We start from the raw sequence: 57,671 nt of genomic DNA, 5'->3' as shown, positions 1-57,671 counted from the left end.
TGTTGCGGCGATTGAAACAGAAGGAGGCCCTCTTGGCCGAAGTGAATGACAAAGGTGAGGTGACCGTCGAAGGTGAATTCGTCGGGAAGCTTGAAGGATTCCGGTTTCGTCACGACAAGGACGCGACAGGACAAGAGGCCAAGACGCTGAAAGCGGCTTCGTTGCAGGCGCTGGCTCCGCATTTCCATCTGCGGGCGGACCGGTTTTACAACGCGCCGGACACCGAGATCGATTTCACCGAACAGGGTGGCCTTATGTGGGGCACTCAGGCGGTGGGCAAGCTGACCGCCGGGGACGATGCGCTAAAGCCGCGCGTCGTTGCGTTTGTGGATGATGAGGCCGGTCCCGATGTGCTGCAAAAGGTGCAGCGCCGGTTGCAGCATTTCATCGATCGCAAGATCGCGGCCCTGTTCGAACCGCTGCTGAACATCCAGCATGACGAGACTTTGACCGGTCTTGCACGTGGTTTCGGGTTCCGGATGGTCGAAGCTATGGGCATCATTCCCCGCGCCGAGATCGCGGATGAGGTGAAGGCGCTTGAGCAGGAGGCCCGTTCGGCGCTGCGCAAGCATGGCATTCGCTTTGGCCAGTACACGATCTTCATGCCGCTGTTGCTGAAGCCCGCACCGACGCGCCTGCGTCTTGTGTTGTGGAGCCTCAAGCAGGGGCTGGACGAATTCCCCGAAGCGCCGCCCGCCGGTCTGGTGACCGTGCCGAATATCGCCGATATCCCGGCCGAGCATTACACCATCGCCGGTTACCGCAAGTCGGGCCAGCGGGCGATCCGCATCGACATGCTGGAACGTCTTGCGGACCTGCTGCGCGCCGAAGACAGCCGAGGCGGGTTCGAGGCCAAGGCCGACATGCTGTCGATCACCGGCATGACGCTGGAACAGTTTGCCGACCTCATGGGTGGCATGGGCTACAAGGCGGAAAAGGGCGAGCGGACCAAGGTCAAGGCCGTGGACACCGTCATCCCGAGGGATTCCGAGGCCAATATCGCCCGCCCGCTGGAAGAGACACCGGAAGAGGCGAATGCCGACACCCCGGTCTTTGACGCGGGTCAGAGCGGGGCCGCCGGTGGGATCACCCACCAGCCCGAGATGTCCGACGCCACCCCCGAAGCGTCCGAGGCCGTGGTCGAGATCCCCGATTCGGGTAACGCGCCTATTGCGGAAACCGCTGCGGAAGCCGAGCCTGACGCAGCTGTTCCCGATGTTGCCTCTACCGAGGTGACGGTGGGCACAGCGCCGGATGCCGATATCGCCGGTGCCGAGTTGGAGACCTTCTACACCTTCACCTGGGGTGGGATGCGCGGGAACCGCGAGCGTGGGCCCCGCCGTGAGGCAGGTGGTCGCGAAGGCGGGCAAGGCAACCGTGGCCGACGTTCCGACGGGGCGCAGGGTCGTGGGGGCGAAGGCCAGAACGACCGTCCGCGTGGCAAGGGCAAAGGCAAGCCGGGTGGTAAACCCGGTGGCAAGCGCCCCGACCGTGAGGACAAGGGTGCCAAGACTTTTGAAGCGCGCCCGCCGCGTCGCGAAAAGCCCATCGATCCCGATAACCCCTTTGCCGCCGCGCTGATGGGGTTCAAGGACAAATCGTAAGTGGCTGAACCGGCGGCACGCATCCGTCTGGATAAATGGCTCTGGCAGGCTCGGTTCTTCAAGACCCGCAGCCTGTCAGCCAAGGTGGTCAGCGCTGGCCACGTGCGTGTGAACAGCCAGCGCGTCACCAAACCGGCGACGATGATTGGCCCGGATGACGTTCTGACATTTTCCCAGGCCGATGAAGTCCGCGTGATCAGGGTTGCCGCCCCCGGCACACGCCGTGGACCGGCTTCAGAGGCGCAGACACTGTATGAAGACCTTGCCCCGCCAAAGCCGCGCGAGGCGGCAGAGCCCCAAGCCCAACCGCCCAAATATGAGCGCAAGGGACGCCCCACAAAACGTGATCGTCGCTTGATGGATCAAACCCGGAGTCAGGCGCTTGATTGATCCGGACGAGTGATCTAGTCAGGCCGGGACAAAGATACGGACCGAACCAGAATGACCTATATCGTCAACGACGCCTGCATCGCCTGCAAATACACCGACTGTGTCGAGGTGTGCCCCGTGGATTGTTTCTACGAGGGCGAGAACATGCTGGTGATTCATCCGGATGAATGCATCGACTGCGGTGTTTGCGAACCGGAATGCCCGGCTGACGCCATCCGCCCGGATACCGAGCCGGAGGCTGAAAAGTGGGTGGAATTCAACCGCAAGTATTCGGAGTTGTGGCCGGTCATCATCACCAAGAAAGACCCGCTGCCCGAAGCCGAAGAGCGGGACGGCGAGGAAGGCAAGCTCGAGAAGTACTTTTCCGAGGCGCCGGGTGAGGGCGGCTGAAACTTGATTCGCACCATTTTAACTCTGGCGCGGGTAAAATAACGTCTGTTGCGGTGCAAGCATTTGATGCCGCAGGCAAATGTGCGGTTTTTGCGCCACGCTAGGAATTGATCATATTTTGTGTTATTGTAGTGACACAAATGATGACATCACGCGCATACGACCCGGTTGCTCTGAACCCCGGGGGATAAACCCAAGATCTTGAGCCAGGTGAGCGGAGGGCATCCTCCGGTCACCTTTCTTGTCGCCCGTGCGCGGGTGAGCTTGTAAGGAAGCATTGAATGACAAAGTCGAAGAAATCCGAGTTCCGCCCGAATGACTATGTTGTCTATCCCGCCCATGGTGTCGGGCAGATCGTGTCGATCGAGGAACAGGATATTGCGGGTATTTCGCTGGAACTGTTCGTCATTTCGTTTGAAAAAGACAAGATGACCCTGCGTGTCCCGACCCACAAGGCGACGGATATCGGCATGCGTTCACTGAGCTCGCCCGATGTGGTGAGCCAGGCGATGAAGACGCTGAAGGGCAAGGCCAAGGTCAAGCGGGCCATGTGGTCGCGCCGTGCGCAGGAATACGAACAGAAGATCAACTCGGGCGATCTGATTGCCATCGCCGAAGTGGTGCGCGACCTGCACCGTGCCGACGATCAGCGCGAGCAGAGTTATTCCGAGCGTCAGCTTTACGAAGCTGCGCTGGAACGTCTGACCCGTGAAGTGGCCGCTGTGTCCGGTGGCGACGAACTGGCTGCAGCCAAGCAGGTCGGTGAGGTTCTGGTCGGCCGCGCCGCCTGATACCTGATCGTTCGACTGAAAAGAAAACCGCGCCAATCCGGCGCGGTTTTTTGTTGCGGTAACGGGAAATTATCAGGCCGCGTCGCTTTTGTTTTCCAGCGTCGACAGCAAGGCCGTCTCCAGCTCTTTTTCAAGCTCTTTCGCACGTTCGATATAGGCGGTGTTTTCGTAGGCCGGTATGTTCGGGTCCCAAAGTCCGGCCAGTTCCCGCATGGTGTGACGGTCGTGGTGAAAGAACGTCTCTTCGGCTTGCGCGGCTTCGTAATCGGTCAGTCCGATGTTTTCCAGCACGTAGCGCCCGGCTCGCAGGGAAGAGTCAAACGTCTCACGCACGATATCATCCGCCCCGGCCTGATAGAGCGCATAGACATGGGTGCGGTCGCGCGCACGGGCGACCACATGCAGATCGGGGCGGATGCGTTTGGCAAAGGCCACAAGCTTGAGCACCGCCGCCGGATCGTCGAGTGCGGCGACCAGCACGCGCGCCTTGTCGATGCCTGCGGCGTGCAGCAGTTCGGGGCGGGTCGGATCGCCGTAGAACCCCTTGAATCCGAACTTGCGCATCAGCTGGATCGTCTTGAGATCGTGGTCAAGCACCACGGTCTTGAACCCTGAGGATTGTACCAGCCGGTTGACGGTCTGACCAAAGCGCCCGATGCCGGCGATGATCACCGGACCTTCTTCGTCGATCTCGTCATCCTGCTGGACTTCGTCCTTGTCGATCAGGCGTTTTGACAGCACCTCGTAGAGGATGAACAGCAGCGGCGTGATCAGCATCGACAGGGCCACAACCAGCAACAGCCGTTCGCCCAGGACGCCGGTCACGACGTTCTGTTGCACCGAGAAGGAGATCAGCACAAAGCCGAATTCACCCGCCTGCGCGAGGCTGAGCGTGAACAGCCATTTGTCCCGACCGCGCATCCCGAACAGAAAGCTGAGCCCGAACAGGACCGCGCCCTTGATCGCCATGATCCCGAGGGCGAGCCCCAGAATGATGAAGGGGGCGGAGAAGAACGTCTCGAAACTGATGCCCGCGCCGACGGTGATGAAGAACAGGCCCAGAAGCAGACCCTTGAAGGGTTCGATATCGGATTCCAACTGGTGGCGGAATTCGCTGTTGGCGAGCACGACGCCTGCGAGGAAGGTACCAAGGGCGGGGGACAGGCCGACCATCAACATCAGGAAGGCGATTCCGACGACGATCAGCAGGGCAACGGCGGTGAACATTTCGGGCAGGCGGGCGGCGTTGATGAAACGGAACAGGGGCCGCGCGCCATAGACGCCGCCCAGAATGATTGCCGCAACAGCGCCCAGCGTCACCAGCGTGACACCCCAGCCCGGGAGGCCATCGACCAGCGACATGGTGGCGCCATGGGCGTTGTCGATTCCAGCGCCGTGACCAGACGTCACCCGCTGGATCGATCCGTCCGGGGCCAGCATCGGTGCGGTCGCGCCCGCCAGCAGTGGCAGCAGGATCAGCATGGGGATCACGGCAATATCCTGCGTCAGCAGCACGGAAAACGCGGATCTGCCGCCGTTGCTCTGCATCAGGCCCTTCTCGCTCAGGGTTTGCAGCACGATGGCGGTCGAGGACAATGCCATCAACAGACCGACCGCGAGGGCAGGTGCCCAGGCCAGACCCAGCAACATGCCGCCCGCCATGACGGCGAGCGTGGTAAGCGTGATTTGCAGGCCGCCCAAGCCTATCAGGCGGTGACGCATATCCCAGAGCGCGCGGGGTTCAAGTTCCAGTCCGATGAGGAACAGCATGAGCACCACGCCGAATTCGGCAAAATGCTGGAGATCGCTGGTTTCGGATGCAAAGCCCAGGATCGGACCGATCACGATGCCGGCCAGAAGATAGCCCAGCACCGAGCCAAGGCCCGATCGCGCCGCCAGAGGCACTGCGACCACCGCCGCCAGAAGATACACCGACGCCTGAAACAGGAAGGATTCCATTCGAACACGACCCCTTATGAATGTAGGTTCATGATGCGTGGTGACGCTGGGAACACAACCGAAGATAAGTGTTTTGAGGTGAAAATTCCGGTATTTGGTTGAAATATCCGGAGTGCGGCGCGGGGCGCGCGGCAGATGTCGGGTGCTTTAGCCCTGCGGCATCTTCAGGACGATGTTGCGACCGCTTTTGGTGTAGTGCAACTCGTTTTCGCCGATTGCCGCGACGCGGCCGCCGTCAATGGTGTCACCGACCTTTACCTTTTGGTAGCGCCCGTTGGACATGCGCACCAGCGCGCGGCGGCTGGATGGCGCGCCGTAGACGCCGATCAGATTAAGCTGCCGCAGATTGATCGCGTTGCGCACGGTTGCCTGCTGGGCGACTGATGTGCTCGATGGGATCGACGGTGCAACGGTGCGTGGCGCCACCGTGGCAACCTGAACTGCGGTCTGTTCTGGCGGGGCAGCGCGCGCGGCTTCGACGATACGCTGGATATCCTGTGGTCGGGGCAGGGGTTTGATTGATTCTTCGATGGCCAGCTCGGTTGCGGTGACATCCGCCTCTTCCAGCTTTTTGGCGGCCTCTGGGCGCAGTTTGGGGCGAAAGGCCTCCAACTCGGCCAGCGACACGCCGGAACGGCTGGCGCGTTCGTTGCGTTCGATCAGGTTGCCGGGCCGGGATTTGGGGCGAAAGGCTTGCAGCCGGTCCTGTTCCGCCGCGGTCGCCGCACTGGATTCGGGCGTCGGGGCAGGCTGTGACAACACCGAAGACGCGTCGCGGCGGGGTGGGACAACGGGGGGAAGGCCCGCAAAGATCAGGATGCCATCGGGATTGATCGCGCCTTCGATGGTGGCGCGGACAAAGCCACGTTCGTCGAGGTCAAAGGTGACATCCGCAGGCAGAGGCGGGATTGGCGCTTCATAGGTGGTATCGCCCCGCAGCACCTGCGCCGCGGGCAGGGCAATGGCGTCAAATTTCTGCACTTCGGGATCGATGGAGGCGACATAGAGATCGTCTATCTCGGTCTGCGACGGCTCTGGCGGGGCGGCGGGGGTGCGCTGCCAGATCCCGGAGGCCGCATAGCGCGTTTCGGCCTCTTCCTGCGTGAGACTGCGGGCGCGGGTGGGTGTGCTGAGTGGTTCGGGGGCGGTATCGACAACCGTGGCAGGCAGATCAGTTGCCAGCGAGGCGAGCTCGGTTTCGCCGTCCGCATCGGGCTCGGGTTGCAGCTCTGGGTCGGATGTTTCTGACGTGGTCAGAGGGCCAGACGTCTGTGCTGTTTCAATCTGCGGCGTGCTGTCCCGGCGAAAGAAACGCGCCAGCCCCTCATCCAGAAACACCGAGGCCCAGGCCGCCACGCCGATCAGGATCAACAGCAACGCAAGGGTCAACATCACCCCCAGGAACCGTGGTTTGCCGCCGACCTGCATCTCTTTCTGACGCGCGCCGAACACTGTCATCCGCAGCCGCTCGGCTTCCTTGGCGCTGACTGCGGCCGCTGGGGTGCTTGCGGTCGCACTGGGTTCGTGCCTGAAGGCGGTGATCTTTCCGGCCTTTGGGGGTGTGGTGCCGGTCTTTGCTGTGTCCGGCATTCTGTCAGAAGGTGGTGCTGCCATCTCAGGAGCGTGCCGAGTATGGTCGCGGCGGCTGAAGAACCCCTTGACCAGGCTGGCTGCGGCCTCCTTGGGTGGCGTTGCCGGAATCGGGTCTGAGGGGGGCGGAGCAGGCTCCTCGGTCGGGCGCGGGGTGACACGCAGGGCGATACCTTCGGACAGCTCAGCGCGCGGCTGGTCGATTACCGGTGCGGCGGTGCCGTCCGGCAGGGGCAGATCCCGGGTGGCGCGCAGGTTGACAAAGGCCGATTGCGCTGCCGCAGGCGCTCGGCTGGGTGAGAGGTCCGGCGATATGGGGCGCCCGGATTCTGGCTGGGGGACTTTCAGCGTTGTGGTCGCCACATCCGCAGTCCCGGGAGCCAAGGCTTCTTTGGCGTCATCCGGAGCCGTCTTCTCCAGAGTTTGCAATTCGGCAGCGGACGCGGCGGCGACAAGCGGTTCGACCTCTGTCAGGGCAGGCTTGGGCGGGATCGCCGGGGCGACTGACCTCAGCGCTGGATTGGCCCTGGCCGCCGCTACGGGTTGCGGCGCGACAGGGGCATCATTGACGGACGGCTCAAGTCGTTTTGGCGCCCGCGTGCTGGCCATAGTCGCTGCGCGTGGTGGTTCGTCCTTGGCCGCAGGACTTTCTGGTTTTGTCGCAGGCCTGGTGGCGGGCACATCATCCGACGCGTCCGGCAGTGCGACGATGGACATCGCTCCGGAATCCCGGGTCGGGACGGCGCCGACCCAGCCGGGGGCGGGGCCAAAGAACACCTCGCCCGTGAAGTGCCCGGCGGGGGGGCGCGCGACAAAGCATACCGGTTCAAAGAAATGTCCCCGGGCAAAGCTCTCGGCCTCGTCCAGCGTTTCGCGTGCAACGGCGGCGACCATCAGGGTACCCCCGGTGCCGGAGGTGTCATAGACCAGATCGGCAACCGCATAGGGCGTTGCCGCGTCCAGCGCGCGGCGGACTGCGGCATCCCCGTCGGTTTCGGGTTTCGGCAGGGTCAGATAGCGGATCTGTTCGTTCGGGATAACCAGTTTGACCTGACCGTGATGCGCGCCGCGTGCATCGGCGATTTCGCGCAGCGATTGCAGTTCGCCGCTCAGGTCCTCGGAGTCGAGCGGCACTTCGCCCAGAACCGCCCAGCCCCCGGGCACGCGGCCGAGGAGTGAGATACCTTCAAAGGACAGTGACAGTGCAAAGTTGATCTTCATGTGGATGGATTTACCATTGATCCCGCAGTTGGGGGAGTCTGCCTAGCGTCACGATTTGTTTTACAGCAGGTCTTTGCCGAGGGGAAGGAAAGACGGGTTGCAGGAACGCCCCGGGCACCGCACATATGGGGATACCGCAAGGAATTGAAAAGGAATTGTCATGCGTCGATCCGCCCTTGTTACCGCCGTACTACCCCTTGCGCTGCTGTTTGCAGCGCCGCTGGCCGCGCAGGAAACTCTGCGTCCCACTCTGAGTGTCAGCGGCGAAGGTACGGCTTTTGCCACGCCGGATGTCGCGACGATCACGCTTGGCGTGACGGCCCAGTCCGAGACTGCTGCCGATGCGATGGCCCAGACCTCGGAAATTGGCGCGCGCATCCTAGAGCGGCTGACCGCGATGGGTGTCGCTGCGCGAGATGTCCAGACCTCGGACCTGTCGCTCAACCCGATCTGGTCGAATCGTCCTGTCGACAACCAGCAGCCAAAGATCACCGGATTTGAGGCGTCGAACCGCGTGACGATCCGTGTGCAGCAACTCGATACGTTGGGGGATGTGCTGGGGGCCGTGCTGGAGGATGGCGCCAACCGGCTGGGCGGGCTGAGCTTTGGTCTGAAGGACCCCGCTCCGCTGTTGGATGAGGCCCGTCGCGATGCAGTGGCCGATGCGATGGCGCGTGCGAAGGTCTATGCCGAAGCCGCCGGGGTGACCCTTGGGCCGGTCGTGTCGATCAGCGAAGGCGGTACTTCGACACCGCGCCCCGAGATGATGATGTCGTTGCGCGCCTCGGATATGGCCGTCCCGGTGGCCGAGGGTGAAACCGGCATCACGGCGTCGGTCAACATGGTGTTTTCGATCGGAGAGTGAGGGGCTGAACCCGAACCCAGTATGATCTTGCGGCGATAACAGGCCCGCCGGATCGGAGCAGCGCCGACCCATGGGCTGGCGCTGCTTTCTGTTACACGAATGGCCGGGACCAAGGGCCCCGGTAGCGCGTCAGGCGTTTGCCTTGGTCAGAGCCTGATCGAGATCGGCGATCAGGTCGGCGGCATCTTCGATCCCGATGGAAATCCGCACCACGTTCGGTGCAGCCCCCGCCGCGACCTGCTGTGCCTCTGTCAGCTGCCGGTGCGTGGTCGAGGCCGAGTGGATGACAAGGCTGCGGGTATCACCCAGGTTGGCCACATGGCTGAAAATCTCCAGCGATTCCACGAATTTGACGCAGGATTCATAGCCGCCCTTGAGCGCGATGGTGAACAACCCGCCAGCCCCCTTTGGGCAGATCCGTGCCACCCGGTCGTTGTAGGGCGAGGATTTCAGCCCGGCATAGGTCACTGCCGCGACGGCCGGATGCGTTTCCAGCCAGCCTGCGATCTTCATCGCGTTCTGAACGTGCCGCTCCATCCGCAGGCTGAGGGTTTCGATGCCCATCAACGTGTAATGCGCCGCCTGCGGGTTCAGTGTCATGCCCAAGTCGCGCAGACCGATGGCGATGGAGTTGAACGTAAAGGCGAGCGGGCCGAAGGTTTCGTGGAATTTGAGGCCGTGATAGGCGGGCTCGGGTTGGGACAGGGACGGAAATTTGTCGCTGGCCGACCAGTCGAATTTGCCTGAATCCACCACCGCGCCGCCGGTGACCGTGCCATTGCCGGTCAGATATTTGGTCAGCGAATGGACCACCAATGTCGCGCCGTGTTCGATGGGGCGGCAGAGGTAGGGTGTTGCGCTGGTGTTGTCGACGATCAGCGGAATGCCCGCCGCATCCGAAATGGCCGAGATGGAGTCAAGGTCGGTGATATAACCGCCGGGGTTGGCGATGGATTCGCAGAACACCGCGCGGGTGTCGTCGTTGATGGCGACCCGGATTGCATCGGTGTCATCGAAGTCGACAAAGGTGGCGGACCAGCCGAAACGCTTGATGGTCTGGCTGAACTGCGTGACCGTTCCGCCGTAAAGACGGGTCGAGACGACAACGTTCTTGCCCGGACTCATCAGCGGGAACAGCGCCATGATCTGCGCCGCATGCCCCGAGGAACAGCAGACCGCGCCGACGCCGCCTTCGAGCGTTGCGACGCGTTCCTGCAGCACCGCAACTGTGGGGTTGGTCAGGCGGGAATAGATATATCCGACCTCTTGCAGGTTAAACAGTGCGGCGGCATGTTCGGCGTCGCGGAACACATAGGCCGTAGTCTGGTAGATCGGCGTCTGCCTTGCGCCGGTGGCCGGGTCGGGGCGCGCGCCCGCGTGGATCTGGAGCGTGTCAAAGCCGTAGCTGGGTCCGTCGGTCATTCTTTCCTCCCTCAAGGTTGTCCGAATATGTCTAGGCGATTGCCAGTGGTCCGGCAACGCGGGTGATGCGGCCGGTCGCGAATGAAAACCCTGTGGCATCCGTTGCAGACACGGGGGCCCGAAGTGGCGCGGCACAAAGGATCGCAACGAATTGCGTGATCAACAAGAGAATGGCATCTGGTGGGGAAGGTGCGTTTCAGCGCCGCTGCAGGGTTTCGACGCTTAGCACGGTCGGGAGGTGGCGGGCGATTTCCAGCCAGTGATCACCGGCATCCGTGCTTGCGAAGATGGAACCTGTATTGGTGCCGAAATAGACGCCCGCGTCTGGGTGTTGGTCCGTCGCCATTCCCTGTCGCAGCACGGTAAAGTAGCACCCGGCCTGTGGCAGGCCGCTGCGGCAGGCCTGCCATGTGTCGCCACCATCGCGCGACCGCCAGACTGCGGCGGCGGCATCGGGCGGATAGCGCCCCTGCGTGTCGCCGTTGAGCGGCAGAACCCACAGGGTTTCGGGCTGGTGTGGGTGGACTGCGACGGGAAATCCAAAGGTCGAAGGCAGACCGGCAGTCACGTCATCCCAACTGCGCCCGCCATCCCGGCTGCGAAACACGCCATGGTGGTTCTGCTGGTAAAGCCAGTCTCCGTTCGCGTCGGCCCGCACCATGTTATGCACGCAATGGCCGGTTTCTCCGTCTTTCGGTGCGGCCGGGTGGGCATGATCGCAGGCTGCGCCAGCATTCGACAAACGGTTGCGCCGGTCCCAGCTGGCCCCGCCATCTTCGGTCGCAAAAACTCCGGCGGCGGAAATGCCAAGCCACATGCGCGCGCCATTCGCGGGATCGGCGACGATCGTGTGCAGCGTCAGGCCAGCCGCTCCGGGTTGCCAGTCCGCGGCCGAGGGGTGGCTGATCAGGCTATCCACCATCTGCCAGGTGGTGCCGCCGTCCAGGCTACGCAATAGCGTCGCGGGTTTTGCGCCGGCATAGAGCTTTGCTCCGACCTGGCCCAGCGACCACAAGGCTGTCACCTGTCCGGTGAAAGGGCCCGGATCAGAGCGTGTGACCCCCATCATCGCGGCGGTATCGGGATCGGCGCGTATCCATTCGTCGATCTGGCCATCTGCCAGCTTTGACAGTGTCCAGCTTTTCCCGTCATCGAGTGACGTCCAGACACCGGCCCCGTACCAGTCCCCGCCACCTGCTGCCCAGATCTGACCGGTTTCAGGGTTCCCGATGGCATGATTGATGGGCCAGCCGTCGCAGAACGGGCCGCTGAGGGTCCAGTCCCTTCGCGCGTCATCCGAACGCAACAGAAAGGCACCCTTGGATGTTCCAACCAGAAGTACGACGGCACTGTCCATGATCACCTGCCCGCGCTGACACTGCGTGAGCTTAGCATTTGGCCGCTGAGTCGCCTATGCCGGGCGATTGCCGCAGGCAGGTCCGCTGTGCCGCAGCTGGTCAGCGGCCTATGGGGCGGTCAGCCCGTCAAGCGTGACAGGAAAGCGGGGTTTCACCGAATATTTACGTCGCGATTTTTTGAAGCCTTGGCCCGGTCAGGAACACCTTTGAAGGGCCTGGCCGGGGCCGGGAAATTTCAGACATGCCGCAGGTCAGAGAGTGATCGGTTGCATCACTTCGGGTTCGATGACGTTGACGCCCGGTAGTTCGCGTACCAGCAGTTCGGCGGATTGTTCAAGCAACGGGAAAGTGCGGTAATGGCAGGGGATTACCGTCTTGAAGTCAAAGAAGGTTTTTGCGGCATAGGCCGCGCGGCGCATGTCCATGGTGAAGTGTCCGCCCGAACAGAGGATCCCGATGTCGGGGGCATGCAGAGCGTTGAACACGCCCATGTCCGCCATCACATCGGTGTCGCCGGTGGCGTAGATCGTGTGACCTTCGCCCGCGATCATGAAGCCACATTCGCTGCCCGGTACGCGCGGGCCATCGTCGCTTGCGAAGGATGAGGAATGGGTCGCGTGCACCATCGTCACCCGGACATCGCCAAGCGAGACGGTGCCGCCCTTGTTGAAACCGATCGCCTCGATCTCTTCGGTCGCGCCCCAGTGGCTGAGCAGGTCATACTGACCGACAACGGGAATTTTCAGCTTCTTGGCCAATGGCAGCGTATCGGTTGCGTGGTCGCCATGGGCATGGGTTAGCAGGATATGGGTGGCGCCCTGTATCGCCGCCTCGTGCTGAGCTTCGGCCAGCATCGGGTTGCCGCTGAACCAGGGGTCGAGCAGCAGAACCTGCCCTGCGAGTTCAATGCGAAAGCTGCCGTGGCCAAGCCAGATGATTTTCATGGAGTGCTGTCCTATTTGCGGGTTTTGGACAACACTAGCACGGTGGGCGATTTCGGCGAGGGGGAATGAGGCGGCTCCGTTGCAGCCCAGGGCGAAAGCCGCTTGGGTGCTTTGGCGATCGATCTTTGCCTTGCGTCGCTGCCTATTGCTGGATGTTCCCGATCGGCCCGCAGGCGGGAACAGTCATAGCCCTTGAAAAATCACGTCCAGATGGCGCCACAGGCCCTGATTGGGGCGGGTAACGCGGTTTTGGACGGCCAGATGCTTGCGGGCGGAGCCGGGCAGGGGTAAACGCATCCCCCAAGAGCAAGCGACTTCAGTTCAGACGCAAAGAGGCCCCCATGTCCATCGACGTAGAGACCGCCGCCCGCGTGGCCAAGCTGGCCCGTATCCAGGTAGCCGACGACGCCCTTCCGGGGCTCGCCGAAGAGTTCAACACCATTCTCGGCTTTATCGAGCAACTGGGCGAGGTCGATGTCGAAGGCGTCGAGCCGATGGTCTCGGTCGAGCCGATGCGCCTGCCGCGACGCCGCGACGGGGTGACCGATGGTGGCATGCAGGACAAGATCCTGTCGAACGCGCCGGATGCGCGCGAAGGGTTCTTTGCCGTACCGAAGGTGGTGGAATGATGTCTGACCTCAGCAAGCTCAAGATTTCCGAGGCGCGTGATGCGCTGCGCAAGGGTGACGTGACCTCTGTCGCGCTGACCGAGGCCTGTCTGTCGGCGATCGAGGGCGCGAATGCCCTGAACGCCTTTGTACACAAGACGCCGGACCTCGCGCTGGAGCAGGCAAGCGCCGCCGACACGCGTATCGCTGGTGGCGCGGCACCTGATCTTTGCGGTATTCCGCTGGGCATCAAGGATCTGTTCTGTACCAAGGGTGTGCCGAGCCAGGCTGCAAGCCGCATTTTGCAAGGCTTCAAGCCAGAATACGAAAGCACCGTCACCGGCCAGTTGTTCGGTGCGGGCGCTGTCATGTTGGGCAAGCTCAACATGGATGAATTCGCCATGGGGTCGTCGAACGAAACCTCGACCTATGGCAATGCGGTGAACCCCTGGCGGCGCGACAATGACGAAACGGCGCTGACCCCGGGCGGGTCATCCGGTGGGTCGGCCAGTGCCGTGGCGGCGGATCTGTGTCTGGGCGCGACGGGTACGGATACGGGCGGGTCGATCCGCCAGCCTGCGGCCTTTACCGGCATCACCGGGATCAAGCCGACCTACGGGCGCTGTTCGCGCTGGGGTATCGTTGCTTTTGCATCAAGCCTTGATCAGGCCGGGCCGATGACCAAGGATGTGCGCGACGCGGCGATCATGCTGAACACCATGTGTGGCCATGACCCCAAGGATTCGACCAGCGCGGACCTGCCTGTGCCGGATTTTGAAGCGATGCTGACCGGCGACATCCGTGGCAAGAAGATCGGCATCCCGCGTGAATATCGCATGGATGGTATGCCGGACGAGATCGAGGCGCTTTGGACGCAGGGCCGCGAGATGCTGCGCGATGCGGGGGCCGAGATCGTCGACATTTCCCTGCCGCACACCAAATACGCGCTGCCCGCCTATTACGTGATTGCCCCTGCCGAAGCTTCAAGCAACCTCGCCCGCTATGACGGCGTGCGCTATGGCCACCGCGCGACCCTGTCGCATGGCGACGGCATCACCGAGATGTACGAAAAAACCCGCGCCGAAGGTTTCGGCCCCGAGGTGCAGCGCCGTGTGATGGTCGGCACCTATGTTCTTTCGGCAGGCTTTTACGACGCCTACTACAACCGCGCCCGCAAGGTGCGGACGCTGATCAAGCGCGACTTTGAAAACGTGTTTGCCGATGGGATCGACGCGATTTTGACACCGGCAACGCCCTCGGCGGCGTTCGGGCTGGGTGAAATGAGCCACGCCGACCCGGTGCAGATGTATCTGAACGATGTTTTCACTGTTACGGTGAACCTTGCGGGCCTTCCGGGCGTTTCAGTTCCGGCGGGGCTGGATCGTCAGGGTCTGCCGCTTGGGTTGCAGTTGATCGGACGGCCCTGGGAAGAGGGCGATCTGCTGAATACCGCCTACGCGCTGGAACAGGCTGCGGGTTTTGTCGCAAAGCCCGGCAAATGGTGGTAACGGCGCCGCAGAGACGCAAAGGATGACAGGGATGACAGGACAGATGACACGGTTTCTCTTGTGTGGTGTGGCGGCCCTGACGTTGGCAGGCTGTGCCGGAACGACCTCGCCCGACAACGGCGGCGGCGTCGGGTTGGGCAACTACGCCGATTATCAGGCACGCCGCGAGGCGGAGCTGCTTGGAAATGCGACTGGGGGGACGATGTTGCCGCCAGCCGGTGTGGTGTCCTCGAACCTCAGCGAAAACAGCGACCCGGCTATTGCCGCCGCGGAACGTGCGCTTGGGCAGAACCCGGGTGAGGCGCCGTTTGATACAACGTCTTCCTACACGGAGCCGCAGGTTGTCACCAATTCGGCCGGAATGTCGGAAGAGAACAGCTTTGACGCCGTGGCGGGTGAACGCGATATCGCCGCCGATGCCGAACTGATCGCGCGCAACCGCGCGCAATATCAGGTGATTCAGCCCACCGCGCTGCCAAGCCGCAGCGGGTCAGAGGGTCCGAATATCGTCGCCTATGCGCTCAGCACATCGAACCCCCGTGGCACCCCGCTCTACGGTCGCTCGGCGTTCAAGACCGAAGCCGGGTCCGTGCGTGCCTGTGCCGGATATGCCTCGGCCGATCAGGCGCAGGAGGCTTTCCTTGCAGCAGGGGGCCCCGAAAAGGACCGGCGCAATCTGGACCCCGACGGTGATGGCTATGCCTGTGCCTGGGATCCGGCACCGTTTCGCACGGTGCGTCGGAACTGACGGCGCTCTGGCATCCTTCGCCGAACTGCGGGCCGCGCCGGGATGGCGCGGTGCCGTCGCTGATCGTGATCCATTACACGGCGATGACTACGGCTGAGGAGGCACGGGACAGGCTGTGCGACCCGGTGGCACAGGTTTCAGCACACTATGTGATTTCGTCCCAAGGGCGCCTCTGGCAGCTGGTCGAGGAAGAGCAGCGCGCCTGGCATGCGGGGGCGGGGCAGTGGGGAACGCTGAGCGACATCAATTCGCATTCGATCGGGATCGAGCTTGCGAACACCGGGGCACAGCCCTTTGCCCAGCCGCAGATCAAGGCGCTTGAGCATTTGCTTGGCGGGATCATGAAGCGATGGAGTATTCCGCCGCAGGGGATCATCGGCCATTCTGACATGGCGCTGGGGCGCAAGATCGACCCCGGCCCGCGATTCGACTGGCGGCGGCTGGCGCTGCAGGGGCTTTCAGTCTGGCCTGAGCCCCGTTCTGGCGATGATTTTTTCAGAGATTCTCGGGTGTTTGGATACGCCATGCCAGAAGGTGGCGAGGAAACCTTGCTCCAAGCCTTTCGCGACCGTTTTCGGCCCGGCGCGACAGGTCCCTTGGACGAGACTGACCGGGACCTGATGGCTGATCTTGCCGCGCGCTGGCCAGTGGGCTGAGACGAGGGCCAGGCCAGAGCATTGCCACGTCTATTCCAACTCATAGGGTAGCACGTCGCGCCGGTTCAGCGTCACGTGAAGTCTGCGTTCCAGAGGGGGGACCGACCGCTGGTGGCAGGTTGTCCTTTCGCATATCCGGCAGGAAATTCCGATCGGTTCAAATGCTTCGTCCCGGTCCAAATCCATTCCATCCGCATAGACCATGGCGCGCGCGTGTTTGACCTCGCACCCCAGCGCAATTGCATAGCGCCGCACCGGGGCACCAAAGTGGCCGCCGGGCTTGGTCACGTCGCGCGCGAGACTGATATAGCGGACCCCGTCCGGGGTTTCCGCCAGTTGGCGCAGAAACCGGCCCGGAGTTTCAAACGCGCGGTGCACGTTCCACAGCGGGCAGGCCCCCCCGAAACGGGCGAATTGCAGCCGGGTTGAAGAGTGGCGTTTGGTGATCGTGCCGGCCTGATCCACCCGTACGAAGAAGAACGGGATCCCCTTGGCACCGGGACGTTGCAGGGTGGACAGCCGGTGCGCCACCTGTTCGATCGAAGCGCCAAAAAGCGCGGCGAGCCGTTCAAGATCGTGCCGGGTTTCCTGTGCCGCCCGCAGAAATGCCCCGTAGGGCATTATTGCAGCACCAGCGAAATAGTTCGCCAGACCGATCTTGGCGATGCCCCGCGCGGCTTCGGTTTGAAACCGGGCCAGATCCAGTGTCGCCTCAAGCAGCGGGTTCTGGCGCAGCAATGCGACCTGCAGCAGCAGCTGAAAGGTCTGTGTTTCGGGCGGGGCGAGGGCCGATAGGGTCAGCACGCCACTGGTCACGTCGAACTGGCGCAGGGGGGCGTTGTGGTCGAACCGTACCTTCACCCCCTTGTGTGCCAGCCGCGCGATGGTGGCGCTGCGAATGTCGCCTTCGCCTTGCAACAGCTCTGAAAACCGCTCGGCTGTGCGGTCCACGGCGTCGATGTAGTTATCGCAGTAGTGAAAGAAGTCGCGGACCTCTTCCCAGGGCGAAGGCTGCAGCTGTGTCCCTTCGCGCCCCAGTGCCTCGTCCAGGCTGGCAAGGCGTTCGTGGGTCTGCCGGTAGGCCTTGTGCAATTCCAGAAAGGCACGCGCAAGGGCGGGCGCATTGGACGCCGTCAGCCGCAGATCGGCAAGCGGCGGGGCGGCGTCACCAAAGACCGGATCGGCGAGTGCTTCGCGCATATCGGTCACCAGCCGTTCTGAATCCCCCTGTCCCAATTCGGTGACATCGAGCCCGAATTCCTGCGCCAGCGCCAGAACGACTGTCGTGCTGACGGGGCGATTGTTGTTTTCCATCTGGTTGAGATAGGGCAGCGATACGCCGAGTTTGGCCGCAAAGTCCTTTTGCGTCAGGCTGAGCCTTGTGCGGATTTCACGCAGCTTGGCGCCGGCATACAGCTTTCTGGCGGACATGACGCGAACCTTTGCAAACAATCCGCGTTAGGTTTGCAAAGAATTCAGCTAAGGTCCATCCCTGCAAGCTGTCTTTCCCGCCACATCACGAACCGGATACAGATGATCGCCAGGATACTGGTGCCAAACATGATCCAGAGCAGCGGCCAGACGCCGGTTTCAGGTTTGAGCAACGCTCCGGCCAGCGCCGAGAGTGCAGCACCGCCGCCGATCATGATCGCGCCGCCCAGTCCGCTTGCCGTTCCCGCCAGATGGGCGCGTACCGACAGCATTCCGGCAGTGGCGTTGGGGATCGACATCCCGTTCCCCAGACCAACAAAGATGATAAAGCCAAAGAAAGTCTCGGCCGAACCATAGCCGGTCGCCATGACAATCAGGTTCAGGGCCACTCCGACCGCGTTGATCAACGTACCCCAATAGACCATTCGGTTCACACCGACACGGGTGGAATATCGTCCGGAGAGGTAGTTGCCGGCGAAATAGCCGATCGCAGGGGCACCGAAGTAGAGGCCCAGCATGGACGGGCTTAGCGAAAAGACCACCGATCCCACAAAAGGCGCGCCGCCCAGGTAGGCAAAGAATGCCCCCGAGGCAAAGCCGGAGGCGAGTGCATAACCCCAGAACCGCGGCGCGCGCAGCAATTCCGGGTATTCGCGGAACTGCTGCGCCAGCGTCAGGGTGCTTTTTACCGCCGTTTCGCCCAGATCGCGCCACGTCAGCCAGAACAGCGCCGCTCCTATCGCCAGCAGGGCCCAGAAATTGGACTGCCAGCCAAAGAGTTCGCCGAGCAGGCCGCCAATGGCGGGGCCGATCATCGGCACCACGGCAACGCCCATGGTGACGTAGCCGATCATCGAGGCGGCCTGTTCCTGTGGAACCATGTCGCGCACCACTGCGCGGGATAGCACCATAGCAGTGACAATCACCGCCTGAAGCATCCGGAATGTAAGGAAAACATAGGCATCCCGCGCCAGAATGCAGCCGATGGTGGCCATGCAGAAGATGGCAATGCCGCCAAGGATCACCGGACGTCTGCCCAGTTTGTCCGAAATCGGGCCAATCAGGATTTGTAGCACCGCGTTGACCGCCAGATAGATTGCCACCGACAGCTGTAAAAGCCGGTATTCCGTGTCAAAATACGTCGTCATTTCGGGCAGGCTGGGCAAGAATATGTTCATCGCAAGCGCGGACAGACCTGCGATCAGGATCAGCGTTGAGACATGAGGAGGTGTGGTGCGGTCCAGAAAGCGGACAATTGGAGCATCTTGCATCCGCATCGACTTAGGCCGATGCTGGGGCCATGTCCAATGACACGTTGAAGAAAACGATGAATTTGCGAATTTGCGTTTTGCATGTGTATTAATATGCGAAGTTTGCAAATTAGCGAAAAGAGCCTTGAGGCCAGACGCTAGCACTGTATTTTCCGTCCAAACGAGGGGGTTTCCATGAAAGATATTCTTCAGGTTCTCGAAGGCCGCCGCGCCGAAGCCCGTCTGGGCGGAGGTCAGAAGCGGATCGATGCCCAGCATGCCAAGGGCAAGCTGACCGCGCGCGAGCGGATCGAGCTTTTGCTGGACGAAGAGAGCTTTGAAGAGTTCGACATGTTCGTCACCCACCGCTGCACCGATTTTGGCATGGAGCAAAACAAGGTCTATGGCGATGGCGTCGTGACCGGTTGGGGCACGATCAACGGTCGCATGGTCTATGTCTTCAGTCAGGACTTTACCGTTCTGGGCGGGTCCCTGTCGGAAACCCATGCGCAGAAGATCTGCAAGATCATGGATATGGCCATGCAGAACGGCGCGCCTGTGATCGGCATCAACGATTCGGGCGGTGCGCGGATTCAGGAGGGCGTCGCGTCGCTTGCCGGCTACGCCGAGGTGTTCCAGCGCAACGTGATGGCGTCCGGTGTCGTGCCGCAGATTTCGCTGATCATGGGGCCCTGCGCGGGCGGCGCGGTCTATTCGCCTGCCATGACGGACTTCATCTTCATGGTGCAGGATTCATCCTACATGTTCGTAACCGGGCCTGATGTGGTCAAGACGGTGACGAACGAGGTTGTGACCGCCGAGGAACTGGGCGGGGCATCGACCCACACGCGCAAATCATCGGTTGCCGATGGCGCGTTTGAAAATGACGTGGAAGCGCTGGCCGAGGTGCGGCGACTGGTGGATTTCCTACCGCTCAGCAACCGCGAAAAGCCCCCGGTGCGTCCGTTCTTTGACGAACCGGGCAGGGTGGAAACCAGCCTTGATACGCTGATCCCCGAGAATGCGAATACGCCCTACGACATGAAAGAGCTGATCCTCAAGATCGCGGACGAGGCGGATTTCTACGAGATTCAAGAGAACTACGCCAAAAACATCATCACCGGGTTCATGCGCCTTGAGGGGCAGACCGTGGGTGTGGTGGCGAACCAGCCGATGGTTCTGGCCGGGTGTCTGGATATCGATTCCTCGCGCAAGGCGGCCCGGTTCGTGCGGTTCTGCGATGCGTTCGAAATCCCGATCCTGACGCTGGTCGATGTACCGGGCTTCCTGCCGGGGACGTCCCAGGAATATGGCGGCGTGATCAAACATGGCGCAAAGCTTTTGTTCGCTTATGGCGAAGCGACGGTGCCCAAGGTCACGGTGATCACGCGCAAAGCTTATGGTGGGGCCTATGACGTGATGTCATCCAAACACCTGCGCGGCGATTTCAACTATGCTTGGCCGACGGCGGAAATCGCTGTGATGGGCGCCAAGGGCGCGACAGAGATCATCCACCGCGCCGACCTCAAGGATGCGGACAAGATCGCGGCCCACGCCAAGAATTACGAGGACCGCTTTGCCAACCCCTTTGTCGCCGCCGAACGGGGCTTCATTGATGAGGTGATCCAGCCGCGTAGCACACGCAAGCGGGTCAGCCGTGCCTTTGCCTCCTTGCGCGGCAAGAAGCTGACCAACCCGTGGAAGAAACACGATAACATTCCATTGTGATGGCGCGATCATGGCATGGCCTTTTCAGCAATTCATCAGTGACACGAGGCTGACGTGACTGAGGCGACCAAATATCAGGAACTGGCCCCGGGGCAGCGCGATAACGCCCCACAAGGGGGCGAGGCGCAGCGCATCCGCTTTGGCGGGCGACAGCGCGATGGCTGGTATGTTGCCAAGTCTCAGGACAGCTATGTCCTGTCCCGCCACTGGCCTGCGCAGTTCGATGTACGGGCAAGTACCCGTTTGCCAAGGCTGCGCGCCAGCCGTCTTGCGCGGCAGATCCGTCAGGATATATGGCGCGAATTGCAGGGCTTGCGTGGGTTCTCTCCTGTGGTTCAGATTGTCGAAGAGGATGCGGGGATGACCGTTTACGCCGGGGGGCAGCTGATGGCCGGACCGGTGCCAAACGGCACTCAGCAAAGAATCCAGGCGCTTCTTGACGATCCGGCGCGGCGCGCGCGGTGGTCACTCTGGGCGCGCAATGAGGGGCAGGGCTGATGGCGCTGGACCCGGTTATAAAACACACGGTCGCGGGCCGGACTCAAGACCGCGCAGCCCCGGCGAGAGGAGCCTTGAAATGGGGGTGGGGCTGCCTTTTTGTCTGCCTGACAGTTTGCGCACCCGGAATGGCCTTGGCGACGGGGGGGGCGGACGATGCTGTTTTGCTGCCATCTGGTGAGACCGCTCAACTGCAGGAACTGATCCAAGAAAACTTGGGCGAGGCATTGATCGCGCGGTTCCGCTTTGTCGCGCCATGGATCGCGGGGGGGACGGACTATGACACGGTCGCTGCGGATATGGAGAATATCTGCCAAACCTATGCCCTTGGCCGATTGGCCGATATTGATATGCATCCCACACAGGTCATCATCAGTTTGTCCGCAGCCGAGTCAAAGTTTGGCGTCGCAACACCTGAAGTCACGCAGTTTTTTGAAGCCTTCAGCCTGAGTGATGGCCGCTGCATCTGGGAGCCGTTCTGATGTCGGCATTGAATCCGGATGCTTGCGACCTTCAAATGGTCTCGTCTGAGGCTTTCGAGTCACAGAAACCCCACCTTGTGGGCGCCACGTATCTTTTCGCGGAATTTTCCGATATTCTCGGGAACGGTTGCGGACAAGCGACCGTTACCTCAACACGGGGACAGGCAGGCCCGTCGGGCCGTGTCGGTTTCGTTGGATCTGACAGGAGAATGAAATGTCGAAAAGCATCAAGCTGCTTGCAATGTTCGGTTTTGTCGCCACGCTTTCCGCGTGCGGTCAGCAACAGCAAGAAGAGTACGTCGTTGTTGATCCGGAGCCGATCACAGTCGAGCCCGTATACACCGGCAAATATAAGTAATAGCACTTCGGGGCGGGCCTTTCGGTCCGTCCCACTTTGCAATCCGACCAGTCTGTTCGTTGATCCGTGTCAAAGACCCGCCCTTCCTGATAGTTATGGTTTATATGTTCGCGCAACATCGCGTGGCGTTAATTTCTCCAGAAGGGAATCCTTTTCATGTCTGCACGTTTTGCCATTTTCGCTGGGCTTGCCGTTGTCGGCCTGTCTGCCTGTACACAGCCTGAGCCGATGGCCATCGCGCCTCAGCCCATGTCAGACAAATTCGGAGCACTTTACTGCCCCGATGGATACGTCCTGCAGGGCGATGTCTGTGTGGGCGCTGTTGTGCCCGGTGTCGCGCCTGTTGGTGTTGACGCGGCAGGTGTCGGCACAACTGCCGCGTCAACACCCGCTCCGGCGCCCGCGCCGACACCAGAGCCCGATCCGGTGCCTGGGCAGAACCAGAACAACAACCAGAATAACAACCAAAACACCAACCAAAACACAAATCAGAACGGCTGATCCTGAAGTCGCCCGGGGTCTCGGTGCCTTTTCCCTGTCAGCCTTTCTGCCAAACCAAGAGGCGCTGGCATGCTGAAGCACCGTGGCTTTCCCGGGCGTCTGCCCGGAACAGATTTCCAATTTGTCGTCCGTCGCGCCAATCCCAAGGGCGCGACGGCATTAACCCAACGTGATCGCTTTGCCGACCGTCGTCCGCCCGACAAGCGGGCCGACCTGTGGTTCATGGCGGCGCTTTGGATGCAGTTCGGCAATGAACCTTTCGAACGTGGTAACCTGGACGCCGGGCGGCTGAGCTGGCTGTTCGGTCGCGAAGTCCTGCCCGTGGGAGATCCGTTCGATCGCGAAAGCTATGAATCCCTGCTGGTCATCGACGAACGCACAGCGCGGCGGTCCTTTCCCGAGGCGTTTGAAAAAGGCCTTTGGACGTGACCCCGCTACGTCTGTCGGGATATGAACGGATGAGAGCCGATCCTTGTAGGCGGTCCGGCTATGGTGCTGGTCGAACCCCCGGATTTTTTGAATTTGACCGGACTGGCTTTGGCGGGTTGTCAGCCAAGCGGCGGAGGTCCGCCGACGAAGCGACAGTTTTCGATAACTGCTGGAACAACTCTTCGGAACCCGGAGTTATGTCGTTATCGACAGGCAAAACATATAAGGAGTCCACTCGATGCGGAACTTTACGAAAGTCACAGCTATCCTCGCTCTCACTGGCCTTGCTGCGTGCGAAGGCAGCGATCTTGAGCGCGGCGCACTTGGTGGCGTTGGTGGATACGCGGTTGACCGCGCTATGGGCGGTGACGGCACAATCGGTGCAGCGGCGGGTATCGCTGCTGGCGTCACTTGTGACGACCTTACGCCTGGCGTTTGCCGCTGATCTGACAGCCGGGGCCGAACGTGGCCCCGTCAGAGCCGGAAAAGCCACAAGAAAAGCCATCGGAGCCATTCGCTCCGGTGGCTTTTTCTTTTGCGATGCCGCGGGTGCACCCGCTGGCCAAGACATGCATTGAAAGGGACAGACATGTTCAACAAGATCCTGATCGCCAACCGTGGCGAGATTGCCTGCCGGGTCATCAAGACCGCCCATGCCATGGGTATCAAGACCGTGGCGATCTATTCCGACGCTGACCGGAATGCCCTGCATGTCAAAATGGCGGACGAGGCGATCCACATCGGCCCGCCGCCCGCAAATCAGTCCTATATCGTGATCGACAAGGTGATGGAGGCGATCCGCCAGTCCGGCGCCGAAGCGGTGCATCCGGGTTATGGCTTCCTGTCCGAAAATTCCAAGTTTGCCGAAGCACTGGCCGCCGAAGGCGTTGCCTTTATCGGGCCACCAGTGGGTGCCATCGAAAAGATGGGCGACAAGATCACCAGCAAGAAGATTGCCCAAAAGGCCGGGGTTTCCACCGTGCCCGGTTACATGGGCTTGATCGCCGACGGTGACGAGGCGGTCAAGATTTCGGCACAGGTCGGATATCCGGTGATGATCAAGGCCAGCGCCGGGGGTGGGGGCAAGGGAATGCGCATCGCTTGGAAAGAAGATGAAGTGCGCGACGGGTTTCAGTCCTCCAAGAACGAGGCCGCGAGCAGTTTCGGTGATGACCGCATATTCATCGAAAAGTTCGTCACGCAGCCTCGGCATATCGAGATTCAGGTGCTGGCCGATGCGCACGGCAATTGCATCTATCTGGGCGAACGCGAATGTTCGATCCAGCGCCGCAACCAGAAGGTCATCGAAGAGGCGCCTTCGCCCTTCCTTGATCCCGAAACTCGCAAGGCGATGGGCGAGCAGGCCTGTGCGCTGGCCCAGGCGGTGGGATATACCAGCGCCGGTACGGTGGAATTCATCGTCGATGGGGATCGGAATTTCTATTTCCTTGAAATGAACACGCGCCTGCAGGTCGAACACCCGGTAACCGAATTGATCACCGGGATCGATCTGGTCGAACAGATGATCCGCGTCGCCAATGGCGAGCCGCTGTCGATCACCCAGGACGATGTAAAGCTGAACGGCTGGGCGATGGAATCGCGCCTGTATGCCGAGGATCCCTATCGCGGCTTCCTGCCGTCCATCGGACGTCTGACCCGCTACCGCCCGCCCGCCGAACGGGCCGTCGAAGGCGCAACAGTGCGCAACGATACCGGGGTGTATGAGGGCGGCGAGATCAGCATGTACTACGACCCGATGATCGCCAAACTCTGCACCTGGGCGCCGACCCGAACGCAAGCGATCGAAGGGATGCGTAACGCGCTGGACGCTTTTGAGGTCGAGGGGATCGGCCACAATCTGCCGTTTTTGTCTGCCGTGATGGACCATCCGAAATTCGTCAGCGGCGACATCACCACGGCCTTTATCGCCGAGGAATATCCTGACGGCTTTCAGGGCGTTGAACTATCTGACAAGGCTCTGCGCCGGATCGCCGCCACCTGTGTTGCGATGAACAGGGTGGCCGAAATCCGTCGCGCGCGCGTCTCCGGCAAGCTGGACAACCACGAACGCAAGGTGGGTGACATCTGGAATGTCGCCGTTCAGGGCGAAAGTTATGATGTGAGCATCGCCGCTGACCCGAAGGGTGCCAGCGTCACTTTTGCTGACGGAGAAACCCTGCGCATCTCTGGCGACTGGACCCCGGGCGATCAGCTTGCGGTGATGGACGTGGACGGCGCGGCGCTTGTGCTCAAGGTCGGCAAGATCTCGGGCGGTTTCCGCATCCGGTCACGTGGGGCCGACCTCAAGGTTCATGTGCGCAGCCCGCGTCAGGCCGAATTGGCACGACTGATGCCCGAAAAGGTGCCGGCAGATACATCTAAACTGCTGCTTTGTCCGATGCCGGGCCTGATCGTGAAGGTCAATGTCGAGGTCGGCGACGAAGTGCAGGAGGGTCAGGCGCTTTGCACTGTCGAGGCCATGAAGATGGAAAACATCCTGCGCGCCGAACGCAAGGGCACCGTGTCCAAGGTCAATGCCGCGGCGGGCGATAGCCTTGCTGTGGATGACGTGATCATGGAGTTCGAATAGGTCCTTGCGCGACGCGTTGATCATAGGCTTTGGCGCGGTTGTCGTGGCGGTCCTTGTCGGACTGGCCGCGCGCCCGTTGCCGAGGCGTGATCAGCGCGAAGAGCGGCGCGTAGCCCTTCGGGTAATCTGGCAGTTCTTCTTTACCATCGCGCTGCCGGTGCTTGCCGGGCTTTCGGTGCTGGTGGTGGCGCCGCTGTTGCTGCTGGGCGACATCGATGCCCGTGTGTGGCAGGCGCTGGTGGCGGGGCTGTTCATCGCCACGGGTTGGCTGACCACGGCGATTTTCAGCGAGCTTGGCCTTCGGCGGACCCGCGCGGAGCGGCTTCGCGATTATCACAAGGCGATCTACGCCGAAATCGGCAATGCGCTTTACACACTTTATGACGAAGGGCAGGGCGTCGCCTATGGCGAGCTGACCCTGCAAAAAATGCGGGACGATACCGAATTCGTGCCGTTTGTGCCGCGCGAACACCATGACCACATCTATGACGCCATCCTAGACGAAATCGAAGTCCTGCCGCGCCAGACCATCGACGCCATCGTGTCCTACTACAGTCTGATCAAGGCGATTGCCGCCCTTGCGGACGACATGCGTGGCGACGGGTACAAGGCGCTGCCGCAGGAGCGGCGGATGGCGCTATATTCAGATTTTCTGGAGATGCGCAAACAGGCGTTCGAATACGGCCAATATGCGCTGCGGCTGATCCGGATGTTCGCCGATCAGGGGCCGGAAAAGACGGATCTGGTGATTGCCGCCGACCGGGAAGCCGCCGCAAAGGAACGGTTCAGTAGCCCGGACGCGGACCAGTCCGGCCCGTTACCGGGATCGGAGTGAAGGGGATGCTGGGATCTTTTTCCATGTTCAAAGCTCCTTGCTCTGAGGTGAAGATAGGCGCTCGTGCTTCAATTTGCAATTCGTCTCAGCGTCTCAGCACATCACGCCGGTCGCGGATCTCTTGCTGGCGCAATGGTAGCTTATCGATCGAGCGAGACAATTCCCGCACATCCCAGGGAGTCGGTTTGCGCAGCACCACAGTGCCCTCTTTGGACAGCAGAACGATCATGAAGTCGCGGGCGCGCAGCTGTGTGCGGATGGCGCTGCGTGCGGCGGGGTCCGTGTCGGTGATGACCACAACATCGCGATCGTTCAGTACTTCCAGCCGTTCGTTGATCAGCTGCATTTGCTCGACAAACCGTGGATCCGCAGGACTGTTTGCAAAGACAACGACGGGGCGTTTGACCCATTGGAATTCACTCAGTTCGTGCCCTTCGGCCGAGATGATAATTTCCTGGGGATCCAGCGTGGCATCGGCGCTGTGCACGGCATGCGGCTGCGTGACGGCGAAAAATGTTGCGATTGCAAGGGCGAAGCCTGTTTTCATGCAGACAGATATAGGCGTTTGTTATGACAAAGCGAACCGCCAATGTGAACCAAACCCGGAAATTTTCGAAGTTATTCGCTGCCAGCGGCAAGGCCATATGGCCGCCGGAGCTTCTGAAAAGAGGATGATACGATCATGACAGCCACCATTCACCAATGGCGCGTACTCGCTGAAAAAGAGCTGCGCGGACGCAGCGTCGACGATCTGACCTGGAAGACGCTTGAAGGTATCGCAGTCCAGCCGGTTTATACCGCAGAGGATGTGAAGGGGCTGGAACACCTTGGCACCCTGCCGGGGCAAGAGCCGTTCACCCGTGGTGTCAAGGCGACGATGTACGCGGGTCGCCCATGGACAATCCGCCAGTACGCCGGTTTTTCAACTGCCGAGGAGAGCAACGCCTTTTACCGCCGTAACCTCGCCGCAGGCCAGCAGGGGGTGTCGGTCGCTTTTGATCTGGCGACACACCGTGGATACGACAGCGACCATCCCCGGGTTGAGGGGGATGTAGGCAAGGCCGGCGTCGCCATCGATTCCGTCGAGGATATGAAAATTCTCTTCGATGGTATCCCGCTGGATCAGGTCAGCGTTTCGATGACGATGAACGGCGCGGTGATCCCGATTCTGGCAAGCTTCATCGTCGCTGGCGAAGAGCAGGGCCATGACCGGAAGGTGCTGTCCGGAACAATCCAGAACGACATCCTCAAGGAATTCATGGTTCGCAACACCTACATCTATCCGCCCGAACCATCGATGCGGATCATCGCGGATATTATCGAGTATACCTCTGCCGAGATGCCGAAATTCAACTCTATCAGCATCAGCGGTTACCACATGCAAGAGGCCGGTGCGAACCTTGTGCAGGAACTGGCGTTCACGCTGGCAGACGGCAAGGAATACGTGAAGACGGCGATGGCGCGCGGCATGGACATCGACAAGTTCGCCGGGCGGCTGTCGTTCTTTTTCGCCATCGGCAAGAACTTCTTCATGGAGGCGGCCAAGCTGCGTGCGGCGCGCATGCTCTGGCACCGGATCATGACCGAACTCGGTGCACAGAACCCCAAGTCCAAGATGCTGCGCACCCATTGTCAGACCTCTGGCGTCACGCTGGCCGAACAGGATCCCTACAATAACGTTATCCGAACGGCATATGAGGCGATGTCGGCGGTCCTTGGCGGCACGCAGTCCCTGCACACCAACGCACTGGACGAGGCGATTGCCCTGCCGACGGATTTTTCGGCCCGGATTGCGCGCAACACCCAGCTGATCCTGCAAGAGGAAACCGGTGTGACCAACGTGGTCGACCCGCTGGCCGGGTCCTATTACGTTGAAAAACTGACCGCCGATCTGGCCGAAGCGGCGTGGAAGATCATCGAAGAGGTTGATGAGTTGGGTGGCATGACCAAGGCCGTGGCCACCGGCATGCCAAAGCTGCGGATTGAAGAGACGGCAGCGCGTCGTCAGGCAGACATTGACCGCGGCACCGAGGTCATTGTCGGAGTGAACAAGTACCGCAAGGACAAGGAAGATCCGCTGGAAATCCGCGATATCGACAATGACGAGGTACGCGAAAGCCAGATCGCCCGGTTGAAGAGCATCCGCGCCAGCCGCGACGAGGCCGCGTGTACCGCTGCGCTCGACGAATTGACGCGCCGTTCCTCAGAGGGCGGCAATCTGCTGGACGGTGCGGTCGAAGCCGCGCGCGCCCGTGCCACGGTAGGAGAGATCAGCATGGCGATGGAAAAAGTATTCGGCCGCCACAGGGCCGAGGTGAAGACACTGGCCGGGGTCTATGGCGCGGCCTATGAGGGCGACGCAGGCTTTGCCGCGATCCAGAAATCGGTCGAGGATTTCGCCGAAGAAGAGGGACGCCGCCCCCGCATGCTGGTGGTCAAGATGGGTCAGGACGGGCACGACCGCGGGGCCAAAGTCATAGCGACGGCCTTTGCCGACATCGGGTTCGATGTCGATGTGGGCCCGCTGTTCCAGACGCCCGAAGAGGCCGCGCAGGATGCCATCGACAACGATGTGCACGTCATCGGGATTTCTTCGCAGGCCGCGGGGCACAAGACGCTGGCGCCCAAACTGGTGCAGGCGCTGCGCGATGCCGGGGCAGGGGATGTTCTGGTGATCTGCGGCGGCGTGATACCGCAGCAGGATTATCAGTTTCTGTATGACGCAGGGGTAAAGGCCATCTTCGGACCCGGTACCAATATCCCCGAGGCAGCGCAGGATATCCTGAAGCTGATCCGCGCCGCGCGGGACTGATTGGTTCTGCATGCAATTCGCTAAAAACAGACAGCGTCCGTACGTGGCTAGATGCAGGCGCTATCTGAAATTTGATCTGGTGCCATACTCGAATGACATCGCTTGTGAACACACCAAAATGTCGCAACGACTTGCGTCTGTTCAGCCTGCGTTTCGTACCCTATCGTCTTCAAACTCATGAAGGATAGGATGCGCAGGTTTGTTGGTTCTGGATCACATCGCGGTGCTGGGCGAAACTTTGGAAGAAGCCACGGTACATGCTGAAACGGCCCTTGGCCTGCCCCTGCTGCCGGGTGGCAAGCACGAACATTATGCGACCCATAACCGACTTCTTGGGTTGGGGGACGGGATCTATCTCGAAGCGATCGCATCGGACCCGGCCGCGCCGCCCAAACCCTATCCACGCTGGTTCGGACTGGATCGCTTCCGTGGTCCACCAAGGCTCGATAAATGGGTCTGCCGTGTGGACGATCTGGAGGCGGCCGTGAAAAAGTTTCCCATGGCCGGGCTACCGGTGCGCCTTAGCCGTGGCACGCTTGACTGGTCCATGGCGGTGCCCGCAGATGGGCAGCTGCCGTTTGATGGCATGTTTCCCGCGCTGATTCAGTGGCACAGCCCGGTACCGCCCGGCACTTCTATGAATACCGGTGGCCCGATGCTCGAATCGCTGACGGTGCGCCTTCCTGAGGCTGCCGAATTGGACGATCTGCTGGGGCCTTTGCTGTCCGATGATCGTATAAGGTTCGAAACGGGTTCCAACCCGGCACTCCGGGCCGAGTTCATGACCGAGGCAGGCAAGAAGGTGTTGCAATGATTGTGCGTGCGGCGCAGCGCGGCGATGCGGCTCAGATCGCCGTGATCTGGAATGCGGTCATTGAGACCACCGCGATCACCTTTACCACGGATCTTAAGACCGACGCGGGGATCACAAGTGATATCCTGGCCCGTGGCGGCGGATTTCAGGTGGCCGAGCAGGACGGCCTGGTCGCCGGTTTCGGCACATACAGCCCGTTTCGAGGCGGACCCGGGTACGCGCGCACGATGGAACATTCGATTATGCTCGCGCCGCACGCGCGCGGAAGTGGCATCGGTCGGGCGCTGATGACCGGCCTGTGCGAGCATGCGCGCAGTGTCGGTGTGCACAGCATGTGGGCGGGAATCAGTGCTGAAAATCCGGGCGCGGTGCCCTTTCATGCCGCCCTTGGATTTGCTGAAATAGCGCGGTTGCCCGAAGTCGGGTTCAAGTTTGGGCGCTGGATGGATCTGATTCTAATGCAGAAAATCCTCTGAATTCCACGTCGCGACACATGAAATCACGGCGACGACAGAATTGCTGCAATTGCACGATCCGCGCTGACAATCCTGAACTGATTGAATAAACTGGCTTCATGTCGATCTGGACACGCATATCCGACGCCGTCGCCGCCCTTGCCAAGGGCGAAGGCCTGTCTGCGCTCTTCGAGAATCTGCGCACACCGCCGGAACGTTCAGTCGCCTTTACCATCGCGGTCATCGCGCTGAGCGCCAAGATGGCAAAGGCCGACGGACTGGTTACAAAAGCCGAGGTTACGGCCTTTCGCGAAATCTTTCACATCGCGCCAGAGGATGAGGCTGGCGCCGCGCGGGTATTCAACCTTGCCCGGCAGGATGTGGCGGGTTTCGAAGAATATGCGAGGCGCATTCGCGCCATGTTCGGAACTGAGACAGGCACCTTGTGCGATCTGATGGAGGGGCTGTTTCGAATCGCCATCGCCGACGGCAGCTATCATCCCGCCGAAGATGCCTTTATCAGCCGGGTCGCGCAGATTTTTGGTTTGTCAGACAGCCAGTTCCGCGCCCTGCGCACACGTTTTGTGCCCGACGCGGTACCGGATCCGTTCAGTGTTCTGGGCGTAACACCGGATACCCCGCTGGAGGAGGTACGCCAGGCCTGGAAGGCGTTGGTCCGCGAAAGCCACCCGGACCGGATGATGGCGCGGGGCGTTCCGCCTGAAGCGGTGAAAATGTCCGAACGCCGCCTGATCGACATCAACCGTGCCTGGGAAGAAGTCTCTTCGCGGCGCGTCACCGCATGACCCTGTGGTGACCGGGGAGCACCTGCGTCTGGCCACCTATAATGTGGAATGGTTCGATGCCCTTTTTGATAACGCGGGCGATCTGCTTGCAGACGATTTGCCTTCGGCTCGTTTCGACATCAGTCGCATGCAGCAGATCGAAGCACTGGCAATGGTGTTTACCGCGTTGCAGGCCGATGGGGTGATGATCATAGAAGCGCCGGACACAAGCCGCCGTCGCCGCACCGTGATCGCGCTTGAGACGTTTGCCCGTACTTTTGATCTGCGAACCCGCAAGGCCGTTACCGGTTTCAGAAATAATACCCAGCAAGAGATTGCATTTCTTTACGATCCCGACAAGCTGAAGGTTCATCATGATCCCTTGGGCGACGCCGCGCCGCGCTTTGACAAGGAATTCAACATTGATCTTGATATGGACGGAACCGGCGAACGGGTGACCTTTTCCAAACCACCGCTGGAACTTGCGATGACCACAGCGGGCGGGCGAAAGTTGAGACTGATCGGGGCGCATCTGAAATCCAAGGCGCCGCACGGCGCGCGCAACCGGGACGAGGTAATGCGCCTGTCCATCACCAACCGGCGCAAACAGTTGGCTCAGGCGATATGGTTACGTGCCAGAATCGCGGAACATCTGGACCGGCGTGAATCGCTGATCGTCATGGGGGATTTGAACGATGGTCCGGGGCTGGACGAATATGAGGATCTCTTTGGTCGCTCTTCGGTCGAGATTATCCTAGGCGACGGGTTGGAGGATGTCCGCCACAGGCTATATGATCCGCACGCAGCAGAGGCGCTGACCCAAAAAATCGGTGCGCATCCTTCAACCGCGCGTTTCTTTATCCTGCCGGACAACCGCTATCTGTCGGCGCTTCTGGACTACATCATGGTATCGCCGGATCTGCGGGCGCTGGCTCCGAAATGGCGTATCTGGCACCCGTTCGACGATCCGGACTGCTGGGAGGATGAGGCCCTTCGGGATGCTCTGCTGACCGCTTCGGATCATTTTCCCGTCACGATCGATATTGAACTCTGACCCTTTCCGGATGGGCACAGCGCGCCTATATTGGCTTTATGAAAAAACTTACGGTCGCTGCACTTGTCGTCACACTCTGTGCCCCTCTGCATGCGCAGGAGGCGGAGGACGAAGGCTTTGACCTCATGAGAGAAGGCGCGCGGCAGTTGTTTCGGGGCCTCATGCAGGAGATGGGCCCGGCTTTGGACGACTTGCAGGAGCTTGGTGATGAAATGCGTCCCAAGATGCGCGATTTCGCCGCGTATATGGGCCCTGCGCTGCGTGACCTGATGGCCGAGGTGGAAGACTGGTCAGTCTATCACCCACCCGAAAAACTGCCGAACGGCGATATCATCATGCGCCACAAGACGCCTGAAGAGGTTGAACCGACGCCAGACCTGGAGTCGCCAGAACCCCAAGAGCAGATCGACCTCTAGGCCGCGGTCACTTCAGGATGACTTCGCTTCGTGCCCCCAAGGCGCGGGCGAGTGATCCGAAACGGGATTCTGCAACTTCACCGAACAGCGGTTGCGCTTCTTTGGTCAGCTTGAGTTTCAGTACCTTGTTCTTGGGTTGCCATTCGAGAGCGGCACCGTCCTGCGACGTGTCTGACATCCAGAGCATGGCGCCAAAGCGCATTGCCTTGCCCAAAACTTCGGCCTCCTGCTTGCCTGGGTCGTCCAGCAGTTCGTAGAGATCCTCGAACCGTGTGCCTTCGCGCTTGTTGCGGTATCTGTGTAAAAGCGCCAATCCCAGAAACACCCGCTCACCATGGCTCAGCCCGCCAAGGTTGGCGCGGGTGGCGTTGTCAAAGCAGGTTTCCGCACGGTAGTCCGGATGGGCGCGCCAGCTGACGTCGTGAAGCAGGCAGGCGGCCTTGACTATTCTTAGCCGCGCCGCGGGCGCATTGCGAAAGATCGGCAATACGAATTTGTAAAGCTTCTTGCCAAAACCGGGAAGACGCGCATCCTTGATCTCGGCAAAGCGGCAGGCCTCTATCAGCGGATCACGGTCGCGCAGAGCTTGCGGCATCTGTTCATAGAGCAGACCTTCGCGGATGCCATAGCTGGAAATCGCAATATCCTTGGGCTTGAAGACTTGCACCAGACGCCGCAACACTTCGGCGGCGTAGGGAACAAGTGACATCCGCGCGGATGAAAGATTACATTCGCCGCGCAACGTTTCGAGATCGGCCTTTTCGATGTATTTGACCGTAGCCTGAACTGTCTTTGACGTCATGCGGTATTCGTGCAGCACATGCAGTGGATAGCCCTGTCGGTGCATGTCGATCCGGGCAATGGCGCGCCACGATCCGCCCACCAGGAACAGCCGGTCCCTCTGGGTTCCCATGGTTTGCGACAGGTCATCCATCGTCTTACGGATCACCGAGTCGCGTTCCTTTTTTCCGCCGGTCAGATCGCGTAGCTTGAGCGGGCCAAGGTTCGAGGAAACCCTGCGTCCTACGCGGCCATCAGCGATTTCGGCAAGTTCCATAGAGGATCCGCCGATGTCACAGATCAGACCGTAACTGCCAGGCCAGCCCAGCAGAACACCCTGCGCAGAAAGGCGCGCCTCTTCCTCACCATCGATGACCCAGATGCGCAGGCCTGTGGCAGCTTCGACATCTTCGCGGAACGCCGGGCCATCTTCGGCCTCGCGCATGGCGGCGGTTGCGACAGCGGTGAGGGGGGGCAGTTTCATGCCTTCGGCCAACATCTGGAACCGGCGAATGGCGGAAAAGGCGCGCAGCTTGCCCTCGGGATTGAGGCGGCCGGTTTCGGACATACCCGCACCCAGCCCGCACATGATTTTTTCATTGTAGAAATAGGCGGGTGAGCGGGCTGCGCCGTCGAATACCACAAGCCGGACCGAGTTTGACCCGATATCGATCACCCCGACGCGCGACAGCGCCTGAGCCTGCGGATCGTCGAACAGTGGTCGCCCAAACGGACCCCATTCGCGGTGGGCCGGGTCCAAGGTACTGTCCATGTCGCTCCCCGATCTTGGTGCGGGCACAATGCAGGAGGGGGGGCGGGCCGTCAAGAAATCGTACTTGTTTTCTTTGCATGACAACCGCTTGCACGTGTTCATTCATCGGGTGCGGTACGTTACCAATTGGACGCTAGCACATCATGAAATCGATCTCTGAATGTCTCCGCGTGAGCTGATCACCCGCACCGAAGACAATAAATAGCTGGCCTCGATACCTTTGGCTCTGATTGGATCATCGGTTTAACGGAACAGGCCCAGGATTGCCCGCGGAGCGTCGTTGGCAATGGAAAGGGCGTTGACAGCAAGTTGCTGTTGCACCTGGAGCGCCTGAAGCCGCGCCGAGGTTTCGATCATGTCCGCATCTATCAACTGACCGATCCCGGAGCGGAGGGACGTGGAGAGTTTCGATATAAAATCCGACTGGGTTTCCAGCCGACCCTGATCCGAGCCCAGGGCCGCGGCGCTGTCGATCGAGGTCTGGATCAACCCCTCGATCTGACCCATTGCGGTGCGGGCACCCTCATCCGTGGTGACGTCCAGATCGTTCAGCACATCCAGACCGCCGCCAATGGTGTTTTCGGCATCAGATTCGAGGACGTTGATCTTGATGGCGATAGTATCGGTGCCATTTGTCACGCCAGACGTAGCCGTGATTTTGCTTCCCGAAGAGGTGAGGTTCAGTACCGAGCTATCGATCTCGTTGCGGGCGGCATAGCTTGCGAATTTGTTGGTCAGAGCACGGCTTACATCGCTCATGGTGTCGCCGTCCCGGGCGACGTAACTGATTTCATTCGCAGCCATCTCGGTCTGCGTCTGAGATGCCGTCGCCGTGTTGTTCAACGCTGTGGCATCGAACGAGGACGAATCGCCATCGGTGGCAACGATTGACAACGAATAGGCGGCTCCGGCCTCGACCTCGACGGCACTAACGTCGAGCGTCGCGGATCGGGCCGCGTTAAGGGTGCCAGTAACCACGTCAGCGGTGTAGGAGCCCCCCGAGGCGGAAATAGCGGCTGCCCCGGTGCCCAAATCGCGGCGACGCACAGCAATATGTGTTCCGCTGACAGAGCTTTGGCTCCGATCCAGCGAAGACAGGATCGATGTCTTGCCAGAGCCGGCTTCTGTGCCGGTATTCTGAAGCAAGTTCTGGCCGTTGAAGCTCGCTGTGCCTACGATCCCCTGGATCTGCTCCTTCAGCTTTCCGATATTGTTCTGGATCTTCTCACGGTCAACATTTTCAACCTGGGCGGAAGCGACCAGGTTTTTCATGTCGGTGAGCAGGGTTGTGATCGCTTCAGCGCCCTGGCGGGCTACCGCAACGGTGGAGTCACCCAGTGCCAGGCTCTCTGAAATCTTCTTGAACCCGGCAACGTCGGATTCCATCACCTTGGAGACCGCCCAGATTGAAGCATTTTCGGCGGAACTGGCGACAGACTTACCAGTCGCGATTTGGACGCGGGTCTGGTCAAGACTTTGATTGATGGAGCGGAGCGTACTAAGCGCCGACATCGAACCGTGGTTCGTCAGAATACTGGACATAAACACACCCTTTCACAGTGAGGCGCGTTCTACGCAGTTCTCTGACATTCAATGTCAGGCGGAATTATCTTTTTGGAAACGCGTAGGCCATAGACTAGGCCTGAGTCCCCGACTGATATGTCGATGTGTTAATATGCGGCAAGAATAGTTAAAAGAATCTTAATACTTTCAGGTGCTTTCAGGGTCTCTTTAAGGCGAAAGTGTGGCTGCTGAAGCTGATATTCTTGTCAAGTATCGTCGGTATGCGTCAGTTGCGGCACATCCTTGGCACCTGCTGATCCGCGCCCGGACAGTGATGGATTCTCCATAAAGAACCGGTGGCAGTTGAACGAGAATTCCCCCTCCGGCACCGGATGGCGGACAAAGGCACCGGAAGGTTCCATCACCCAGCTTTGCGCGGTATCGGCAAGGTTCGCGGCCATGATCTGGCTGACAATCTGAGCCTTCACGGTGTCATTCTCGATCTCGACCAGAGTTTCGATCCGACGCGACAGGTTGCGCCCCATCCAGTCGGCCGAGGATATGAACACCCGCGACTTTCTGTGTGGTAACCCGTAGCCATTGCCGAAGCAGGCAATGCGGCTGTGTTCCAGGAACCTCCCAACGATGGATTTCACGCGGATATTTTCGGACAGTCCCTTGATCCCGGGACGGATGCCGCAGATGCCACGGATCACCAGATCGATCTTTACGCCAGCCTGTGAGGCGGCATACAGCGCGTCGATGATATCCGGTTCGATCAGCGAATTCATCTTGACCCAGATCTGTGCGGGTTTGCCGTTTCGGGCATGCTCGGCCTCGGCATGGATCATCTCGATGATCCGGGTCTTCAGCGTGTGGGGCGAGATTGCGAGGTTTTCCAGACGCTCTGGCAGGGCGTAGCCCGAAAGGTAGTTGAACACCTTGGACGCATCGCGTCCCAGTTTCCGATCGCAGGTGAAGAACGACAGGTCGGTATAGATCTTCGCGGTAATCGGGTGATAGTTGCCGGTGCCATAGTGGGTGTAGGTTACCAGTTTGTCACCTTCGCGGCGCACCACAGCGCTGATCTTGGCATGCGTCTTCCAGTCGAGGAAGCCATAGACCACATGCGCGCCGGACCGTTCCAGACGGCGTGACTGACGGATGTTGGCAGCCTCGTCGAAACGCGCCTTGAGCTCGACCAGGGCGGTGACGGATTTGCCATCCTCGGCCGCTTCGCAAAGCGCGTCGACGATGGGCGAATTGCGCGAGGTGCGGTAAAGCGTCTGCTTGATCGCCACCACATTGGGGTCCCGCGCGGCCTGCGCCAGGAACCGCGTGACCATTTCGAAGGTCTCATAGGGGTGGTGCAGCAACATGTCCTTCTGGCGGATCGCGGCGAACATGTCGCCGTCGTGATCCTGCACCCGTTCCGGAACGCGGGGTGTGAACTGCGGCCAGAGCAGGTCTGGGCGGTTGTCCAGAACCAGTTCCTTGAGATCGGCGGCGCCGATCATGCCTTCGAGTTCGATCACTTCGTCGTCCTTGACGTGCAATTCACGCATCACGACGGATTTCAGATTCTTGGGCGCGCCGGTGGAAATAGTCAGACGCACGACCTCACCCCGGCGGCGACGCTTCAGGGCGACTTCGAATTCGCGGACAAGGTCCTCGGCTTCTTCCTCGACCTCAAGATCGCTGTCGCGCAGGACGCGAAAGCCGAACTGATCTTTGACCCTATAACCGGGGAACAGGCTGTCGATGTGCAGTAGAACCACGTCTTCGAGGAAAATGAACCGATTCTGGCCCTCTTCGGCGGGCAGCGCGACAAAACGGTCGATCTGTGCGGGGATCGGCAGCAGTGCCTGCAAGCCACGTTTGTCGCGGCTGCGTTCGAGTTGCAGCGCCAGGCAGTAGCCATTGTTGGCGATGAACGGAAAGGGATGCGCGGGGTCGATAGCCAGTGGCGAGAGAACCGGAAAGATCTGTTCCAGAAACTCTTCTGCCAGATGGTTTGAGTCCTCGCGGGTCAGCGCATCGCGGTTCACGATGGTGATACCCTGGGTTTCCATTTCGGCACGCAACGCTGTCAGAACGCGCTGCTGCGAGGCCATGAGGTTGCGGGCGTCTTCGTTGATCAATACTAGCTGGGCAACCGGTGTCAGCCCGTCGGCGGCGGGGGTGGTGTTGCCGGCCTGGGCCAGTTCACGCAAGCCAGCCACGCGCACAGTGTAAAATTCATCAAGATTCGCGGCCGAGATGGATACAAAGCGCAGCCGTTCCAGCAGCGGCACCCGGGGGTTTTCCGCCTCTTCCAGCACGCGCCAGTTGAACCCAAGCCAGCTCAATTCTCGGTTGTAGAAACGGCCGGGGCCGGTCAGGTCCACATCCGGCATTTCGACGGGCTCGGGAAGCGGGGCTTTTAGGAAATCTGCTTGTTTCATGAAGGCCTTATTGGGGGGGCTTGTAAAAGCTGTGTGACGTCAGGGCTTGGTGTCGTCGAATTCCAGCTCGAGCGCGGCCAAGACCTTGCTTGCGAGCAGTCTGCTGGCTCCTTTTGGTGTGCCAAGGGCGGCGTCATCGATGGCATCGACCATGCGTCCGGCCATGGCAAACGAACGTGGCATGTGACGAACGAGATACGAAATGGCGTCAGGTGCCGGGACAATCTGACGATCGGCGAACAGCTTGGCCAGCACGGCGCTCAGCAGATCGTCATCCGGAGCAGAGAGACGCGCCATCTGGGTGCCCATCACGCGGCTTGTCAGATCTGGCAGACCCAACTGCCACTGCGATGGCGGGTTAAGTGCTGTCAACAGAAGTGAATTCCCCTGAGCAAGGGTAAGGTTGTGCAGGTGGAACAGCGCCTGTTCGGCGGCATCGTTCGATGCGATCATGGGCACATCTTCGACGCAGACATTGCCGCCGGCAAGCTGCGGGATGTCCGCGTCGGGCAGGTCGGACGATTGCAGGATCGTGGCCCCTGACTCAGCGCTCCAGACATGCGCGAGGTGGGTCTTGCCGGCCCCCTGTGGTCCGGTCAGCACCAGCTTGCGCCCGGGCCAGTCGCGCCACCGGTCGATCTGGGTGGTGGCCAGAGCGTTGGCCCGCGAGACATAGAAATCGCCACGCCCCAGAGCGGGGCGGAAGGGAAGGTTGAATTTGAGCTGTCGGCGACCCATGCGTCAGTCCTGGCCTTCGGACGCATCAGGTGCAATGCCAGCGGGGCTGCCGCGATAAAGCCGACTGTCCTTGTACTGTCCGACCGCGAACCGGGTGATGACGCCGAAAGCTGCGGCCATGGGCACTGCGATCAGCATGCCGACAAAACCAAAAAGCGTGCCAAAGACCGATAGAGCAAAGATCAGCCATACCGGGTGCAGGCCGACGGAATCCCCGACCAGTTTGGGGGTAAGAACATTGCCCTCGATCACCTGACCCAGCACGAATATGCCACCCACAAGGCTGAGTGAAAGCCAATCCCCCCAGAACTGGAACAGGCCCAGACCGATGGCGAGAGCGCCGCCAACAAGGGCACCGACGTAGGGAATGAAGGTAATCAGCCCCGCAATGAAGCCGACGACCAGACCAAACTGCAGCCCGACCAGCATCAGCGCAATTGCGTAGTAGGTGCCCAGGATCAGGCAGACCGTGCCCATGCCCCGGATGAACGAGGCCAGGGTATTGTCGATCTCGTGGGCGAGCTTGCGGACGGTGGGGGCATGGTCGCGTGGCAAAAGCTCATCGATGCGGGTAACCATGCGATCCCAGTCCAGCAGCAGATAAACCGATACCACGGGTACGATGACAAAGAGCAGCGCGATGTTCAGCAGCGATGCAGCCGAGGAGATCGCTGTGTTCAGCACCTCGCCGCCTCTGTCGCGGATTGTGTTGCCCAGCGAAATGAGCGTTTCACGCACCACGCCGCCTTCATCCAGCAGGTTCGGGAACTTTTCCGCCAGAAAAGTCTGGAGGTTATTGAACAGCTGCGGTGCGGTGTTGATCAACTGGCCAGTCTGCTGGATCAGCATCGGCACAACAAGAAGAACCATCAGCACAAAGATCAGCAGGGCACCAAGCGTGATCGTCGCGGTGGCCAGCGCCCGGCTGAAGCCAAGGCGTTCCATGCGATCCGCCAGAGGATCAAGGAAATAGGCAATTGCCCCGCCGATCAGGAACGGCAACAGGACATCGCCCAGATACCAGAGGGTCACCGCAAAGACGAGCGTCGCGATGCCCCAGTATTTCAGTTGATCGCGTGCAGGCAACGCCTGGATCCTCTCGGGGCTGGGGGTATCCGTCCTACATCGCCGTTTGTGCGTGGGGATTCAAGGGGGCGGTGCCTTGGGGGGCGTTCATCCAGCCGCTTGGCGTGCCTTTGTCTATCGCTGAGTGGCCTGCGCCGCCGAATGCGCGGCTCTGGCCCCCTTGCCAAGGGGCGCGCCTTGGCTCACAACCTTGGCGACCCTATTTTCGTCCAAAGGAAGACCTGATGCGCCTGAGCCGATACTTCATGCCTGTGCTGCGCGAGACGCCGGCCGAGGCGCAGATCGTCAGCCACCGCTACATGCTGCGCGCCGGAATGATCAAGCAGGCCGCGGCCGGGATCTATTCATGGCTGCCGCTGGGCTATAAGGTGCTGCGCAATATCGAAAAGATCGTGCACGAGGAACAGCAGCGCGCCGGACACATCCCGATGCTGATGCCGACGATGCAATCCGCCGATCTGTGGAAGGAATCCGGGCGTTACGATGCCTATGGCCCCGAGATGCTGCGGATCAAGGACCGGCAGGACCGGGACATGCTATACGGTCCCACCAACGAAGAGATGATCACCGACATTTTCCGCAGCCACGTCGGGTCCTACAAGGATCTGCCGATGACACTTTATCAGATCCAGTGGAAGTTCCGCGACGAGATGCGCCCCCGTTTCGGCGTCATGCGCGGTCGCGAATTCCTGATGAAGGACGGCTATAACTTCGACCTCACCAAAGAGGATGCGCTGCATGCCTATAATCGGCATCTGGTGTCCTACCTGCGCTCGTACGAGCGGATGGGCCTGCAGGCGATCCCGATGCGGGCGGATTCCGGCCCCATCGGTGGCGATGACACCCATGAATTCCTTGTTCTGGCCGACACGGGCGAGTCCGAGGTGTTTTACGACTCGGCGATCACCGAGCTGAAATTTGGCGATCGGGCGATTGACTATGACTCGGTCGATCAGTGTCAGGCAGTGCTTGAGGAATTCACGCAGCGTTACGCGCGCACGGATGAAACCCACGATGCCGCCCTGTTCGATCAGATCCCCGAAGAACGCCAACGCGTGGCGCGCGGTATCGAAGTCGGCCAGATCTTCTACTTTGGCACCAAATATTCCGAATCAATGGGCGCCACCGTGGCGGACGAGACTGGTGCCAAAGTACCGGTGCACATGGGGTCGCATGGCATTGGCGTCTCACGTCTTCTGGGTGCGATCATCGAAGCGTCGCATGACGACAAGGGCATCATCTGGCCCGAAGGCGTTACGCCCTTCCACTGTGGGATCGTGAACCTCAAACAGGGTGACGCCGAAGCTGATGCCGCCTGTCAGGCGCTTTATGATGCGCTGGCCGCTCTCGGGCTCGAGCCGCTGTATGATGACCGGGAAGAACGCGCCGGAGCCAAATTCGCGACAATGGATCTGATCGGGCTGCCGTGGCGTATCACCGTGGGTCCGCGCGGGCTCAAGAACGGAGTAGTGGAATTGACCTCGCGCCGCACGGGCGAGAGCGAAGAGCTGCCACCAGAGGCTGCAGTGGAAAAGGTCGCTGCGATCTACGGCGTGATCAAAGGCTAGGACTCTCTGCGCCCGGGGCCGTTATGCGCGCACCCGGGCGGGGCGCAAAACTTTTATAAAAAGTTTTACCAAGAGTTTTTTGTAAAACTCTTGGTGGCGCGACTTGCAACGACGCAGCTCAGATGGCGGCGTTGACTTCGGTCACGATGCTGTCGACCACCTGGACCAACAGGGCATTATCCTCGCATTCCGCCATGACGCGGATCAGCGGCTCTGTGCCAGATTTGCGGATCAGCAGGCGGCCCTTGCCGGACAGCGCAGATTCGGCAGCTGCAATGGCACTCTTGACGGCGACATTTTCCAGCGGCGTTTGACCGGCCGTATAGCGCACGTTGCGCAATAGCTGCGGCACCGGCTCAAAGCTGCGTGCCAGAGAGCTGGCTGGTCGACCTGAGCGCACCATTTCGGCCAGAAACTGCAGTCCCGCCATCAGTCCATCGCCGGTGGTCGCGTAGTCGGTCATCACGATATGCCCCGACTGTTCGCCCCCAAGATTCCAACCTCCGCGGCGCATCGCTTCGACCACATAGCGGTCGCCCACGCCTGTACGTTCAAGCCGCAAGCCGCGGCCCTGCAGAAACCGCTCCAACCCGAGGTTGGACATCACTGTGGCGACCAATGTACCATCGTTCAACAGGCCTTCTTCGGCCCAGCGGGCGGCCATCAGCGCCATGATCTGGTCACCATCGGCGACCGTACCGGTTTCGTCGATGATCATCACCCGGTCGGCATCACCATCAAGGCAGATGCCGATATCCGCGCCATGCGCCACCACAGTTTCCGCCGCGACGCGGGGTTTGGTCGAACCGCAGTCGAGGTTGATGTTCTTGCCATTGGGCGAGACGCCGATCGGGATGACATCCGCGCCCAACTCCCAGAGCACTTCGGGCGCGGCGCGATAGGCGGCGCCGTTGGCGCAGTCGATGACGACCTTTATCCCGTCGAGCCGCATTCCAGCCGGAAAAGTGGATTTCACCCGTTCCTGATAGCGTGACCGACCGTCGTCGATGCGCTTTGCACGGCCGATGTTGTCTGCCGCCTCCGGATCGACACCTTCATCAACAAGTGCCTCGATCTCGGCCTCGACCTCGTCGGAGAGTTTGAAGCCATCCGGCCCGAAAAATTTGATTCCGTTATCCTGGCTTGGATTGTGAGATGCCGAAATCATGATGCCCAGATCGGCGCGCATCGATGGCGTGAGCAGACCCACGGCCGGCGTAGGTACTGGCCCGAGCAACAGCACGTTCATCCCGGTCGAAGTCAGGCCGGCCGTCAGCGCATTTTCGAACATATAACCCGACAGGCGCGTGTCCTTGCCGATCACTACCCGGTGCACACCGCTGTGTTCGCGCCGGAAATAGCGACCGGCCGCAGCGCCGATGGCCAATGCCATCTGCGCCGTCATCGGATGGGTGTTGGCCGTGCCCCGCACGCCATCAGTGCCAAACAACTTACGCGACATCGCTTCCCCCATTTTCGATAGCCTTCCAGAGCGCGATCGCCTGAACTGTTTCTGCCACATCGTGCACGCGCAGGATCTGCACCCCCTGCGCCACACAGGCGAGCGCCACTGCGAGCGAACCCGGCATACGTTGGTCCGCAGTTTTAACACCAGAAATCCGCCCGATGAATCCTTTGCGCGACGCACCGACGAGGACCGGACAGCCTAGGGCGTGAAACAGGCTCACGTTGCGCAGAATGGTCAGGTTGTGGGTCTGGTCCTTGCCGAATCCGATTCCCGGATCCACGATGATCCGGCTGCGCGGAATACCTAGCTCTGCAAGTAGAAGCACCTGCGCGGCGAGAAAGTCGTAGACATCCAACAGCACGTCATCATAGCGCGGATCCTTCTGCATCGTCTCGGGATCGCCGCGTGCATGCATGATACAGACCGGCAAATTTTTGCGGGCGCAGTATTGGCCCAACATCTTGTCATAGGTAAAACCCGACACGTCATTCACCAGGCTGGCCCCAGCATTGACAGCCGTATCCGCCACACAGGATTTGCGCGTATCGACGGAAATTGGCACGTTTACCGCATGCCTTATCGCGGTGATCACTGGCTCTATACGGGCGATTTCGGAGTCTACTGGTACTGTCACGGCACCGGGTCGGGTAGATTCACCGCCGACGTCGATGATATCGACACCATCTGCCATCATCTGACGGCCATAGGCGGCGGCGCGGGTCGGGCCACTGAATTTGCCACCGTCCGAAAAGCTGTCGGGGGTGACGTTCAGGATGCCCATGATTCGCGGTCTGTCGAACCTTAAGCCGCAGATAGGCGGACGCGGCTGAGAGAGAGCGTTCAGCGTTTCCGGGGGCAGCGCGCTGGCGGGCACTGTCGTTCCGGGCTTGTTGCGCCGCAGGTGTTCGACATCGGTGAACCAACCAGACCCGCCTGCAAGGGGCACAGCATTGTCAGGGCGTGGCAGCCCATTGCGCACGAGGGGGCGAAAATAGTCACTCATGCGCCCTGAATGGGGTATCCGCGACGGGTTGGCAAGCAGTCAGACCGCGCTGCGCAGCACGTCGGTGACCCGTACCGGGATCAGGGCCGACTCTGGCGGAGGTCCGCCGATGATCAGCAATTCGCGTGCCGACAACTGCCCGCTGAACCAGGCCGCCAGCGTGATCGCGTCGCCGCGCGGCATGTTCGCACCATGGGCCGCGTCCAGAACCATTTTTGACGGGGCCCACACACAGATCTGGCCGTTTTTCATGGCCCAATCCAGTTCGGTCCGGGTGGCGACTACTTTGCAGCGTGGATCATGCCCGGCAAGCACCCAGGCATTCTGTTCCATGGCCAAGAGGTCGATCCTTCGCTGCGCCAGCTTTTGGTCTGCATGGGGCAGGGCGCTCTCGGGCAAGCCTACACAAAGTATCGCGGGCACGTCAGACGCCTGCAGAAGGTCCATCCAGCTTCGTAGGTCATCAGAGGCGATAGCGGCGTTCGATAGATAGATCACTCGCGGGTGAGGACGTTCCCGTGCGACTTCCTGCAGGTGTGCACCCTGATCGCGGCGCGACCGCACGATCTCGACCCCGAGTGCGCCGGAGCCGCGGTCGAGCTTTTCGATCCGCACGAAGGTGCGCAGCGCCTGTGGTTCCATCAGGATCCGCTCGGCCACCTTCTCGGCCAGGGTCTCCAGCAGGTTCAGACGTTCGGCGGCCAGTTCGTATGCGATGGCTTCGGTCACACGGTCATAGGACAGGATGCGGTCCACATCGTCATCCAGCGGTCCGGTAAAGGGTGTCACCTCGACCACTACATTGAAACAGATACGCTGAGTGGTGCCGCGTTCCGCCTGAAACGCACCGATCTCGACTTCGACGATATGGTCGCGCAATGAGATGCGGTCGCGCGGATCTTCACCGGCTGTCACAAGCGACCGCTCGGAGGGGTGCGAAAACGCAAGGTGGATTTCGTTGGGCATGGGCCTCTTCCGGGGCGGAGCAATCGGATCACTCTAGCAGCGCCCGGGGCCGGGCACACCCGCAGAAAGCGACGGTTTGTGCCATCTTTGGTATAGGTTTGCTCAGTTCTGGCTCAGGCGGGTGGGTTGGCGATAGAAAAGATGTGTGCCAATTTCTGCCGTCAGAGGGAACTTTCTGGCCCATTTGGGCTTTACCCTACCAGTATGGTAATGCGTCGCTCCATCGGTCAGGGCACGGGGCGCCCCTGAGATCATGAGTTTGGCCACTTTTCCGACTTCGGTAAACGCCTTTGGTTCGTGAATGGATTCCGGGTTGCCATCGCATGTGTAAGTGAACTGGCAACCGTACTTCTTGCCGGTGCCCTGGTGGACGACGCCGCAGACCGAATTGGGGTAGCGCGGGCTGTCGACACGGTTGAGGATCACCTCGGCTACAGCGAACTGGCCTTTGACGGATTCTCCGCGGGCCTCGAAATAAAGAGCCTCGGCAAGGCACTCCCACTGTTTGCCGCCGACGGCTTTGGGCTGTTGCTTGATCCAGTTACGGCTGTAGCTGACAGCCGTGGCATCCGGAAGTGATTCACGATTGAGAAGCTTGCGCAGATGCGCAGGTTTTGCTGAGCTCAGTCCGCGCTGCTCGATCTTGATCAAGGCGTCTGCGCTTGCCATTTCACGTTCGGCGAATGCGGGCTGCTGAAAGGCAATGATCGTCAAAATTGCGATCGAAATTACTTTGAACATATCGTCTCTCTACCTCTGCGGATAAATCCCGCGCGGTTTCCAAACCGCACAAATCCCAGGCGTCATATGCAGAAAATGCCTAAACGTAAAGTTTGGAGAGCACGTTATCGGCACAAGACCGCCCATTCCGGCGACGTTGTTAAATAAATGTTAACGATTTCCGAAGCTTCTTATTCAATTTTGTCTCGAACCGCAAGTTGTGCTGCTGCCAGTCTTGCAAGCGGAACGCGAAATGGCGAACAGCTCACGTAGTCGAATCCCGCCGCCCGGCAAAATGCAATCGATTCGGGATCACCGCCATGTTCGCCACAGATTGACAGGGTCACATGGGGCCGCCCGGCTCGGGCGCGTTCGGCGCCAATCCGTAAAAGCTCGCCCACACCATCGGTATCCAACCGATGGAACGGGTCTTCCGGGAAAACACCCTGATGCACATAATCCGACATGAACCGCCCGGCATCGTCGCGCGAAAGGCCATAAGTCATCTGCGTCAGGTCGTTGGTTCCAAAGCTTAAAAAATGCGCGTGCTGCACAATTTCATGCGCGCGCAGGCAGGCACGCGGCGTTTCGGCCATCACACCAAGCCGGTAGGTAAAATCAACGCCCCGTTCACTGCGGACGGCCGAGGCAACGGCATCGATCCGGGCGCGGACGATCTCGACCTCGCGCTTGGCCGAGACGAGGGGAATCATGATCTCGGGCACCACGGGGTCGCCGTCGCGGCTGGTCTCTATCGTCGCCTCAAAGATGGCGCGGGCCTGCATGTCATAGATTTCGGGCACCGTGATACCCAAGCGCACACCGCGCATGCCCAGCATGGGGTTGTATTCGCCCATCGCCTCGACCCGCCTAGTGACATCAGACACCGGCAGGTCCAATGCCTCTGCCAGATCGCGCAGTCCGGCGCGGTCGGTGGGCAGGAATTCATGCAGGGGTGGGTCGAACAAACGGATACAGACCGGCTGCCCCCTCATGATGGTGAAAAGTTCTTTGAAATCGGCACGTTGCATCGGCAGCAGCAGCTCAAGCGCGGCCCGGCGATCCTCGGCATCATCGGCAAAGATCATTTCCCGCATGACGGTCAGCCGCCCGGGTTCAAAGAACATATGCTCAGTCCTGCACAGGCCGATGCCCTGCGCCATGAAGTTGCGGGCGGTCTGCGCATCGGCCGGAGTGTCAGCATTGGCGCGCACTCCGATGTCGCGTTCCGCGTCAGCCCAGGCCATGAGCGTCTGGAACGAGTCATCCAGAAGCGGCTCGACCATCTGCGGTGCGCCGGCAAGGATTTCGCCTTTCGTCCCGTCGATGGTGATAATATCGCCTTCGCGAAAGCTGCGGCCGTCCTCTGAAACCAGCATCTTGCGGCGCAGATGAAACTTCATCCGTGACGCGCCCACGACGCAGGGCAGGCCGATCCCGCGACCGATCACCGCCGCATGGCTGGTAATCCCGCCCCGTTCGGTCACTACGGCGCTTGCTGCATGCATGCCGCGGATATCCTCTGGCGAGGTTTCCCGCCGCACCAGCACGCAGGCTTCGCCCCGTGCCGCGCTGGACTGCGCATCTGCGGCGGAAAAGACCATACGCCCGGTGGCGGCACCGGGGCTTGCAGCGATACCTTTGCCGATCACATCGCGTGGTGCATCTTCGGCGATCTGGCGGTGCAACAGTTCCGAAAGCGCGCGTGGTTCGACCCGCAGCAATGCCTCTTGCGGGGTGATGATCCCGTCTTGGGCAAGCCCGACTGCAATCCGCACCGACGCGCGCGAAGATCTGCGCACGCGCACACCGTCAAGAATGTGCAATTGGCCATTTTCGATGGTGAATTCGATCTGCATCTCGGCGCGCAACCGCTTGCGCATCAGTGCGGCGTGAGCTTTGAGTTGAGCAAAGGCTTCGGGCGCAAGTTCTTCCAGCGACGGCCCGCGCGGGTCCCGCTCCAGGAAAAGCGAGGCCGCCCCACGCTGCAGCGCATCCCGGCCCTGGCTCTGGCTCAGATAGCGCCCGGTGATTTGCAGGGCACCAGTTTCGGAATTCACCAGCTGCAAGACCCCGGAACCGCATTCGCCATTCCCCAGACCCAGCGCCATCTCCTGCACCACAAGGCCCAGACCGGCATCGACCGGAGCGCCCTTGGCCTGCCGCAGCAGCCGCGCGGTCGTGCCTTCCCAAGCCCGGGCCATTGAGCGCAGGACCTCGGCCAACTGGCGGGCAGGGGTCTGAGGGAAAGGCTCTTCTGCCTCTTCCTCATAGGTCAGCAGTGCCTGAGCGAGGGCCTGCCTGCCATCATCCGCGATGCTGTCGAAAAGGTCGGGATCCAGCCGCGCCACATGAATCGCGTAGGATTTAATAAAACGCAGATAAAGGTTGGTGGCGGCCTCTGACCCCAGCGTTTCGCTAAGCGCGGCATAGCGAGCATCGTTCATGCCGATGTTCAGAATGGCGCCGGGGCCGCCCCAGTCGGGATCTTCCGAAGACGGGCGAACGCAAAGCAGGGCGTCATCGTCGAAATGCTGAAGGATCGTGGCCATGCCGGGCAGGCTGCCGTGCGCGATACGCAGCACGGTCCGGAACGATAGTGCCACGGTGCAGGGAACGGGCAGGTCCAGCCGCACAAGCCTTTGGAGGCACTTCGCGCGCCCGCCATGGGTCGGCGTCGCGATGGGCGCTGCGGGAAGGATCAGCGTCACATCGGGATCCGGGGCCTCTGCTGAGGTCTGAGACTCAATTTTCTGCACTGCAGCACCTTTTTGTGTTTGGGCAGAATACGCCTGAAAAGGCGTGTGTAAAGGACGTGCTTTGAACAGGTCTCGCTGACGTTCAGCCGACATGGAAAAGTTCTGGCACCAAATGCCGCCTAGTTCGCGGTGGCAGGTCAGGGCCCGGTTGGCGGGCTTGCCGACGGCTGCGGGCTGCCCGAGCATCCGGCTGGTCAATGACACAGCAGGGACAAATTGCCTGGATTTGTGCCCGTATGCCCCCCTTGGGAGGGTACTGTCCGGTGCGGCTTTGTCAGCCGTCGAGCTTGGTCAGATCCGCGACCTGCAGGCAGATGGTGCGAATACGGCTGAGCAGGTTGAGCCGGTTGCGCCGCAGTATCTCGCTGTCGGCATTGACCTGAACGGCATCAAAGAAGGCATCGACCGCCGGACGCATCGCCGCCATGGCCTGCATCGCGCCCGCAAAATCCTCGGCGGCCATGGCGGGGGTGATCGCCGCTTCGGCGGTATCCAATGCCACGATCAGCGCATGTTCCGCCGGATGTTCGGCATAGTTCGCATCGGCGCCATAGGAGTATTCGACGCCGTCCTTTTCCTCGGCCTGGGTGAGGATGTTGTTGGCCCGCTTGAACCCCTGCACAAGGTTGGTGCCATCCTCCGTCTTGAGCGTTTCCGAAAGGGCGCGGGCACGGCCCACCAGCAGGGTAAGGTCGTCATTCCCCGGCATTGCAAGGCACGCGTCGATTACGTCATGGCGGATGCCTTCGTCCTTTAGGTAGACCTTAAGGCGGTCCTGGAAAAAGGACAACAAAGAGGTAAAATGAGCTTTTGAAGCAATTTCATAATTCGACCTTGCTTCATCGGATCCGATAGAGTCGATGGCCGTTTCAATAAAGGACATTTTCGCGTCCAGAACGTTTATCCGTACATGAAGGTTGGTAGCATCAGGTAGGCTCCCCGCGATTTTAAGAGCTTCGGATGCACTAACTGACCCTGCAACAACATGCGCTGCAATCGGTTTAAACAGTATATCAATAAGAGGAATGCTCTTTCCAAGGCCAAGCACCAATCGAATAACACCCAAAGCTGCCCGACGCAGCGCGAACGGGTCTTTGCTCCCGGTCGGCTTCTCGTCAATCGCCCAAAATCCGGTCAACGTGTCCAGCTTGTCGGCCAAAGCCACGGCGACCGACACTGGCGCGGTTGGCACGTCATCCGACGGGCCGAGGGGAGAGTAGTGTTCCTGACAGGCTGCGGCGACTTCCTCCGGAAGGCCAGCGGCTTTGGCGTAGTAGCGGCCCATAAGACCCTGAAGTTCCGGGAATTCATAGACCATTTCCGACGACAGATCGGCCTTGGCCACGCGGGCGGCTTGTTCGGCCAGATCGGGATCGGCCCCAATCGCCGGGGCCAGTTCACGGGCCAGCGCTGCGATCCGTTCAATCCGGTCTTTCTGGCTGCCCAGTTTGTTGTGGAAGGTGACGTTGGACAGTTGGTCGGTCCAGACGGACAGGCCTGCCTCGGACTTGGCCACACGCAGGTCATTTTCCCAGAAGAATTTTGCATCCGACAGACGCGCCGCCAACACCTTTTGGTTGCCCGCAAGGATCGTTGCGCCATGGTCCGCCGTTTCGCGGTTTGCCACCGTGATGAACCGTTCGATCCGGCCCGTTTTGGGGTTCTTCACCGAAAAGAATTTCTGGTGTTCCTTCATCGAGGTTTGCAGCACCTCGGGCGGAAGGTCCAGGAAGGCCGCACCGATTTCGCCCATCAGGACAACGGGCCATTCGACCAGACCGGCAACCTCTGCCAGCAGGCTCTTATCCTCAATCACCTCAAGCCCAGAGGCAAAGGCCATGTTGGTGGCGTCGTGCCAGATCGTCTCGGCCCGGTCGGCGGCAGACAGGACCACCTTGGCGCGCTTAAGCTTTGCGGCGTAATCATCGAAAGACGTTACAGAAAACGGCTCTGGCGCCATGAATCGATGGCCTTCCGTCGTGTTCCCGGCGGTGATTCCGTCCATCTCCATCGGCACGACTTCTGCCCCGGCTTCGGTAGCCATCACGCAGAGGATACGGTGCAGCGGGCGGACCCAGCGCAGGGTGCCGTTGCCCCAGCGCATCGACTTGGGCCATGGGAAGTTACGGATCGTATCCTCGAGAACTTCGGCCACGATTTCTGCGGCCGGGCGTCCCGGTTTTTCGATCATCGCGTAAAAGACGCGGCCTTTTTTCTCATCCCGTTCGACCAGCTGGTCGCGGGTGAGGCCCGCACCGCGCAAGAAGCCTTCAATCGCCTTGTCGGGGGCATCGACGCGGGGACCTTTGCGTTCTTCACGCAGGGTCGGGCTTTGGTCCAGCATCCCCTCAATCGCGAGGGTCAGACGACGCGGCGTCGAGAAGGCCGCGGCGCCTGCATAGGTAAGGCCCGCTTCGACAAGGCCGTTGGTGACACGGGATTTCAGATCCTCGGCGGCGCGGGTCTGCATCCGCGCGGGGATTTCCTCGGAAAAGAGTTCGATCAGCAGGTCGGGCATCGGGTCACCAAATCTTCGAAGTGCCGTGGGCGGAAAGGCGCACGGTCAGTCGAGGGGTGGATAGCCGGATGGGCGGCAGACGTCCAGCCGATTGCTCAGAACGTGACCTGTTAAACCTTGCTCCCGACCTGCGTGGGAATGATCTGAGATGTGCTGCCAGAAATGTTTCTGTTGGTCGGTTCTGCAAAGCCTTCGATCACAAAGGTCGGTTGACCCAGGGAGATGCTTACCACAAGTTTGCAGGCATTGTTTGCTGGGACGAGGTGATGCTGTAACCGCTTGTCCGAAGCCGCTATGTGCAAAGCCTGCTTCGGGTCACTGCGGCAAGGCGCTAGTCCCGCGCCGGGCAGTCCACTCCGAGCGGCGTTCCGTCATAGGCCTTGTCGCCGCATTCGTTGATTTCGTGCCAGACATAGCCGTGGCCGTCTTGGGTGACTGCGACAACGCGATCAATCCCGTAGCTTATATTGCGCTGGCTGGTAAATGCGAGTGCACGTCCGGCGGCCAGATCGTCGCCGATGGCTTCTGCATCAAAGCAGTCGAACCAGCTTGGGGCAATGCGCGGCTCGGCACCGGGATAGGTTGCATAGGTGTCACGGAGCTGATCCAGCCCGGTGGGGGTGGTGAAGCAGGCTCGGTACCGGATGGGCGAGGAAGCGGCGTCGATGGCGCGGAAATCCTCGTAGAGTATGGTTTCGGGCAGACCAGACACCTTGCCTGTCAGCTGGACATCATCGGTGCCGGTGGCTGTCACGTCGTAGTAATAGGCATAAACCTGCATGTAATACAGCAACCCGCCCGCGATCAGCGCCGTGACCACAATGAATGCGACAAGGATCTTGCCGGTGATGTTCTGCGCCAAGGTCTAGGTCCAGTCCATGTTGATCGGGCGAGGGCGAACCGCCATCAGGCCGCCCAGCCGCCGGCCGTGGTGGTGACAAAGGCGTCAGCGCAGCGTTTGGAAAGCGTGCGGACACGCCCGATATAGGCCTGACGTTCTGTGACCGAAATCACGCCGCGCGCGTCGAGCAGATTGAAGAGATGCGAGGCCTTGATGCACTGGTCATAAGCCGGGTGGGCCATGACGATGCGCTTGCCAGTCTTGGGGTCATCGGCGTCGCGGTCAAGGATATCGGTGCACGCGCGTTCGGCATCTTCGAAATGGCGAAGCAGAGTTTCGGTATCGGCGACGTCAAAGTTCCAGCGGCTGTATTCTTCCTCGGTTTGGCGGAAGATGTCACCATAGGTCAGCGCAATGGGTGCGTCTGGGTCGTTGAAAGGCATGTCCATCACATGGTCGACTCCCAGCACATACATGGCAAGGCGTTCGAGGCCATAGGTCAGCTCTCCCGAAACCGGGTGGCAATCATGCCCTCCGACCTGCTGGAAATAGGTGAACTGCGACACTTCCATGCCATCGCACCAGACCTCCCAGCCAAGACCCCATGCACCGAGTGTGGGCGATTCCCAGTCATCTTCGACAAAGCGGACGTCGTGCAGCGCCATGTCCACGCCGATTGCGGCAAGCGATCCCAAGTAGAGCGCCTGAAGGTCCGGCGGCGAAGGTTTGATGACCACCTGATACTGGTAGTAATGCTGGAGCCGGTTCGGGTTCTCGCCATAACGACCGTCGGTGGGACGACGCGAGGGCTGCACATAGGCGGCCGCCCACGGCTTGGTGCCCAGAGAACGCAGGGTTGTGGCTGGGTGAAATGTGCCGGCGCCGACTTCCATGTCATAGGGTTGCAGGATGGCGCAGCCCTTGGCTGCCCAATAATTCTGCAGTCGCAGAATGATTTCCTGAAAGCTGCGCGGTTTACCCGCATTTGTTCCGGTGATCTGGTCCATGCGAAATGCCCTGAGATGCGTTTCGGTCTGCTTAGGCGCTAGGCGGGCGGGGGTCAATTGCACCGCTCGCCATATTTTGACCTGCAGGGGCTGTGGCTTTTGTTTAATACGGATAAGAGCACGGAAACGTTGGAATGGTTCGGGGACGGCGACAGGTATGATGAGAATGGTGATGGCGCTTCTGGCTGCCGTGTTTTTGACAGCTGGTGCAGCACTCGCACAGGATGCAACCTATATCCAGATCGAGGCGCAGCCGACATTGACCCGGGCCGAGGAGAGGGCGCGGGACTACACCAGCTATCTTCGTGATGTTAACGGATTCGCACTAGGCAATGGTTGGTATGGCATTGCGCTTGGGCCTTATGACCGGGCCGAGGCCGAGGCGCGGCTGCGCCAGTTGCGCGGCCAGGGGCAGATTCCACAGGACAGCTATATCGCTGATACCGGAGTCTTCCGCGGTCAGTTCTGGCCGATCGGCGCTGCGTCCCAGACAGCCGAACAGATTACCACGACCGACATCACCGTGACGCCACTTGATCAGGTTCCCGAAATCACGGCCCCCAGCGCGACAGTTGCGGCAGAGCAGAGTTTCCCCGACGAAACCCCAAGAGAGGCCGCAGCGGCAGAGGCCCGCCTGAACGGAGAGGCGCGTGAACAGCTGCAAATCGCTCTGCGGTGGGCGGGTTACTACAATTCCACCATCGACGGCGCCTTTGGCCCGGGCACGCGCAATTCGATGGCCGAATGGCAACGCGCAAACGGCTATGAAGCCACCGGGGTGCTGACGACCCGCCAGCGCGCGGACCTGTTGGGCCAGTATAACGCGGTGCTCGACGGGCTGGATATGCGCCAGGTGACAGAGGCGCAGGCAGGAATTTCGATCCTGCTGCCGATGGGGGTGGTGGCCTTTGATCGCTATGAATCGCCCTTTGTACATTACGGGCCGACCGGTGAACTACCGGTGCGGGTGCTGCTGATCAGCCAACCAGGCGATCAGAACACCCTTTTTGGTCTATACGAGATCATGCAGACGCTCGAAATCGTCCCGCCTGAGGGCGCACGCGAGCGTCGGCGTGACGGTTTCACCCTGACCGGCGCGAATTCCCGGATCGTGTCGCACACAGAGGTGCGGCTGGAGAATGGTCAGATCAAGGGCTTTACCCTTGTCTGGCCTGCAGGTGACGACGCGCGGTTCAACCGGGTGCTGCAGGCGATGCGGTCAAGCTTTGAAACCATGCCCGGCGTGCTGGATTCCGGGCTGTCCGAGGATACCGAGCCTTCGGTCGATCTGCTGGCGGGCCTGCGGATTCGTCAACCCAAGGTGACTGCATCGGGTTTCTTTATCGACAGCGCGGGCACGGTCGTGACTGCACGCGATGCTGTGATCCGCTGCGGGCGGATCACGCTGGAGGATCAGTATGACGCGCACATCGTTGCGGAGGATGCGGCGACCGGCGTTGCAGTGCTGCGCAGCGATGTGACGCTGGCACCACAGTCCGTCGCGGCCCTTCGCACCGATCTGCCGCCGCTGCAGTCCGAGGTGGCGGTTTCGGGCTATTCCTTTGGCGGCGTGCTGAGTGCGCCGACGCTGACCTTTGGCACCCTTGAGGATGTCCGTGGGCTGGCAGGGGAAGAGACCAAGAAGCGTCTCGCGCTCGCCTCGTTGCCGGGGGATGCGGGCGGTCCGGTTATGGATGCAGGTGGCGCCGTGCTCGGAATGCTGTTGCCGCGTGACGACAGGAACCGTCAGTTGCCGGAAGAGGTCAGCTTTGCCGCCAAGGCCGACGACATTCAGGCGCTGCTAAATCGCGTCGCCCTGCGCGCCACCACCACACAGGGCGGCGCTGCGATTGCACCCGAGGATCTGACCACGATAGCCTTGGGTATGACAGTTCTGGTCAGCTGTTGGGAGTGACAGGGCCGAGGCGCAGTGCTGGAATACTGATGGGGGCGCTGGCCCAGTTGGAGAAATCGGCGTCTCCCCCTGTGTATTGGCAAAGGGAATAGCGCGACGTCAGCCCGACCTGGTGAACAATCGCTTGAGCGCCCCCCACTGGCTGATGGCGACACCGGCCAGAATCAGCGCAAGCGCGGCCAGCAGGCTTGGACGCGCTGGTTCACCCAAAAGCAGCACCCCCAGTAGCACGGACCACATTGGCACCTGATAATTCGTAAGGCTCATGAATACCGGACCGGCGCTGCGGATCACCAGAACCCGCAGTATGTTGGCCCCGGCGGTTGGCACCAGACCCAGAAACGCCAGCACCAGCAGCGTCTGGTTTGAAGGCATCGGCGGCGCACCTTCACCGAACCAGGCGAGGGGAACGACGATCAATGTGCCAAAGATCAGCGGTATCGTGGCGATGCCGATGGGATCCATCGCGGGCAGTCGGCGCATCATCACCGAACTGACTGCATAGCAGGATGCAGCCCCAAGGCACGCGAGGCGGCCCAGGGATTCTGACGCATCGCCGCTGGATTGGAAGGCCTGCCCGCCGATCAGCAAGGCAACCCCGGAAAATCCGATGACAAAGCCCAGCGTCCTGCGCAGGGTCATGCGTTCGCCGGGGAGGAACACATGCGCCATTGGGAGTACCATCAGCGCGACCGCAGCCATGCAGACCCCGGCAAAGCCAGAGGTAACATATTGCTGGCCCCAACCCAGCAGAGTGAACGGCATGGCTGAGGAAAGTAGACCGATCAGGGCAAGACGCCCCCACGGCCTCGCACGCGTCAGGAACAAAGGCCACCCGCGCAGCGACCAGATGGAAACTGTCAGCAGCATCGCAAAACTAATCCGCCCGGCGGCCAGCCACAGGGGAGTGATCCCGCGTAGTGCGATTTCAATCACCAGAAAGGTGCTGCCCCACACCAGTCCAAGGCTGGCAACCATGAGCCAGCTTGCCCGGGTGATCTGGGGCATGGGCATGGTGGCATTCGACATCGGACTTCCTAAGCGGTCTTGTAAAAACGGATGTGGGCAACGCCGCCGCTTGCTACCGGGTGTCTATCACCGCCTGTGAGGGAGATTGAATGGAGGAATTCATGTTTATTGGCGCGGATTTGTATCCCGTTTGGTCTGCAGACATTGCAGCTGGTTGGTCCTGCCGATGCTGAACGCCAGCCTGAAGATGCCAAAAGGCCCCGTGAGATGTCCGAAAGGGCCTGCTGGCTCAGGTGGTAGTGCTTGGGTTTGCTACGCGGCCTTGCTGCGGGACAGGCCCTTTTTCCAGCACGGCTGAGTTACGGCTGCGGTCGCGTGACATGGACTGTAGCGTTGCATGCCCCCAGGCGACAACGAATAGCGCGCCTATTGAGAGCAGCATCAGCAGATTGTCCCAAAGGGCTGGCAAATCCCTGCCAGCCATCGCCCACATGATGAAATATGTCATCACTAAATGGGCGGTGAAAACCTGAAGCGAGTGCTGACCGAGAAACACCAGAGGACGGCGGGTGTAGAGCCATTCAATTCCGCGACCAAGAAAAGCCAGCGCGCGGTTGCCGCTCGACGGACCGGCGACCAGAAGCCAGGCGATCACAAACAGGTCAAGGAGGAAGTTCATCAGATAGACGATGTGCATGTTGCCGCGATCAATTTCGCGCCACAGAGTGCTGCGCAGGTCTTTCTCGATCCAGCCCAAGCTCATGGCCCGATCAAAGACTGCAAAGGCTACGACACCCGCCACTGCCAGCCAGAACATCGCGCGCATGCGTGGCGTGCGCAGGAATGAGGTATCAAGCTGGTCCCGGGCGAACAGGAATCCCAGAAAAAGGCCTAGGAAGTATAGTATCTGCCAGCCAAAGACGTTGAAATAGATGCCAATGTTGATGCCGTGACCCGCGTTTGCGAGAACCCGTTCAATGGGTAGCTGCGCGGCGTCCGGCAGTCCCGATTGCGCCAGCGTCCAAGCGGCAATTGATGCGACAGCCCACCACTTTGCCCAGCCTTTATGAAAGGCCATCAATGCAAACGGCGTGAGAAGCATCAGCCAGATATAAAGCGCCAGGATTCCCATGTGCAGCGAACCGGTGACCAGCAGCAAAGAGGCGGTGGTAAAGGCAGCTGGATTTTGAACATACTGGCTAAGGATATCCGGTTCCAACCCCCAAGCGGCAAGACCCAAGGCGGCGGCACAGAAGGCGACAATCATCAGCGCCTGATAAGTATAGATGGTGCGGATGCGGCGCAGCACCGCGCCGCCCATGCCTGCGGGTCCCTTGCGGTCGAGTATCTTGGTATAAACAAGCCCAACAACAAATCCCGAGATAAAGACGAACCCCTGCGCGTCCTCGACCCAACCGAGCATGTGGTGATTGTAGTCACCAAGCACGGCATGAAAAGATCCGTTCACATGTGCGATCATCATGAAAAGTAGAAAAAACCCCCGGAATCCGTCAAGCAGTGTTAGGCGCATTTCCATCTCCTCAGTACCTTTGTCGGCCGCCTTGCGGGCTGACATGGAAGGAGAATGCGCGAAAGCGTGATTTGTGCCCTGAGATACAACATTTTGCGCATTTTCGGCGGAGCGTTGCCGAATCGTCGCGTGGCTCGGCGGAAATCCGGGAGTTTGAAGAAAACTGACCGTACCATCCAAGGATATGAGTCACGAATTGGCATGGCACCCTGCCGCAACTTCGGGTGGATGCGCGGCAAGACAGAGGGTGGTGATAGAGGTCTTCACTTTTCGGCAACCGTAGTGAAACTGTCAAAGGCCGCCAGCATGCGGGCCGGATCGGGAGGGAGGCCGGTGAATAAAGGTAATGGGGGCACAGACTGATTAAGCGTCATGCCATAATTGAACCGTCTGGGGGGCGGTGATGAGCGGTTCGGATTGTTGCGAGAAATATAAGATATCGGGCACCCATTGGCGCGGCGTGATCAGTACGGCAGACACGGCCGCGTGCCTTGCTTAGGTCATGTTGACAAAAGGCGGACCCAGAGGCGGATGGACGTGATGTCTATGAAGCCCAGGAAGCTCTCGGCGGTTTTGTCGTAGCGTGTGGCG

At 60.6% G+C, this 57,671-nt stretch carries 49 protein-coding genes and 1 pseudogene (1 of these 50 running past the window's edge); 26 read left to right on the top strand and 24 right to left on the bottom strand.

Annotated elements, in window-relative coordinates; all coding sequences use genetic code 11:
- The 4 genes from CHB75_RS11980 to CHB75_RS11965 all read left to right on the top strand — a co-directional run.
- On the top strand, nucleotides 1–1,604 hold the 3' portion of the coding sequence (locus CHB75_RS11980; protein WP_089270783.1) for a helicase-related protein. It extends 1,420 nt beyond the left edge of the window; only the last 1,604 of its 3,024 coding nucleotides appear in the window; its start codon lies off the left edge, out of view; the stop codon is at nucleotides 1,602–1,604.
- The gene (locus CHB75_RS11975) at nucleotides 1,605–1,994 is read left to right on the top strand and encodes an RNA-binding S4 domain-containing protein (protein ID WP_089270782.1); all 390 of its coding nucleotides are present in this window, start codon (nucleotides 1,605–1,607) and stop codon (nucleotides 1,992–1,994) included.
- 51 nt (nucleotides 1,995–2,045) lie between these two features.
- Nucleotides 2,046–2,384 (top strand): ferredoxin FdxA, encoded by a 339-nt coding sequence (gene fdxA, locus CHB75_RS11970; RefSeq protein WP_089270781.1) that lies wholly within the window; start codon nucleotides 2,046–2,048, stop codon nucleotides 2,382–2,384.
- Between the two features lie 281 nt (nucleotides 2,385–2,665).
- Entirely contained in the window at nucleotides 2,666–3,175 is a 510-nt protein-coding gene (locus CHB75_RS11965) for a CarD family transcriptional regulator (protein WP_089270780.1), read from the top strand.
- A gap of 72 nt (nucleotides 3,176–3,247) precedes the next feature.
- On the opposite strand, the gene CHB75_RS11960 is transcribed toward CHB75_RS11965, so the two are convergent.
- Together CHB75_RS11960 and CHB75_RS11955 are read right to left on the bottom strand one after the other, a co-directional pair.
- Nucleotides 3,248–5,134 (bottom strand): cation:proton antiporter domain-containing protein, encoded by a 1,887-nt coding sequence (locus tag CHB75_RS11960; RefSeq protein ID WP_089270779.1) that lies wholly within the window; start codon nucleotides 5,132–5,134, stop codon nucleotides 3,248–3,250.
- Nucleotides 5,135–5,281: 147 nt separating this feature from the next.
- Entirely contained in the window at nucleotides 5,282–7,945 is a 2,664-nt protein-coding gene (locus tag CHB75_RS11955; RefSeq protein ID WP_089270778.1) for a hypothetical protein, read from the bottom strand.
- Between the two features lie 160 nt (nucleotides 7,946–8,105).
- On the opposite strand from CHB75_RS11955, the gene CHB75_RS11950 reads away from it, so the two are divergent.
- Nucleotides 8,106–8,810, top strand: coding sequence for an SIMPL domain-containing protein (locus tag CHB75_RS11950; RefSeq protein ID WP_089270777.1), 705 nt, complete (start codon nucleotides 8,106–8,108; stop codon nucleotides 8,808–8,810).
- Between the two features lie 129 nt (nucleotides 8,811–8,939).
- Here CHB75_RS11950 and CHB75_RS11945 read toward each other — a convergent pair whose 3' ends face one another.
- From CHB75_RS11945 to CHB75_RS11935, 3 genes are all read right to left on the bottom strand, one after another.
- The gene (locus CHB75_RS11945; RefSeq protein WP_089270776.1) at nucleotides 8,940–10,232 is read right to left on the bottom strand and encodes an O-acetylhomoserine aminocarboxypropyltransferase/cysteine synthase family protein; all 1,293 of its coding nucleotides are present in this window, start codon (nucleotides 10,230–10,232) and stop codon (nucleotides 8,940–8,942) included.
- 196 nt (nucleotides 10,233–10,428) lie between these two features.
- Nucleotides 10,429–11,589, bottom strand: a complete 1,161-nt coding sequence (locus CHB75_RS11940; RefSeq protein ID WP_089270775.1) for a WD40/YVTN/BNR-like repeat-containing protein — start codon at nucleotides 11,587–11,589, stop codon at nucleotides 10,429–10,431.
- A gap of 252 nt (nucleotides 11,590–11,841) precedes the next feature.
- The gene (locus CHB75_RS11935; RefSeq protein ID WP_089270774.1) at nucleotides 11,842–12,534 is read right to left on the bottom strand and encodes a metal-dependent hydrolase; all 693 of its coding nucleotides are present in this window, start codon (nucleotides 12,532–12,534) and stop codon (nucleotides 11,842–11,844) included.
- Between the two features lie 341 nt (nucleotides 12,535–12,875).
- Between CHB75_RS11935 and gatC the strand changes: the two genes are divergently transcribed.
- From gatC to CHB75_RS11915, 4 genes are read left to right on the top strand one after another with little or no spacing between them, the layout of a single operon-like run.
- Complete coding sequence (gene gatC, locus CHB75_RS11930) at nucleotides 12,876–13,163, top strand: Asp-tRNA(Asn)/Glu-tRNA(Gln) amidotransferase subunit GatC (protein WP_089270773.1); 288 nt, start codon at nucleotides 12,876–12,878, stop codon at nucleotides 13,161–13,163.
- On the top strand, nucleotides 13,163–14,650 hold the full coding sequence (gatA, locus tag CHB75_RS11925) for an Asp-tRNA(Asn)/Glu-tRNA(Gln) amidotransferase subunit GatA (protein WP_089270946.1): 1,488 nt from the start codon (nucleotides 13,163–13,165) through the stop codon (nucleotides 14,648–14,650). The genes gatC and gatA overlap by 1 nt, the downstream gene beginning before the upstream one ends.
- A gap of 43 nt (nucleotides 14,651–14,693) precedes the next feature.
- Nucleotides 14,694–15,398, top strand: a complete 705-nt coding sequence (locus tag CHB75_RS11920) for a hypothetical protein (RefSeq protein WP_089270944.1) — start codon at nucleotides 14,694–14,696, stop codon at nucleotides 15,396–15,398.
- A 50-nt stretch (nucleotides 15,399–15,448) separates the two neighbouring features.
- The gene (locus tag CHB75_RS11915; RefSeq protein WP_483880056.1) at nucleotides 15,449–16,054 is read left to right on the top strand and encodes an N-acetylmuramoyl-L-alanine amidase; all 606 of its coding nucleotides are present in this window, start codon (nucleotides 15,449–15,451) and stop codon (nucleotides 16,052–16,054) included.
- 30 nt (nucleotides 16,055–16,084) lie between these two features.
- Here CHB75_RS11915 and CHB75_RS11910 read toward each other — a convergent pair whose 3' ends face one another.
- Entirely contained in the window at nucleotides 16,085–17,485 is a 1,401-nt protein-coding gene (locus tag CHB75_RS11910; protein WP_089270772.1) for a helix-turn-helix domain-containing protein, read from the bottom strand.
- Between the two features lie 44 nt (nucleotides 17,486–17,529).
- On the bottom strand, nucleotides 17,530–18,756 hold the full coding sequence (locus tag CHB75_RS11905) for a multidrug effflux MFS transporter (RefSeq protein WP_089270771.1): 1,227 nt from the start codon (nucleotides 18,754–18,756) through the stop codon (nucleotides 17,530–17,532).
- Between the two features lie 174 nt (nucleotides 18,757–18,930).
- Between CHB75_RS11905 and CHB75_RS11900 the strand changes: the two genes are divergently transcribed.
- The 9 genes from CHB75_RS11900 (at nucleotide 18,931) to CHB75_RS11865 (ending at nucleotide 26,156) form a co-directional block, all read left to right on the top strand.
- Complete coding sequence (locus CHB75_RS11900; protein ID WP_089270770.1) at nucleotides 18,931–20,463, top strand: acyl-CoA carboxylase subunit beta; 1,533 nt, start codon at nucleotides 18,931–18,933, stop codon at nucleotides 20,461–20,463.
- A gap of 54 nt (nucleotides 20,464–20,517) precedes the next feature.
- Complete coding sequence (locus CHB75_RS11895; protein ID WP_245840922.1) at nucleotides 20,518–20,961, top strand: hypothetical protein; 444 nt, start codon at nucleotides 20,518–20,520, stop codon at nucleotides 20,959–20,961.
- A complete protein-coding gene (locus CHB75_RS11890) occupies nucleotides 20,961–21,443 on the top strand; it encodes a DUF6497 family protein (RefSeq protein ID WP_245840920.1) in 483 nt (160 codons plus the stop codon). The genes CHB75_RS11895 and CHB75_RS11890 overlap by 1 nt, the downstream gene beginning before the upstream one ends.
- 214 nt (nucleotides 21,444–21,657) lie before the next feature.
- The gene (locus CHB75_RS21665; RefSeq protein ID WP_176439124.1) at nucleotides 21,658–21,801 is read left to right on the top strand and encodes a hypothetical protein; all 144 of its coding nucleotides are present in this window, start codon (nucleotides 21,658–21,660) and stop codon (nucleotides 21,799–21,801) included.
- A gap of 156 nt (nucleotides 21,802–21,957) precedes the next feature.
- Nucleotides 21,958–22,302 carry a hypothetical protein gene (locus tag CHB75_RS11885; RefSeq protein WP_089270768.1) on the top strand — a complete coding sequence of 115 codons (345 nt, stop codon included), beginning with the start codon at nucleotides 21,958–21,960 and terminating at the stop codon, nucleotides 22,300–22,302.
- Between the two features lie 69 nt (nucleotides 22,303–22,371).
- Complete coding sequence (locus tag CHB75_RS11880) at nucleotides 22,372–22,731, top strand: hypothetical protein (protein ID WP_089270767.1); 360 nt, start codon at nucleotides 22,372–22,374, stop codon at nucleotides 22,729–22,731.
- A 238-nt stretch (nucleotides 22,732–22,969) separates the two neighbouring features.
- Nucleotides 22,970–23,176, top strand: a complete 207-nt coding sequence (locus CHB75_RS11875; protein ID WP_089270766.1) for a hypothetical protein — start codon at nucleotides 22,970–22,972, stop codon at nucleotides 23,174–23,176.
- A gap of 144 nt (nucleotides 23,177–23,320) precedes the next feature.
- Nucleotides 23,321–25,321 (top strand): acetyl-CoA carboxylase biotin carboxylase subunit, encoded by a 2,001-nt coding sequence (locus CHB75_RS11870; RefSeq protein ID WP_089270765.1) that lies wholly within the window; start codon nucleotides 23,321–23,323, stop codon nucleotides 25,319–25,321.
- Between the two features lie 4 nt (nucleotides 25,322–25,325).
- Nucleotides 25,326–26,156, top strand: coding sequence for a hypothetical protein (locus tag CHB75_RS11865; protein WP_089270764.1), 831 nt, complete (start codon nucleotides 25,326–25,328; stop codon nucleotides 26,154–26,156).
- An 85-nt stretch (nucleotides 26,157–26,241) separates the two neighbouring features.
- On the opposite strand, the gene CHB75_RS11860 is transcribed toward CHB75_RS11865, so the two are convergent.
- Nucleotides 26,242–26,703: a DUF4174 domain-containing protein gene (locus CHB75_RS11860; RefSeq protein ID WP_089270763.1), complete on the bottom strand. Its 462-nt coding sequence runs from the start codon at nucleotides 26,701–26,703 to the stop codon at nucleotides 26,242–26,244.
- Nucleotides 26,704–26,838: 135 nt separating this feature from the next.
- Here CHB75_RS11860 and scpA point away from each other — a divergent pair, with 135 nt between their 5' ends.
- From scpA to CHB75_RS11830, 6 genes are all read left to right on the top strand, one after another.
- Complete coding sequence (gene scpA, locus CHB75_RS11855) at nucleotides 26,839–28,968, top strand: methylmalonyl-CoA mutase (RefSeq protein ID WP_089270762.1); 2,130 nt, start codon at nucleotides 26,839–26,841, stop codon at nucleotides 28,966–28,968.
- Nucleotides 28,969–29,167: 199 nt separating this feature from the next.
- Complete coding sequence (locus tag CHB75_RS11850; RefSeq protein WP_089270761.1) at nucleotides 29,168–29,782, top strand: VOC family protein; 615 nt, start codon at nucleotides 29,168–29,170, stop codon at nucleotides 29,780–29,782.
- Nucleotides 29,779–30,258: a GNAT family N-acetyltransferase gene (locus CHB75_RS11845; protein WP_089270760.1), complete on the top strand. Its 480-nt coding sequence runs from the start codon at nucleotides 29,779–29,781 to the stop codon at nucleotides 30,256–30,258. Before CHB75_RS11850 ends, CHB75_RS11845 begins: the two co-directional genes overlap by 4 nt.
- A gap of 98 nt (nucleotides 30,259–30,356) precedes the next feature.
- Nucleotides 30,357–31,043, top strand: a complete 687-nt coding sequence (locus CHB75_RS11840; RefSeq protein WP_089270759.1) for a molecular chaperone DjiA — start codon at nucleotides 30,357–30,359, stop codon at nucleotides 31,041–31,043.
- A gap of 22 nt (nucleotides 31,044–31,065) precedes the next feature.
- The gene (locus CHB75_RS11835; RefSeq protein ID WP_089270938.1) at nucleotides 31,066–32,076 is read left to right on the top strand and encodes an endonuclease/exonuclease/phosphatase family protein; all 1,011 of its coding nucleotides are present in this window, start codon (nucleotides 31,066–31,068) and stop codon (nucleotides 32,074–32,076) included.
- Between the two features lie 38 nt (nucleotides 32,077–32,114).
- On the top strand, nucleotides 32,115–32,492 hold the full coding sequence (locus CHB75_RS11830; protein WP_089270758.1) for a hypothetical protein: 378 nt from the start codon (nucleotides 32,115–32,117) through the stop codon (nucleotides 32,490–32,492).
- Between the two features lie 7 nt (nucleotides 32,493–32,499).
- On the opposite strand, the gene CHB75_RS11825 is transcribed toward CHB75_RS11830, so the two are convergent.
- The 5 genes from CHB75_RS11825 to CHB75_RS11805 form a co-directional block, all read right to left on the bottom strand.
- Entirely contained in the window at nucleotides 32,500–34,044 is a 1,545-nt protein-coding gene (locus CHB75_RS11825; RefSeq protein WP_089270757.1) for a Ppx/GppA family phosphatase, read from the bottom strand.
- Between the two features lie 243 nt (nucleotides 34,045–34,287).
- Entirely contained in the window at nucleotides 34,288–35,586 is a 1,299-nt protein-coding gene (locus tag CHB75_RS11820) for a flagellin (protein WP_089270756.1), read from the bottom strand.
- Nucleotides 35,587–35,813: 227 nt separating this feature from the next.
- A complete protein-coding gene (locus CHB75_RS11815) occupies nucleotides 35,814–37,991 on the bottom strand; it encodes an RNA degradosome polyphosphate kinase (RefSeq protein ID WP_089270755.1) in 2,178 nt (725 codons plus the stop codon).
- Between the two features lie 39 nt (nucleotides 37,992–38,030).
- Nucleotides 38,031–38,729: a P-loop NTPase family protein gene (locus tag CHB75_RS11810; RefSeq protein ID WP_089270754.1), complete on the bottom strand. Its 699-nt coding sequence runs from the start codon at nucleotides 38,727–38,729 to the stop codon at nucleotides 38,031–38,033.
- Between the two features lie 3 nt (nucleotides 38,730–38,732).
- A complete protein-coding gene (locus tag CHB75_RS11805) occupies nucleotides 38,733–39,815 on the bottom strand; it encodes an AI-2E family transporter (protein ID WP_089270753.1) in 1,083 nt (360 codons plus the stop codon).
- A gap of 224 nt (nucleotides 39,816–40,039) precedes the next feature.
- On the opposite strand from CHB75_RS11805, the gene proS reads away from it, so the two are divergent.
- Entirely contained in the window at nucleotides 40,040–41,383 is a 1,344-nt protein-coding gene (gene proS, locus CHB75_RS11800) for a proline--tRNA ligase (RefSeq protein ID WP_089270752.1), read from the top strand.
- Nucleotides 41,384–41,501: 118 nt separating this feature from the next.
- Here proS and glmM read toward each other — a convergent pair whose 3' ends face one another.
- From glmM to CHB75_RS11760, 8 genes are all read right to left on the bottom strand, one after another.
- The gene (gene glmM / locus CHB75_RS11795) at nucleotides 41,502–42,845 is read right to left on the bottom strand and encodes a phosphoglucosamine mutase (protein WP_089270937.1); all 1,344 of its coding nucleotides are present in this window, start codon (nucleotides 42,843–42,845) and stop codon (nucleotides 41,502–41,504) included.
- The gene (gene folP / locus CHB75_RS11790) at nucleotides 42,835–43,854 is read right to left on the bottom strand and encodes a dihydropteroate synthase (RefSeq protein ID WP_089270751.1); all 1,020 of its coding nucleotides are present in this window, start codon (nucleotides 43,852–43,854) and stop codon (nucleotides 42,835–42,837) included. The genes glmM and folP overlap by 11 nt, the downstream gene beginning before the upstream one ends.
- Before the next feature lie 39 nt (nucleotides 43,855–43,893).
- On the bottom strand, nucleotides 43,894–44,820 hold the full coding sequence (locus CHB75_RS11785; RefSeq protein WP_089270750.1) for a dihydroneopterin aldolase: 927 nt from the start codon (nucleotides 44,818–44,820) through the stop codon (nucleotides 43,894–43,896).
- A gap of 102 nt (nucleotides 44,821–44,922) precedes the next feature.
- Nucleotides 44,923–45,489 carry a cell wall hydrolase gene (locus tag CHB75_RS11780; RefSeq protein ID WP_425439500.1) on the bottom strand — a complete coding sequence of 189 codons (567 nt, stop codon included), beginning with the start codon at nucleotides 45,487–45,489 and terminating at the stop codon, nucleotides 44,923–44,925.
- A 242-nt stretch (nucleotides 45,490–45,731) separates the two neighbouring features.
- Entirely contained in the window at nucleotides 45,732–48,392 is a 2,661-nt protein-coding gene (locus CHB75_RS11775) for a putative PEP-binding protein (RefSeq protein WP_176439123.1), read from the bottom strand.
- Nucleotides 48,393–48,573: 181 nt separating this feature from the next.
- The gene (gene glyS / locus CHB75_RS11770; RefSeq protein ID WP_089270748.1) at nucleotides 48,574–50,817 is read right to left on the bottom strand and encodes a glycine--tRNA ligase subunit beta; all 2,244 of its coding nucleotides are present in this window, start codon (nucleotides 50,815–50,817) and stop codon (nucleotides 48,574–48,576) included.
- A 331-nt stretch (nucleotides 50,818–51,148) separates the two neighbouring features.
- Nucleotides 51,149–51,667 carry a DUF6446 family protein gene (locus CHB75_RS11765; protein ID WP_089270933.1) on the bottom strand — a complete coding sequence of 173 codons (519 nt, stop codon included), beginning with the start codon at nucleotides 51,665–51,667 and terminating at the stop codon, nucleotides 51,149–51,151.
- Between the two features lie 56 nt (nucleotides 51,668–51,723).
- A complete protein-coding gene (locus CHB75_RS11760; RefSeq protein WP_176439122.1) occupies nucleotides 51,724–52,665 on the bottom strand; it encodes a glycine--tRNA ligase subunit alpha in 942 nt (313 codons plus the stop codon).
- A 157-nt stretch (nucleotides 52,666–52,822) separates the two neighbouring features.
- On the opposite strand from CHB75_RS11760, the gene CHB75_RS11755 reads away from it, so the two are divergent.
- Nucleotides 52,823–54,580, top strand: a complete 1,758-nt coding sequence (locus CHB75_RS11755; RefSeq protein WP_089270747.1) for a peptidoglycan-binding protein — start codon at nucleotides 52,823–52,825, stop codon at nucleotides 54,578–54,580.
- A 99-nt stretch (nucleotides 54,581–54,679) separates the two neighbouring features.
- On the opposite strand, the gene CHB75_RS11750 is transcribed toward CHB75_RS11755, so the two are convergent.
- The 3 genes and pseudogenes from CHB75_RS11750 to CHB75_RS21330 all read right to left on the bottom strand — a co-directional run.
- A complete protein-coding gene (locus tag CHB75_RS11750) occupies nucleotides 54,680–55,609 on the bottom strand; it encodes a DMT family transporter (protein WP_245840918.1) in 930 nt (309 codons plus the stop codon).
- Between the two features lie 229 nt (nucleotides 55,610–55,838).
- On the bottom strand, nucleotides 55,839–57,260 hold the full coding sequence (gene opgC / locus CHB75_RS11745; RefSeq protein WP_141135104.1) for an OpgC domain-containing protein: 1,422 nt from the start codon (nucleotides 57,258–57,260) through the stop codon (nucleotides 55,839–55,841).
- Between the two features lie 320 nt (nucleotides 57,261–57,580).
- A pseudogene (locus CHB75_RS21330) lies at nucleotides 57,581–57,671 on the bottom strand (IS5/IS1182 family transposase); the annotation flags it as partial.

This window comes from Puniceibacterium sediminis, assembly GCF_900188035.1.
Taxonomy (GTDB): Bacteria; Pseudomonadota; Alphaproteobacteria; order Rhodobacterales; family Rhodobacteraceae; genus Puniceibacterium; species Puniceibacterium sediminis.
Note: the sequence above shows the minus strand (reverse complement) of the source record. Positions and strands in the feature narration are given on the sequence as shown.

What these genes read in the sequence shown, in the direction of transcription:
- fdxA (WP_089270781.1), top strand. Translation starts at nt 2,046, where the DNA reads ATGACCTATATCGTCAACGACGCCTGCATCGCCTGCAAATACACCGAC.
- CHB75_RS11965 (WP_089270780.1), top strand. Translation starts at nt 2,666, where the DNA reads ATGACAAAGTCGAAGAAATCCGAGTTCCGCCCGAATGACTATGTTGTC.
- CHB75_RS11960 (WP_089270779.1), bottom strand. Translation starts at nt 5,134, where the DNA reads ATGGAATCCTTCCTGTTTCAGGCGTCGGTGTATCTTCTGGCGGCGGTG.
- CHB75_RS11955 (WP_089270778.1), bottom strand. Translation starts at nt 7,945, where the DNA reads ATGAAGATCAACTTTGCACTGTCACTGTCCTTTGAAGGTATCTCACTC.
- CHB75_RS11950 (WP_089270777.1), top strand. Translation starts at nt 8,106, where the DNA reads ATGCGTCGATCCGCCCTTGTTACCGCCGTACTACCCCTTGCGCTGCTG.
- CHB75_RS11945 (WP_089270776.1), bottom strand. Translation starts at nt 10,232, where the DNA reads ATGACCGACGGACCCAGCTACGGCTTTGACACGCTCCAGATCCACGCG.
- CHB75_RS11940 (WP_089270775.1), bottom strand. Translation starts at nt 11,589, where the DNA reads ATGGACAGTGCCGTCGTACTTCTGGTTGGAACATCCAAGGGTGCCTTT.
- CHB75_RS11935 (WP_089270774.1), bottom strand. Translation starts at nt 12,534, where the DNA reads ATGAAAATCATCTGGCTTGGCCACGGCAGCTTTCGCATTGAACTCGCA.
- gatC (WP_089270773.1), top strand. Translation starts at nt 12,876, where the DNA reads ATGTCCATCGACGTAGAGACCGCCGCCCGCGTGGCCAAGCTGGCCCGT.
- gatA (WP_089270946.1), top strand. Translation starts at nt 13,163, where the DNA reads ATGTCTGACCTCAGCAAGCTCAAGATTTCCGAGGCGCGTGATGCGCTG.
- CHB75_RS11920 (WP_089270944.1), top strand. Translation starts at nt 14,694, where the DNA reads ATGACACGGTTTCTCTTGTGTGGTGTGGCGGCCCTGACGTTGGCAGGC.
- CHB75_RS11910 (WP_089270772.1), bottom strand. Translation starts at nt 17,485, where the DNA reads ATGTCCGCCAGAAAGCTGTATGCCGGCGCCAAGCTGCGTGAAATCCGC.
- CHB75_RS11905 (WP_089270771.1), bottom strand. Translation starts at nt 18,756, where the DNA reads ATGCAAGATGCTCCAATTGTCCGCTTTCTGGACCGCACCACACCTCCT.
- CHB75_RS11900 (WP_089270770.1), top strand. Translation starts at nt 18,931, where the DNA reads ATGAAAGATATTCTTCAGGTTCTCGAAGGCCGCCGCGCCGAAGCCCGT.
- CHB75_RS11890 (WP_245840920.1), top strand. Translation starts at nt 20,961, where the DNA reads ATGGCGCTGGACCCGGTTATAAAACACACGGTCGCGGGCCGGACTCAA.
- CHB75_RS21665 (WP_176439124.1), top strand. Translation starts at nt 21,658, where the DNA reads ATGTCGAAAAGCATCAAGCTGCTTGCAATGTTCGGTTTTGTCGCCACG.
- CHB75_RS11885 (WP_089270768.1), top strand. Translation starts at nt 21,958, where the DNA reads ATGTCTGCACGTTTTGCCATTTTCGCTGGGCTTGCCGTTGTCGGCCTG.
- CHB75_RS11880 (WP_089270767.1), top strand. Translation starts at nt 22,372, where the DNA reads ATGCTGAAGCACCGTGGCTTTCCCGGGCGTCTGCCCGGAACAGATTTC.
- CHB75_RS11875 (WP_089270766.1), top strand. Translation starts at nt 22,970, where the DNA reads ATGCGGAACTTTACGAAAGTCACAGCTATCCTCGCTCTCACTGGCCTT.
- CHB75_RS11870 (WP_089270765.1), top strand. Translation starts at nt 23,321, where the DNA reads ATGTTCAACAAGATCCTGATCGCCAACCGTGGCGAGATTGCCTGCCGG.
- CHB75_RS11860 (WP_089270763.1), bottom strand. Translation starts at nt 26,703, where the DNA reads ATGAAAACAGGCTTCGCCCTTGCAATCGCAACATTTTTCGCCGTCACG.
- scpA (WP_089270762.1), top strand. Translation starts at nt 26,839, where the DNA reads ATGACAGCCACCATTCACCAATGGCGCGTACTCGCTGAAAAAGAGCTG.
- CHB75_RS11845 (WP_089270760.1), top strand. Translation starts at nt 29,779, where the DNA reads ATGATTGTGCGTGCGGCGCAGCGCGGCGATGCGGCTCAGATCGCCGTG.
- CHB75_RS11840 (WP_089270759.1), top strand. Translation starts at nt 30,357, where the DNA reads ATGTCGATCTGGACACGCATATCCGACGCCGTCGCCGCCCTTGCCAAG.
- CHB75_RS11830 (WP_089270758.1), top strand. Translation starts at nt 32,115, where the DNA reads ATGAAAAAACTTACGGTCGCTGCACTTGTCGTCACACTCTGTGCCCCT.
- CHB75_RS11825 (WP_089270757.1), bottom strand. Translation starts at nt 34,044, where the DNA reads ATGGACAGTACCTTGGACCCGGCCCACCGCGAATGGGGTCCGTTTGGG.
- CHB75_RS11820 (WP_089270756.1), bottom strand. Translation starts at nt 35,586, where the DNA reads ATGTCCAGTATTCTGACGAACCACGGTTCGATGTCGGCGCTTAGTACG.
- CHB75_RS11815 (WP_089270755.1), bottom strand. Translation starts at nt 37,991, where the DNA reads ATGAAACAAGCAGATTTCCTAAAAGCCCCGCTTCCCGAGCCCGTCGAA.
- CHB75_RS11810 (WP_089270754.1), bottom strand. Translation starts at nt 38,729, where the DNA reads ATGGGTCGCCGACAGCTCAAATTCAACCTTCCCTTCCGCCCCGCTCTG.
- proS (WP_089270752.1), top strand. Translation starts at nt 40,040, where the DNA reads ATGCGCCTGAGCCGATACTTCATGCCTGTGCTGCGCGAGACGCCGGCC.
- glmM (WP_089270937.1), bottom strand. Translation starts at nt 42,845, where the DNA reads ATGTCGCGTAAGTTGTTTGGCACTGATGGCGTGCGGGGCACGGCCAAC.
- folP (WP_089270751.1), bottom strand. Translation starts at nt 43,854, where the DNA reads ATGAGTGACTATTTTCGCCCCCTCGTGCGCAATGGGCTGCCACGCCCT.
- CHB75_RS11785 (WP_089270750.1), bottom strand. Translation starts at nt 44,820, where the DNA reads ATGCCCAACGAAATCCACCTTGCGTTTTCGCACCCCTCCGAGCGGTCG.
- CHB75_RS11780 (WP_425439500.1), bottom strand. Translation starts at nt 45,489, where the DNA reads ATGGCAAGCGCAGACGCCTTGATCAAGATCGAGCAGCGCGGACTGAGC.
- CHB75_RS11775 (WP_176439123.1), bottom strand. Translation starts at nt 48,392, where the DNA reads ATGTCGGCTGAACGTCAGCGAGACCTGTTCAAAGCACGTCCTTTACAC.
- glyS (WP_089270748.1), bottom strand. Translation starts at nt 50,817, where the DNA reads ATGCCCGACCTGCTGATCGAACTCTTTTCCGAGGAAATCCCCGCGCGG.
- CHB75_RS11760 (WP_176439122.1), bottom strand. Translation starts at nt 52,665, where the DNA reads ATGGACCAGATCACCGGAACAAATGCGGGTAAACCGCGCAGCTTTCAG.
- CHB75_RS11755 (WP_089270747.1), top strand. Translation starts at nt 52,823, where the DNA reads ATGATGAGAATGGTGATGGCGCTTCTGGCTGCCGTGTTTTTGACAGCT.
- CHB75_RS11750 (WP_245840918.1), bottom strand. Translation starts at nt 55,609, where the DNA reads ATGTCGAATGCCACCATGCCCATGCCCCAGATCACCCGGGCAAGCTGG.